At 41.1% G+C, this 57671-nt stretch carries 52 protein-coding genes, 1 tRNA gene and 1 pseudogene (1 of these 54 running past the window's edge); 30 read left to right on the forward strand and 24 right to left on the reverse strand.

Translation table 11 applies throughout. From position 1 onward, the window contains the following. Positions 1-263: 263 nt before the first annotated feature. Complete coding sequence (locus ACWXWT_RS01850; protein ID WP_456039922.1) at positions 264-1253, reverse strand: 2-hydroxyacid dehydrogenase; 990 nt, start codon at positions 1251-1253, stop codon at positions 264-266. A 465-nt stretch (positions 1254-1718) separates the two neighbouring features. On the opposite strand from ACWXWT_RS01850, the gene ACWXWT_RS01855 reads away from it, so the two are divergent. From ACWXWT_RS01855 to ACWXWT_RS01900, 10 genes and pseudogenes are all read left to right on the forward strand, one after another. Next, entirely contained in the window at positions 1719-2138 is a 420-nt protein-coding gene (locus ACWXWT_RS01855; RefSeq protein ID WP_456039923.1) for a hypothetical protein, read from the forward strand. Positions 2139-2153: 15 nt separating this feature from the next. Then, a complete protein-coding gene (locus ACWXWT_RS01860; protein WP_456039924.1) occupies positions 2154-2444 on the forward strand; it encodes a hypothetical protein in 291 nt (96 codons plus the stop codon). An 81-nt stretch (positions 2445-2525) separates the two neighbouring features. After that, entirely contained in the window at positions 2526-3203 is a 678-nt protein-coding gene (rluA, locus tag ACWXWT_RS01865; RefSeq protein WP_456039925.1) for a bifunctional tRNA pseudouridine(32) synthase/23S rRNA pseudouridine(746) synthase RluA, read from the forward strand. Positions 3204-3314: 111 nt separating this feature from the next. Then, complete coding sequence (asnC, locus tag ACWXWT_RS01870; protein ID WP_456039926.1) at positions 3315-3776, forward strand: transcriptional regulator AsnC; 462 nt, start codon at positions 3315-3317, stop codon at positions 3774-3776. Between the two features lie 954 nt (positions 3777-4730). Continuing rightward, entirely contained in the window at positions 4731-6263 is a 1533-nt protein-coding gene (locus ACWXWT_RS01875) for a flavocytochrome c (protein WP_456039927.1), read from the forward strand. Positions 6264-6332: 69 nt separating this feature from the next. Further along, positions 6333-7535, forward strand: a complete 1203-nt coding sequence (locus ACWXWT_RS01880) for a DcaP family trimeric outer membrane transporter (protein WP_456039928.1) — start codon at positions 6333-6335, stop codon at positions 7533-7535. Between the two features lie 58 nt (positions 7536-7593). Then, complete coding sequence (locus tag ACWXWT_RS01885; RefSeq protein ID WP_372942815.1) at positions 7594-7926, forward strand: cytochrome c3 family protein; 333 nt, start codon at positions 7594-7596, stop codon at positions 7924-7926. 197 nt (positions 7927-8123) lie between these two features. Further along, positions 8124-9767 carry a sigma 54-interacting transcriptional regulator gene (locus tag ACWXWT_RS01890; RefSeq protein ID WP_456039929.1) on the forward strand — a complete coding sequence of 548 codons (1644 nt, stop codon included), beginning with the start codon at positions 8124-8126 and terminating at the stop codon, positions 9765-9767. Positions 9768-10104: 337 nt separating this feature from the next. Further along, positions 10105-12006, forward strand: a complete 1902-nt coding sequence (locus tag ACWXWT_RS01895) for a HAMP domain-containing methyl-accepting chemotaxis protein (protein ID WP_456039930.1) — start codon at positions 10105-10107, stop codon at positions 12004-12006. Positions 12007-12378: 372 nt separating this feature from the next. Further along, positions 12379-12569 (forward strand): annotated as a pseudogene (locus ACWXWT_RS01900) (site-specific integrase); the annotation flags it as partial. Positions 12570-12630: 61 nt separating this feature from the next. Here the strand turns inward: ACWXWT_RS01900 and ACWXWT_RS01905 are convergent. Then, positions 12631-12715 (reverse strand) — tRNA-Leu (locus ACWXWT_RS01905). A 349-nt stretch (positions 12716-13064) separates the two neighbouring features. Between ACWXWT_RS01905 and ACWXWT_RS01910 the strand changes: the two genes are divergently transcribed. Further along, on the forward strand, positions 13065-13196 hold the full coding sequence (locus ACWXWT_RS01910; protein WP_456039931.1) for a DUF3149 domain-containing protein: 132 nt from the start codon (positions 13065-13067) through the stop codon (positions 13194-13196). Positions 13197-13378: 182 nt separating this feature from the next. Here the strand turns inward: ACWXWT_RS01910 and ACWXWT_RS01915 are convergent, their stop codons facing one another. Both ACWXWT_RS01915 and tcdA read right to left on the reverse strand, forming a co-directional pair. Next, positions 13379-13990: a superinfection exclusion B family protein gene (locus tag ACWXWT_RS01915; protein WP_456039989.1), complete on the reverse strand. Its 612-nt coding sequence runs from the start codon at positions 13988-13990 to the stop codon at positions 13379-13381. 180 nt (positions 13991-14170) lie between these two features. Then, a complete protein-coding gene (tcdA, locus tag ACWXWT_RS01920; RefSeq protein WP_456039932.1) occupies positions 14171-14974 on the reverse strand; it encodes a tRNA cyclic N6-threonylcarbamoyladenosine(37) synthase TcdA in 804 nt (267 codons plus the stop codon). Between the two features lie 582 nt (positions 14975-15556). Here tcdA and ACWXWT_RS01925 point away from each other — a divergent pair. Continuing rightward, positions 15557-16582, forward strand: coding sequence for a porin (locus tag ACWXWT_RS01925; RefSeq protein ID WP_456039933.1), 1026 nt, complete (start codon positions 15557-15559; stop codon positions 16580-16582). Positions 16583-16694: 112 nt separating this feature from the next. Here ACWXWT_RS01925 and ACWXWT_RS01930 read toward each other — a convergent pair whose 3' ends face one another. The 4 genes from ACWXWT_RS01930 to ACWXWT_RS01945 all read right to left on the reverse strand — a co-directional run bounded on the left by ACWXWT_RS01930 (position 16695) and on the right by ACWXWT_RS01945 (position 20343). Next, positions 16695-17012: a putative quinol monooxygenase gene (locus ACWXWT_RS01930; protein WP_456039934.1), complete on the reverse strand. Its 318-nt coding sequence runs from the start codon at positions 17010-17012 to the stop codon at positions 16695-16697. 83 nt (positions 17013-17095) lie between these two features. After that, complete coding sequence (locus ACWXWT_RS01935; protein ID WP_456039990.1) at positions 17096-17554, reverse strand: GNAT family N-acetyltransferase; 459 nt, start codon at positions 17552-17554, stop codon at positions 17096-17098. A 52-nt stretch (positions 17555-17606) separates the two neighbouring features. Continuing rightward, positions 17607-19241 (reverse strand): DHA2 family efflux MFS transporter permease subunit, encoded by a 1635-nt coding sequence (locus ACWXWT_RS01940; RefSeq protein WP_456039935.1) that lies wholly within the window; start codon positions 19239-19241, stop codon positions 17607-17609. 1 nt (position 19242) lies between these two features. Then, positions 19243-20343: an HlyD family secretion protein gene (locus ACWXWT_RS01945; RefSeq protein WP_456039936.1), complete on the reverse strand. Its 1101-nt coding sequence runs from the start codon at positions 20341-20343 to the stop codon at positions 19243-19245. A gap of 96 nt (positions 20344-20439) precedes the next feature. On the opposite strand from ACWXWT_RS01945, the gene ACWXWT_RS01950 reads away from it, so the two are divergent. Both ACWXWT_RS01950 and ACWXWT_RS01955 read left to right on the forward strand, forming a co-directional pair. After that, positions 20440-21372 (forward strand): LysR substrate-binding domain-containing protein, encoded by a 933-nt coding sequence (locus ACWXWT_RS01950; RefSeq protein ID WP_456039937.1) that lies wholly within the window; start codon positions 20440-20442, stop codon positions 21370-21372. A gap of 271 nt (positions 21373-21643) precedes the next feature. Continuing rightward, positions 21644-21766, forward strand: a complete 123-nt coding sequence (locus ACWXWT_RS01955; RefSeq protein WP_456039938.1) for a hypothetical protein — start codon at positions 21644-21646, stop codon at positions 21764-21766. 68 nt (positions 21767-21834) lie between these two features. Here the strand turns inward: ACWXWT_RS01955 and ACWXWT_RS01960 are convergent, their stop codons facing one another. Continuing rightward, entirely contained in the window at positions 21835-25005 is a 3171-nt protein-coding gene (locus ACWXWT_RS01960) for a TonB-dependent receptor (RefSeq protein ID WP_456039939.1), read from the reverse strand. Between the two features lie 293 nt (positions 25006-25298). Between ACWXWT_RS01960 and ACWXWT_RS01965 the strand changes: the two genes are divergently transcribed. After that, complete coding sequence (locus ACWXWT_RS01965) at positions 25299-26105, forward strand: S1/P1 nuclease (protein ID WP_456039940.1); 807 nt, start codon at positions 25299-25301, stop codon at positions 26103-26105. A gap of 110 nt (positions 26106-26215) precedes the next feature. Here the strand turns inward: ACWXWT_RS01965 and ACWXWT_RS01970 are convergent, their stop codons facing one another. Next, positions 26216-27712 (reverse strand): SO_0444 family Cu/Zn efflux transporter, encoded by a 1497-nt coding sequence (locus ACWXWT_RS01970; protein ID WP_456039941.1) that lies wholly within the window; start codon positions 27710-27712, stop codon positions 26216-26218. Positions 27713-27714: 2 nt separating this feature from the next. After that, entirely contained in the window at positions 27715-28176 is a 462-nt protein-coding gene (gene zntR / locus ACWXWT_RS01975) for a Zn(2+)-responsive transcriptional regulator (protein WP_456039942.1), read from the reverse strand. A gap of 325 nt (positions 28177-28501) precedes the next feature. Between zntR and purH the strand changes: the two genes are divergently transcribed. From purH to nhaC, 4 genes are all read left to right on the forward strand, one after another. Beyond that, entirely contained in the window at positions 28502-30091 is a 1590-nt protein-coding gene (gene purH, locus ACWXWT_RS01980) for a bifunctional phosphoribosylaminoimidazolecarboxamide formyltransferase/IMP cyclohydrolase (RefSeq protein WP_456039943.1), read from the forward strand. A 327-nt stretch (positions 30092-30418) separates the two neighbouring features. Continuing rightward, positions 30419-31720: a phosphoribosylamine--glycine ligase gene (gene purD, locus ACWXWT_RS01985; RefSeq protein WP_456039944.1), complete on the forward strand. Its 1302-nt coding sequence runs from the start codon at positions 30419-30421 to the stop codon at positions 31718-31720. Positions 31721-31959: 239 nt separating this feature from the next. After that, a complete protein-coding gene (locus ACWXWT_RS01990; protein WP_456039945.1) occupies positions 31960-32178 on the forward strand; it encodes a hypothetical protein in 219 nt (72 codons plus the stop codon). 449 nt (positions 32179-32627) lie between these two features. After that, the gene (nhaC, locus tag ACWXWT_RS01995) at positions 32628-34112 is read left to right on the forward strand and encodes a Na+/H+ antiporter NhaC (RefSeq protein WP_456039946.1); all 1485 of its coding nucleotides are present in this window, start codon (positions 32628-32630) and stop codon (positions 34110-34112) included. A gap of 34 nt (positions 34113-34146) precedes the next feature. Here the strand turns inward: nhaC and ACWXWT_RS02000 are convergent, their stop codons facing one another. Further along, positions 34147-35487: an NAD(P)/FAD-dependent oxidoreductase gene (locus ACWXWT_RS02000; RefSeq protein ID WP_456039947.1), complete on the reverse strand. Its 1341-nt coding sequence runs from the start codon at positions 35485-35487 to the stop codon at positions 34147-34149. A 39-nt stretch (positions 35488-35526) separates the two neighbouring features. After that, positions 35527-36084: an N-acetyltransferase family protein gene (locus ACWXWT_RS02005; protein ID WP_456039948.1), complete on the reverse strand. Its 558-nt coding sequence runs from the start codon at positions 36082-36084 to the stop codon at positions 35527-35529. A gap of 142 nt (positions 36085-36226) precedes the next feature. On the opposite strand from ACWXWT_RS02005, the gene ACWXWT_RS02010 reads away from it, so the two are divergent. The 4 genes from ACWXWT_RS02010 to ACWXWT_RS02025 all read left to right on the forward strand — a co-directional run bounded on the left by ACWXWT_RS02010 (position 36227) and on the right by ACWXWT_RS02025 (position 39967). After that, the gene (locus ACWXWT_RS02010) at positions 36227-36928 is read left to right on the forward strand and encodes a spondin domain-containing protein (protein WP_456039949.1); all 702 of its coding nucleotides are present in this window, start codon (positions 36227-36229) and stop codon (positions 36926-36928) included. 11 nt (positions 36929-36939) lie between these two features. Beyond that, the gene (locus ACWXWT_RS02015) at positions 36940-37665 is read left to right on the forward strand and encodes a spondin domain-containing protein (protein WP_456039950.1); all 726 of its coding nucleotides are present in this window, start codon (positions 36940-36942) and stop codon (positions 37663-37665) included. A gap of 110 nt (positions 37666-37775) precedes the next feature. Continuing rightward, the gene (locus tag ACWXWT_RS02020; protein WP_182750492.1) at positions 37776-38510 is read left to right on the forward strand and encodes a response regulator transcription factor; all 735 of its coding nucleotides are present in this window, start codon (positions 37776-37778) and stop codon (positions 38508-38510) included. Then, positions 38510-39967, forward strand: a complete 1458-nt coding sequence (locus ACWXWT_RS02025; RefSeq protein WP_456039951.1) for a sensor histidine kinase — start codon at positions 38510-38512, stop codon at positions 39965-39967. Before ACWXWT_RS02020 ends, ACWXWT_RS02025 begins: the two co-directional genes overlap by 1 nt. 367 nt (positions 39968-40334) lie before the next feature. Here the strand turns inward: ACWXWT_RS02025 and ACWXWT_RS02030 are convergent, their stop codons facing one another. Further along, positions 40335-40469 (reverse strand): hypothetical protein, encoded by a 135-nt coding sequence (locus ACWXWT_RS02030; RefSeq protein WP_456039952.1) that lies wholly within the window; start codon positions 40467-40469, stop codon positions 40335-40337. A 339-nt stretch (positions 40470-40808) separates the two neighbouring features. Here ACWXWT_RS02030 and ACWXWT_RS02035 point away from each other — a divergent pair, with 339 nt between their 5' ends. Further along, positions 40809-41894, forward strand: a complete 1086-nt coding sequence (locus tag ACWXWT_RS02035) for a hypothetical protein (protein WP_456039953.1) — start codon at positions 40809-40811, stop codon at positions 41892-41894. Positions 41895-42078: 184 nt separating this feature from the next. Here ACWXWT_RS02035 and ACWXWT_RS02040 read toward each other — a convergent pair whose 3' ends face one another. Further along, the gene (locus ACWXWT_RS02040) at positions 42079-42369 is read right to left on the reverse strand and encodes a group II intron maturase-specific domain-containing protein (protein ID WP_456039954.1); all 291 of its coding nucleotides are present in this window, start codon (positions 42367-42369) and stop codon (positions 42079-42081) included. 224 nt (positions 42370-42593) lie between these two features. Next, on the reverse strand, positions 42594-43361 hold the full coding sequence (gene ltrA / locus ACWXWT_RS02045) for a group II intron reverse transcriptase/maturase (RefSeq protein WP_456039955.1): 768 nt from the start codon (positions 43359-43361) through the stop codon (positions 42594-42596). An 828-nt stretch (positions 43362-44189) separates the two neighbouring features. On the opposite strand from ltrA, the gene ACWXWT_RS02050 reads away from it, so the two are divergent. After that, positions 44190-45728, forward strand: a complete 1539-nt coding sequence (locus ACWXWT_RS02050) for a transposase (protein ID WP_456039956.1) — start codon at positions 44190-44192, stop codon at positions 45726-45728. 222 nt (positions 45729-45950) lie between these two features. After that, positions 45951-46331 carry a hypothetical protein gene (locus tag ACWXWT_RS02055; RefSeq protein ID WP_456039957.1) on the forward strand — a complete coding sequence of 127 codons (381 nt, stop codon included), beginning with the start codon at positions 45951-45953 and terminating at the stop codon, positions 46329-46331. Between the two features lie 801 nt (positions 46332-47132). On the opposite strand, the gene ACWXWT_RS02060 is transcribed toward ACWXWT_RS02055, so the two are convergent. The 5 genes from ACWXWT_RS02060 to hemE all read right to left on the reverse strand — a co-directional run bounded on the left by ACWXWT_RS02060 (position 47133) and on the right by hemE (position 51627). After that, on the reverse strand, positions 47133-47273 hold the full coding sequence (locus ACWXWT_RS02060; RefSeq protein WP_456039958.1) for a hypothetical protein: 141 nt from the start codon (positions 47271-47273) through the stop codon (positions 47133-47135). 13 nt (positions 47274-47286) lie between these two features. Further along, a complete protein-coding gene (locus tag ACWXWT_RS02065) occupies positions 47287-47739 on the reverse strand; it encodes a class I SAM-dependent methyltransferase (RefSeq protein ID WP_456039959.1) in 453 nt (150 codons plus the stop codon). Between the two features lie 252 nt (positions 47740-47991). Continuing rightward, the gene (locus tag ACWXWT_RS02070) at positions 47992-48180 is read right to left on the reverse strand and encodes a YgaP family membrane protein (protein ID WP_456039960.1); all 189 of its coding nucleotides are present in this window, start codon (positions 48178-48180) and stop codon (positions 47992-47994) included. A 115-nt stretch (positions 48181-48295) separates the two neighbouring features. After that, entirely contained in the window at positions 48296-49888 is a 1593-nt protein-coding gene (locus ACWXWT_RS02075; RefSeq protein ID WP_456039961.1) for an oleate hydratase, read from the reverse strand. 674 nt (positions 49889-50562) lie between these two features. Then, positions 50563-51627 (reverse strand): uroporphyrinogen decarboxylase, encoded by a 1065-nt coding sequence (gene hemE, locus ACWXWT_RS02080; protein ID WP_456039962.1) that lies wholly within the window; start codon positions 51625-51627, stop codon positions 50563-50565. A gap of 454 nt (positions 51628-52081) precedes the next feature. On the opposite strand from hemE, the gene rsd reads away from it, so the two are divergent. Next, entirely contained in the window at positions 52082-52549 is a 468-nt protein-coding gene (rsd, locus tag ACWXWT_RS02085; RefSeq protein ID WP_456039963.1) for a sigma D regulator, read from the forward strand. Positions 52550-52620: 71 nt separating this feature from the next. Here rsd and ACWXWT_RS02090 read toward each other — a convergent pair whose 3' ends face one another. The 3 genes from ACWXWT_RS02090 to ACWXWT_RS02100 all read right to left on the reverse strand — a co-directional run bounded on the left by ACWXWT_RS02090 (position 52621) and on the right by ACWXWT_RS02100 (position 54843). Then, positions 52621-53670 carry an MJ1255/VC2487 family glycosyltransferase gene (locus tag ACWXWT_RS02090; protein ID WP_456039964.1) on the reverse strand — a complete coding sequence of 350 codons (1050 nt, stop codon included), beginning with the start codon at positions 53668-53670 and terminating at the stop codon, positions 52621-52623. A 90-nt stretch (positions 53671-53760) separates the two neighbouring features. After that, positions 53761-54273 carry a phosphatase PAP2 family protein gene (locus tag ACWXWT_RS02095; RefSeq protein ID WP_456039965.1) on the reverse strand — a complete coding sequence of 171 codons (513 nt, stop codon included), beginning with the start codon at positions 54271-54273 and terminating at the stop codon, positions 53761-53763. 321 nt (positions 54274-54594) lie between these two features. Further along, the gene (locus tag ACWXWT_RS02100; RefSeq protein WP_456039966.1) at positions 54595-54843 is read right to left on the reverse strand and encodes a YgjV family protein; all 249 of its coding nucleotides are present in this window, start codon (positions 54841-54843) and stop codon (positions 54595-54597) included. Between the two features lie 384 nt (positions 54844-55227). Here ACWXWT_RS02100 and rraA point away from each other — a divergent pair, with 384 nt between their 5' ends. The 3 genes from rraA to ubiE form a co-directional block, all read left to right on the forward strand. Further along, positions 55228-55713, forward strand: a complete 486-nt coding sequence (rraA, locus tag ACWXWT_RS02105; RefSeq protein WP_456039967.1) for a ribonuclease E activity regulator RraA — start codon at positions 55228-55230, stop codon at positions 55711-55713. Between the two features lie 95 nt (positions 55714-55808). Beyond that, complete coding sequence (locus ACWXWT_RS02110; RefSeq protein ID WP_456039968.1) at positions 55809-56837, forward strand: formimidoylglutamase; 1029 nt, start codon at positions 55809-55811, stop codon at positions 56835-56837. A gap of 254 nt (positions 56838-57091) precedes the next feature. Beyond that, positions 57092-57671, forward strand: the 5' portion of a protein-coding gene (gene ubiE, locus ACWXWT_RS02115) for a bifunctional demethylmenaquinone methyltransferase/2-methoxy-6-polyprenyl-1,4-benzoquinol methylase UbiE (protein WP_456039969.1). It continues 176 nt past the right edge of the window; the window shows 580 of its 756 coding nt (coding positions 1-580); it begins with the start codon at positions 57092-57094; its stop codon lies beyond the right edge, outside the window.

The raw sequence follows: 57671 nt of genomic DNA on the forward strand, positions 1-57671 counted from the left end.
AACACAGAAGTGGAATACCTGAGAGACTCCATTCTGGCGGGTTTCAAAGTCCTTTATGCTTCGTTAGATGCTTTCAAAATACGACGGCATGGTCTATTTTTTCCATAAAAAATAAGACATTCCCACCATCCATGACGGTCAGATACTGGAGGTAGAGTAACGCAGGAGCTTGTTTCCAAGGATCACTATTCGCTTCAATCATCTGCCTTGCCTACAGCACTTTGAACTCCCGCTGAAAGATCACATATTTAATAGGATTGGTATTAAAACAATTCGTTGCCACACTCTTCACCAGACATTAGCTTCGTTACATTAGTTAAGGTGGTTGAGGCAATGGCATTCAATGCCTCTTCTGTTAAAAATGCTTGATGACCGGTAAAAATCACATTGTGACAAGCAGACAAACGACGGAAGATATCATCTTGAATAATTTCATTTGATTTATCTTCGAAAAATAGCCCTTTTTCATTTTCATATACATCTAGCCCTAATGAACCAATTTGGCCATCTTTCAACGCTTCCATCGCATCAAATGCATTTAATAATCCGCCACGGCTAGTATTAATCACCATCACACCTGGCTTCATCTTATGAAAACTAATTTGATTCAATAAATGATGGTTATCTTTAGTCAACGGGCAATGCAAACTTATGATGTCGCATTGTGGATACAATGTTTCTAGATCAACATATTCAACACCTAGGTCAACGACAGCTTGGTTAGGGTAAGGATCGTAGGCGATAACTTTACAGCCAAAACCCAGTAAAATCTTAATGGTTGCTAAACCAATTTTACCTGTACCTATTACCCCCACGGTTTTACCAAACATGTTAAATCCAACCAAACCTGATAAAGCAAAATTAGCATCACGAGTGCGCTGATAAGCTTTATGAATTTTACGATTTAACGTTAACATTAGGGCAACTGAGTGTTCAGCAACAGACTCCGGAGAGTAAGCCGGCACATTAACGACTTTCATGCCTAACCGTTCTGCAGCAATCAGGTCTACATTATTAAAACCCGCGCAACGCATAGCGATAACTTTTGTCCCACCGTTAGCAAGCTCAACTAATACCTCTTCACATAAAGAGTCATTTACAAATGCACAGACGATTTCATAACCTTCGGCTAATTTTACGTTTTGCATGCAAAGTCGATAGTCAAAATATTCAATATCTACATTAAATGTGTCATTCATGCGGTTGAAATGACGGATGTCATAAGGCTTTGCGCTAAAAAATCCAATTTTCATAAGTATCCAAATTTGTCAGTAAAGGATTGATGAGCAAATCATAATGACCGGCCCGTAAATATTGATTAATTGTATGTGAATTAGCCATTATTGTCGTCAATATCACACTGAATAAAGATGAAATTGTGATCTAGCTTAATTCTAATCAATAGCAGTAGCAATCATCTCTCGGTGAGTTTGTTTGTGCACTTAGGGACATCGCTATGTACTACCATCGCGATGTCCCTTGGTGTTCGACTTAGCTTGGACGCAAACGACTTGCAATAACAAGTCGACCCTTTCAAAAAGGGTTACCATTAATCCCTCGTACACCACAAACGTTCTAAAATAAGATAGATGAATCCCGCTACAGATATGTCTAACTTCTGTAACATCGACACTTAGGCAAAAAATTGGCGCGTGCATCACTGTTTTTATTAGGACAACTTGATAGGCTCATATTATTTTGAGGGATCTTTAGTCATTATGGCAAACAGAAAAAGCATGCCCGTTTCAGAGGGAAGATTTTGGATCGAACGGCTCAGTAAAACAAGCCTTAGAGCGGTCCATATCATAGGTGTGGTTGGAAGCGGTGGCGGTATTATGTTTAATGTCGAACAGTCGCTTTGGTTTAATTATTGGCTCGCGGCTCTATGTTCTGGCATGCTGTTAATGAGCTGGGAAATCATTCGAGACTGGCGCTGGCTCATCCAACTGAAAGGGATACTAACATTATTAAAAATAGTACTGCTATGCTTATTTGTTCAAATGAGTCAGTGTAAATCTGAATTAGTCATCTTTATTATTCTATTATCTGTTATTGTATCTCATGGCCCAGCAGGATTGCGCCATTACTCGATAATACACCGTAAAGTTATCCAAAGTCGTAAAGAAATTAAAGGTTAGCCAAAAGGACATAGGATGTTCCCATACCCAGAACAATATCGTATTGCATTGCCGCCCATAACTACCGGATTCATGGTCATTTGGGCCATTCTAGGGCACGCTATTTTTGCCGATGCTAGTCCCTTTGCTTTATATCCATTGTTTTTCTTATTTGCTGTCGCTATTGGCGCGCATTTACATTTGATTGTGCTGTCAAAAGGCATGAAGCGTCTTGATCATTGCTTTTATGCATTAGTACACATTCCATTGGCTTTTGTAGTGTGGACATTCACAATTATGCATGTAAATGGTCATGCGTTTTCTTAAATTGATATAATCTTTTATCAATACTTGCACATGTTTATGGCTATCGGTATCGTTGCCGCGAATTGACTGACGAGAAAAACAATGGCTGATTTTATCTATAACCCTCCAACCAAACCTTGGTTAGATATCTTGCATCAAGATAAAGACATTATCGTGCTCAATAAACCTTCAGGATTATTATCTGTTCCTGGTAGAGAAGCAATTTACCATGACAGCATTTACTCTCGCGTTTTAGTGGAGCATCCCAATGCACAGATAGTTCATCGGCTCGATATGGCAACATCGGGGGTTATCGTTGTTGCACTACGCCGCAGTGCAGAACGCGAATTAAAACGCCAATTTCGTGAGCGTGAAACGACTAAAACCTATTTTGCCCGAGTTGCAGGCCACGTCAGTGCAGATGTCACCAAAATTGATTTACCACTTATATGTGATTGGCCAAATCGTCCAAAACAAAAAGTCGACCACAACGTTGGCAAAGCCTCAACCACCTTAGTTGAAATAGTGAGTTACGCAGCTAAATCAACCTTAGTAAAGTTAACTCCAGTTACTGGGCGCTCACATCAATTACGTGTTCACATGATGGCACTAGGTCATCCTATATTGGGCGACGGGTTTTATGCCGATCCATTAGCTAAAAGTCAATCGCCAAGGCTCTTACTTCATGCAGCAATGCTATCAATATCGCACCCATACACTCAAGAGTTAATCCACTTCGAATCACCAGCAGAATTTATGCAACCAACCAAAGAACAATGACAAAGCCGCTCAATAATTAAACATTACAAACAACCATGTTAATTTTAGTAGCTATTATGCAATGAAAGTCGTAAATTTATCGCCAATTTATGGTTTATTAGGCTTAATACTGTGGATAACTCATTTCAACGTGATGAATTAGATAACCAAATCCTTACTGCACTTATGGAAGATGCTCGAACGCCCTTTGCAGAACTGGCTAAACGGTTCAATGTCAGTGCTGGTACCATTCATGTTCGAGTTGAAAAAATGAAACAGGCAGGCATTATTACTGGCGCACAAATCACTGTTAATCCCAAAGCATTGGGTTACGATGTATGCTGTTTTATCGGAATTAATTTAAAAAGTGCTGGCGATTACCCAGCGGCTATTGCCAAGTTAAATGCATTAGAAGAGGTCGTAGAAGCTTATTATACCACCGGAAATTACTCTGTTTTTGTAAAGGTAATGTGCCAATCTATCGATGGATTACAGCATGTACTAATTAATCGAATTCAATCAATCGATGAAATCCAATCCACAGAAACACTCATTAGCCTGCAAAACCCTATTGTGAGATCAGTAAAGCCCTAAATCGTTAGGGCCTTAACTCTCCGCACCATGCCCCATTAACAATTATCTGCATATACAATTGCAAAAACCAACATATTAAGGATAAAAATAACCTAAAAAAGCAACTGTCGATACGCCTTTTCTGCAGTACATAATGCCTTTCAGTAATGAATTTAATCAAATGATAAAATAAAAATGTAAAGATGGAGGCAGAGGACTTTTCAACATGGTCAATGTCGTGGTTTCTAACTATTCCATCCTATTGAGTCTGGACAAGCTAAGGACCAACTAGTTGTAATTATTCAAACTGTTTTCTTTCTATTCATTTTTTAACAATACCTATAAAAAATATGAAATAACCCGTCCACGAGGTTATCGAGCTTATTTTTGGATCAAAAAGCTCTTTAGCAAACGCTAAATTAGCAACCCCTAGCTTAATGCTGGTTCATAAAAATTTTACTGCTTATATTAAGATATTTCTCGTTATGACAATTTACATATTAACAAAGCTAATTGTTAAACTAATTATTTAAATAATAAATTAACTACTATTAGGAAATAAAACTTATGATTTTCTAATTAATTTATACATAAAAATTAAGAAAAATGTCTAACAACGAAATAATACACATAGAAATATGAGATATAGATCTACTTTTTTTGTTTTTTGAGTCCTCGGTATAAATCTGTGAATCCATTCACTAACACTTCATTATTCGGTACGTGATCATTATCAACAGTAAATAAATAAACTCTGCATTATTGTGAGAAGCATTTTCTCAATACGAGAGTAATCCACATCACACACCAAAACAATAAACCCATAAAAATCAACACCATAAAATAAAGCAGGCAAAGTGGCACAATCGATGCTATTACTTTAGTGGTAACATTTTCAAATAAGAAAATGAATATATAAATTAATAGAACAATATTAATTTTATATAAAAATCATTAATAACAAGGGGAAAGGTAATGAGTGAGAATACAAAAACAAATCTATCTAGACGTAACTTTTTAAAAGCAACCAGTATTACAACTGCAACAGCTGGATTAGCTTTATCCGGCTTTGCTTCTGCCAAAACAGAATCAAGCTGCACATCATTACCAGATAAATGGGATGAGACCTATGATGTCGTTGTTGTCGGTAGTGGATTTGCAGGTTTATCTGCCGCCATCGAAGCTAAAAATGCTAAATCATCAGTTGTGGTACTTGAAAAAATGCCTGTTCCTGGTGGCAACTCAACCATCAATGGTGGCGGTATGTCTGTCGTCGGCAGTGATATCCAAAAAGCGAATGGTGTAACAGACTCTGTTGATGCAATGCTTGCTGATATGTATAAAGCGGGTCTTGGTCTTAACTACCCTAAACAAGCACGTATGGTTGCCGAACAATCTAACGCTGCATTTGAATGGTGCCGAGATTATCTTGGTGTGAAATTCAAAGAAAAACTCGCACAATTCGGCGGGCATTCAATCCCAAGAACACATACCACTTATAACCAATCTGGTTCAGGTATCGTGCACCCAATGCTAGAAAAAGCAAAAGAACTAGGTATCCCACTCAAAAAGAAAGTCTTCGTAAAACGCCTAATAAGCAATAAAGAAGGCAGAATTGTAGGACTTGAGGTGATCACTAAATTCAAGCCTGGTAAAGAAAACTCTACTGCAACACATTTCATCAAAGCCAATAAAGGCGTTGTGATGGCATCTGGTGGCTTTGCAGCCGACGTGGTGTATCGCTCATCACAAGATCCTAGATTAACAGAAGAGCTTGCAACAACAAATCACATGGGAGCCACTTCTGAATGTTTAAAAGAAATGATCCGTGTTGGCGCAAATCCAGTGCAACTGTCATGGATCCAATTAGGGCCTTGGGCTTCACCAGATGAAAAAGGCTTTGGTCTTGCTCCTATTTTCGCTGCTTATTCAGCCTTTACTCACGGGGTGATGGTTAATCCTGAAACCAGTGAACGTTTTGTTGACGAACTTGCTGACCGTAAAGTGCGTGCCGATGCCATTATCAAAACGGGTAATGTCGCTGTTGCGATTTGTGATGCAAAAGGCGTAAAAGCTTCTATGCATGTTATGCCTAAGTTACTTGACCGAAAAGTAGTACATACCTTCGACACAATTCAAGCTCTAGCTGCTCACTATAATATGTCGGCTAAAACGCTAGAGGCACAAATTGAACGTTATAACAGCTATGTTTTAGCAAAAAATGACCCTGAGTTTAATAAGCCATTCTCAATGAATCAGCAACCGATTGTCGAAGCTCCTTTCTATGCAGTTCGTTTATGGCCTAAAGCACATCACACGATGGGTGGTGTTGAAATCGATACAGAAGCAAGAGTTATCAACATTGCAACACGAGAAACCATTCCAGGATTGTTTGCATGTGGTGAATCGACAGGGGGCACCCATGGTGCTTGTCGCCTAGGTACTGTAGCTATTCCTGACTGCATCGTGTTTGGTCGTATTGCAGGTAAAAATGTAGCAAAAGCATAACAACTATAACGACTGGGCATCATGCCCAGTCGACGAATATTGATGAACTTATGAACGAGAGAAATCATTATGAATAAATTATATGCACGTAAACCATTAGTAGCAGCTATCGCCATTGCCATACCTCTTATGCTTGGAACAGGCACGGTTAATTCGGCCGAATTTGATATCGCAGACACTAAAGTGACTGTCGGTGGTTACGCTAAATTTATGCTGAATTACGATACTGACGGTACGATAACAGCCCCATTTAATGGCGACCTTTACAGTGTTTATACCACTCCAATTGATGGCTCTGCCAATGCGGAAAAGTCAGATTTACACATGACGGCAAGAGAAAGCCGTGTATTCATTAAAACTACATCAGAAAATAAATACGGCACATTAAAGACTTATGTTGAAGGAGACTTTTTTGCCGACATCGATAGTGATGGCCCAACTTGGTCTAATAGTAATGGCTTCAGGATCCGTCATGCATATGGTGAAATGACCATGGGTAAACACGTGATCACAGCAGGACAAACCTGGTCTAACTTCATGGATTTCGCAGGTATCATGCCATCGATGGATTTTGCCACCGATCCTGGAACCACGTTTGTCCGCCAGCCTCAAGTTCGCTACCAATACAACATAGGTAAAGGTCAATACACTTCAATCAGTCTTGAAAATCCCACGCTTGGCTTAACGGCTGCAGGCCCTTATACCCTAGTGAATAATGGTTCAAGTGAAGATGTCATGCCAGATATTATCGCCAAGTACTTTTATGCCAATAGTAGAGTTACTTTTTCACCAAGAGTCGTGATCCGTCGATTTGAACTTGAAGGTGATGATGCTTTTGGTTATGGCCTCGCATTAAACACTAGCCTTAAGTTTGGAGACGGTCATAAGGCTGTTCTCGGCTTAATGTATGGTGATGGTATTGGTCGTTATGCTGGTCTAGGTTTTAATGCTGGTGCTGGTATCAATGCTGATGGGGAAACGGATACCTTAGAGTACAGTAGTATTACTGGGGGAGTTGTTTTTGCACTTCAACAGAATATGCGATTAGCTATTGGCGCGGGTTACTCAAAGCAAGATGAGAAAGGGTTAGAAGAAGGGATTCTTACTGCATATGCCAATAAAACGGCCTTCTCGTGGCACACAAACCTATTTTGGAACATTACTCCGGATATTGAATGGGCAGTTGGCGTCACCATGGGTGATGTCGAAAACATGGCCGAGAAAGAAGGCGATATGACACGTATCCAGACCTACGTGAAATACACTTTCTAAGTAATCAACACTGCAGCGGCACCTTGATGGTCCGCTGCTTCCTAATAGGATGAATATTATGGATAAAAAACTAATATTAACGCTGTTTGCTGTATTTATGCTGTTTTTTACGCATGACACCAGTGCGAAGACAATGAAACCTCACCACAAAAATGCGGGATTAGCATGTGCTGATTGTCACACCAGTAAGCCATTCGAAGCAGCAGAGATGGAACAATGCCTGACATGCCACGAGTTACCGCAAAAGAAAGAAGACTATCATGGCGCCCCCGATAAACATGATTCCCCTCATTACGGCGTAGAGCTTGAGTGTGAGAACTGTCATGCTGAACATGAAGCGTCAGAAAACTTTTGCAATAGCTGCCATGAATTTGAATTTAACGTCCCTTAAAAAATAAATGTATTCGTCATTTTTTAACTAGAAAACAATTCACTAGCAATGACGCCTTAGGCATATTTAAGGCGTCTTCCCTTTCAATTAGTAACAATTAATATACTTTTATAAATCATATAAGTAAGAAGATCCTCACTGAAATGCAACATTAGTGATGTTAGACTTTCTACAACACTTTACATAAATGGCTGTAGATGAAAACGTCACAATTAGATCTTCGAGAACTTTTGGCATTTAAACCTCATGGCGGCACAATGAGTTTTCTTGGCCAAAGAACATACCTTACTGACATGATATCCCACGGCATGCTCAGAAAAGAATTACTCAAGACCGTAGGGCAGGAAGCTGCTCGAACAATAATAACGCGTTCCGGGTTTATTAGAGGTTGGTTATTAGCAGAACAAATAAAACGAAAAATGCCAGAAGTGTGGTCAGAAGCGCGTCAGGGGAAATTAGGCCCAATGATTTGCTCGATGTTTGGTTTTGGTGAAGTACTTACGAGCCATCGTACCGATGGATTGTCAGGCGATCCACTCGTTGAAACTTACTTTATTGGAGCATATGAGGCCGATCAAGAGCTTCGTTTAAATGGACAATCTACAGATGTCGTTTGTTGGGAACAAGTGGGATTCGCAAGCGGTTATGTTTCAAATGTACAACAACGCACAGTTTATTTCATTGAGCCAGAATGCCAAGCAAAAGGCGACTGTCACTGCCGCCTAATCGGAAATTATCTCGAACAATGGGATGATGCAACCTTACCCCTTCTGAAATATTATAATGGGATCAACAACGATAACATTAAAGCAGAAGTGCAAGACATATTAAATATTGAAGAGTACTTTCCACGAAACTTCAATGTCGATATGGATTTCGATACGAAAAAAAGTCATATCCACAGTGGCTACCCCATCAAAAATAGCTATCCAATGCAAAAACTGATTGAAATGGCCAATAACGTTGCCAAAGTGCCGACATCAATTTTAATAACCGGTGAAAGTGGTGTTGGTAAAGAAAAGTTAGTCGACTTTATTCATCGAAACTCTGACAAAAATGACAAACCATTAATGGCAATAAACTGTGGCGCGCTGACAGAATCATTATTAGATAGTGAGCTATTTGGTCATGTGAAAGGAGCCTTTACAGGAGCAGAAAATAGCAAAGTAGGATTAATAGAAAGTGCCAATGGAGGCATTCTATTTCTCGATGAAGTAGGTGAACTATCGCCACAAATGCAAACAAAATTATTACGAGTGATTCAAGAAAAACAAATCCGAAAAGTGGGCGATAATGTCATTAAAAATGTCGATATTAGAATTATTTCTGCTACCAACAAAGATTTAGAAGCCGCAGTCGAGGCTGGAGATTTCCGCCAAGATCTTTATTACAGACTCAACGTCATCGAACTTAAAATTCCGCCATTAAGAAATCGCGGCGAAGATATTTTACCGCTAGCTCGATTTTTTATATCCGATTTCAATGAAAAACTGGGGAGACAAATCACCGGATTGAACTATAAAACAGCCGATTTACTGCTCAATTACGACTGGCCCGGCAACATACGTCAATTAGCAAACACAATTGAACGAGCCGTAGTATTAAGCCCTGGGCCGCAAATTATGCCAGATGACTTGCCGGAAGAGTTTCAGCAACATATCACCAAACCCTCCATAAATAACGGCATTAAATCACTTAATATTATTGAAAAAAACTATATTCTTTCAGTATTAGAAACCTTAAATAACAATAAAGCACTCACAGCAAAGAAGCTTGGTATGAGTTTAGCGACCTTATATCGGAAATTAAAAGAATATGACGAACAACCTAATCTCGAGTAATTTTCCACTCTCACATTGTCCGCTAACCGCATAATCAATTAACAATAGCTGAGAAGTGAAAATCGAGCTAACGAAACCGTTAAAGTAATAAATGAGATTATGTATCAACTTTGGGGGGATTGATTTTTAAAGGAGCAAAGCACCAAAAAATTCACACTTATTACCTCACCATTGTCCACGACCAAACCTCTACCTCATAAATTTGATCAAGCCAAAAAAATAACATCATACATATGACCTAAGTCGACAAACATTGTTAGAAATCAAAAATAATGACTGGTGGATAACTATAATTGCGCTACTAAATTAATGGTTAAAATAAAATGAGGATTCGTTGATGGATGGCATTAGTCGCCTGCTTGGCAATATGGCTGTAGCAAGTAAGCTTGGCTTGGGTTTTGGAGTGCTACTGACACTTATACTCACTGTCGCTGTAGTTGGATATCAAGGCATTACCTCAGTAAACACCAATAGTATCAGATTAGAATCCATTGCCGAGTTAGACAAAACATTAATGATCGCCAAAGCCACAAGAATGGAATATAAGTCAAGTGGCGACCCTGAACAGTTAGAAACATTAACCCGCTTAATTGATGATGCTGAAAACGTACTTAATAAGCTAATCGTCACAGCCGATGCCGAACAAAAAATACGTTTACAAGAATCATTAGAGGCAATTAGGGATTATCATGGTTCAATAAAACAGTTTGGAGAGGTATTAAAGCAACAAAAAAGCTTGCAAGTATCCGGCGCACAAGTGGGGACAAAATTAGTTAACACGTATAATGATTTACTTGAGAAACTCATTAACAAAGCTCAAGAGGCACAAGATACAGGCTTACTCAACCAAGCCTTAAGCATTAGCCAACAAATGACCATGTTACGGTATCATGTTCGAGGTTTTGTCTATAATCCTACTGAAAAGAGCCTCACAACGGCTAAAAATGCAATTGCTACATTACAACGGCACGTACAAACACTGACTAATGAAGAAACAACCGCCGCCCTAGAAGTGCTAACAATTTACAACCGTGACATCGATACTATGGTTGATATCAATAACAAAATTGACAATCTATCTAAGAACATGAGTCAAGCAGCAAAGGTATTGATGCTCAACATTCAAGCTCTAGTCCAAAACCAAGAGTTAAAACGTAATCAATCCAACAGCCAAGCAAAAACAATTGTAATAGCCGTGTTGATTATGGCATTTTTAGTCGGTCCATTTCTTTCTTGGTTTATTAGTCGCCAGATTATTATTCCTTTAAAACAAACTCTTGAAACAGCAAAAACGATTGCATCTGGCGATCTCAGTAGCAACATTTCTTCTGACCGCCAAGATGAAATGGGAGGCTTATTACGCGCAATGGGTGAAATGAACAACACCCTAAAAGAGGTTCTTACTCAAATTGATAACAGTGTCATACAACTTGCGAGTTCAGCAGAACAGTTATCCACCGTTACAGAACAAAATAGTGCAGGCATGCAAAATCAACGCAGTGAAACAGACCAAGTTGCCGCAGCTATTCATGAAATGACTGCCACCGTACAAGAAGTGTCAGCAAATGCTGAAAGTGCTGCATTCGCGGCAAAAGAAGCAGACCACACCACTTCAACAGGCAATAAGAAAGTCGTAGAAGCAGTACAGCAAATAGAATTACTAGCACAAGAAATTTCTGCCACAGCAGAAGCAATGGCACGACTACAAGCTGATAGTGACAGTATTGGCTCCGTGCTTGATGTCATAAAATCCGTAGCGCAGCAAACAAATCTATTGGCCTTAAATGCAGCGATTGAAGCTGCAAGGGCAGGTGAAGCTGGTCGAGGCTTTGCCGTTGTTGCAGATGAAGTTCGCAGCCTTGCCAGTCGAACTCAAACCTCTACCGAAGAAATTGAAAGCCTCATTAGCAAGCTGCAAAAAGGAACATTAGAATCCGCAGAAATGATGACCAAAAGCCGTACATTGAGTGATGACGCCGTATCTTTATCACAAGAAGCGGGGGTTATGTTGGTGGATATTGCAAGTGCGGTTAGCCGAATTCAAGATATGACGCATCAAATTGCCGCAGCGTCAGAGCAACAAAGCTCAGTCGCTGAAGATATCAACAAAAGCGTGGTCAAAGTGCGCGATATAGCAGAGCAAACGGCTCAAGGTGCAGAGGAAACTGCTCACTCAGCAGAAGACCTTGCCAATTTAGGGCTAACATTAAAAGGGCTATTGGCACGCTTCAAATTTTAAAGCTACCGTTTAATATTGGTATTAACATAGATTGGTGTTAAAAAATGACACCTTTCTATGTCATTAAAAAACCAGCTGCACAAAAACCACTAAACGAATGACGATAAACGTAAATACTTTCTCAAAATTCGACTTAAAATAGACCTTCAACCTTTATATACATACTTATCTACAGAGTAAATGACGCTTGTCATTTACTCTAATCACTAATGTTAAGCCTTTAAGTATTGCCAGAACAGGCTTTAACTAACAATGCTAGAGATAGAAGATTAAGAATATATAGTGCTTACAAAGGCTTTTATTTTTCATGCAGTTACTGTATAAAAAAAGATACTTTGCAAATTCTTTGCAAAGCCACATCAGATAAAGACTATGAGCAAACAGGTCGAAAGACACGATATTTCCGACGAATTATATGTCTACCTACAAGACAATAGCAAACGTTGGTATGCCCGCATCAAAGTAGCTGGCAAGTGGTATTCTAAAGCTACTAAGCAGAAAGAAAAAGCTATCGGCTTCAAATGGAATACCAATTCATGGCTGACCGTAATATTCTGGTCAGCCCAAATTGACTGGGATTAAATAAAAAAAGCCCCGTTCAATTAAGAACAGGGCTTTTAATAATGGTACCTGAGGTCGGACTCGAACCGACACGCCGTGAAGCAGGGGATTTTGAATCCCCCATGTATACCAATTTCATCACTCAGGCAAAGACTTGTAAGCTATAATCAGCTTTGTAAAGTAATCTTATAAATTAAAATAACTTTGCAAAACATTTAAACCATTACTTAATTTATATTGTCACAATTAATTGTTGGCGATTATACCTTTGCATTAAATAATCGCAAGCCCTTTACCTATTCTTTTCTATAAAAAAGATCTAACTGCTTAAAAGTCAATCACAGTCGCTAATTGATATAGATAGCGTTTTTTGTGACCTGATAGTCAATTTTACACAAAGATAACATTGTGACGGCTGAAGATTGATCAGGATCAGTATTACTGTGCAATTTAGACTTTATGATTAACGGGATTTCACATTCCAGAGGAAAAATATCATGGCATTTTGGTTAGATTTAATGTTTGGTAACGCTATTGGATTGCTTTCTATGATCGTAATTTTTTGCACCTTCGGAATAATGTCCTATTTAACGTGGATGTTTATTGTGAAATCTGCACCTACTAAGTGAGTCTCTTACTAGGCTAAGTTATTTTACTGCTTATTATTCATAGTCAATATGAATACTTCCTTGCGAAATATACAAAGGTGAAGAAACACTATGGTGTTTTTATAACCAGATTAGGGGGCATTATGCCCCCATTTTTTTATCTACGATTCAGAGCCATTTTCTTCTGCTGTAAACTTCACAATCTACGCAGCATGCTTACGAGATTGAACTAATCCATTTATGAAATGTGGTCTCGTTTTAATCAAATAAGTCATTTCTTCTGCACTTGGCTCACCAGCTGGCAAACGAAGTACATCACGATTTAAATAGTTTCGTGCTTGCATTGAAATTTTGTATTCTGCAGTAGGCCCTTGAATAGCATAGTGTCGCTCGTTACCGAGCATTTCAAGTATACTGGTTTGGACTAAATTTTTAACCGCTAACTCATTTTGTGGCAACGTTAAAATAGTTTGTCCTTGTAAAAAAAACTCACGTAATAGAGCTCTTTCGGCAGGATCAAGTAACTTCACTTTTACTTCAATGGTTTCTACTGTGCGCTTTTGACGTAAATGTACAATTAATTCATCGACAACAAAGGCAAAAATTTGGCTTAAAAAATAGGCCACTCCAATGATTAACCCTAAGCCAATAAACTGACTATATTGGTTTACGAGTTGATCTAACGACAAAACCGCCAAAAAATCTTTTGGTGCAAATAACAAACTGGTACATGTGACGACAACCCACGACATTACACTCACGAACAAATGTTTTTTATTCAATAACTTGAACGTTCCTAATTTCATTTTCATTATGCTTACCCGCAGTGTCAGATTTTTGAACCTACTACGACAAAGCAATATATATGCCATAAAAAAATAGATACGCTTAACTATAATTTGTGTTCATTCCACCCTATTGGGTTTATCTGACTATGCTTGCACGAAACGTATTCCTGCAAAAGATGTCATCTACATGCACAGTACTCGGGGTATTTAAGCCGATTTAGCAATCAATTTAGTCAGCACACGACTGACCGCAACAAAAGCAAATGTACCCGTCACCATCGTAATAGCGCCAAATCCTGAAGCGCAGTCCATTCGCATGCTACCTTCAGCTGTCGCCTTGGTACTGCAAACACTGCCATCAGCTTGTGGATAGACTAAATGCTGGCTAGAGAACACTGCATCAACAGCAAAACGACGTTGGACATTTTTACTGAAATTGTATTCACGGCGAAGTATATTGCGTACTTTGGCTAATAAAGGATCTTGCACCGTTTTTGCTAAATCAGTGACTTGAATTAATGTAGGGTCTGTTTGCCCACCCGCTCCTCCTATTGTCACTAACGGAATTTTATTACGTTTACACCAAGCTATTAATGCCGCTTTGGGCTTTACTGCATCAATACAGTCAATAACATAATCAATATTGCCTCCGTTCGCGACAGGCACAAAATACTCAGAAAGGTTATCCACTGTTATAAAATCTTCAATCTCATTAACCTCACATTCAGGGTTAATTTCATGAATACGATTTGCCATAACTTCAACTTTAGACTGGCCAATAGTTGAAGTTAATGCATGTATTTGACGATTAGTATTAGTGACACAAATATCATCTAAATCGATTAAGGAAATCTGGCCTATCCCGCTTCTCGCTAGCGCTTCAGCAACCCAAGTACCAACGCCACCAATACCAACAACAACAACATGAGCTTTAGAAAAAGTCGTCAATGCAGCTTGACCATATAAACGGCCGACACCCGAAAAACGATGAATATAAGATTCTGACAACATTTGGTTACGCCCTAGATTAACAACTATTTTGCGGGCCAATTTTATATGATTTATCGCCAAAGCAAAATGCTTGTCGCCATGAGCTCGGCATTAATCAGATTCTGGTGACTTGTAAGCCTGCCAAAAAATGATTCAATTGACATTAACTTAATCGAGAATAGTCAGTTGCAGCCATCACTCACACTGCAACACCTTAGTGATGCTCAAAAAACGGGCTAGTGAGACTAAAGAAGTAAAATTTAGATCGGACATTGCCAATGATTAAATTAACATTAACTAAAATACACTTCTGTAACCATACGCAGGCGTGCCTTAACCTATTTAAAACATAATAGGAACCTCTCTAAAGAGGTATATTTGAACAATTTTGTAACTTAATTGTACAAATGGTCGCAGATATCACAGATTTTTACACAAAATTTAATGTCGGGCCAGTTTATTTGATCTAGGCCACACTTTGAAGATACCAAATCTGTAAAACTCTGCTGCAGATTGTTGCAGAAATAGAATCTGCGGCAAACTTCACTAACTAAAACCATGAAAAATGGAATATAGAACATAACGTTCTAGGGAGCATGAAAGATGAAAAAGACCTTAATCTCTGCATCGGTAGCGTCAGTACTAACATTAGTTTCTTTTGCTACACTTGCTGAAGGCCCAAGTTTCTATGGTCGTTTAGATTTGTCAGCAACTAATTCTGATAAAGGTACTACGACTCAAAACGGTAAAGAAGGTACTGTTTTAGAAAATAACTTTTCTCACCTAGGTGTTAAAGGCAGCGAGAAGATTAGTGACGGTATTGAAGTTTTATACCAAATGGAATTTCAAGTTGAAAATACGACTCAAACTAAAGACAAGAGCGGTGATGACGTTTCGTTTAAAGCCCGTAACACTTTCCTTGGTTTAAAAACCGATGCAGGTACCGTACTTGTAGGTCGTAACGACACAGTATTCAAACAAACTGAAGGTGGCGTTGATTTATTCGGTAACTCAAATGCCGATATCGACCGTTTGATTGACGATCAAGACCGTGTGGCTGATGGTATTTGGTACTACTCTCCAATGATCGGTGGTTTAGTGACATTAAATGCAACGTATTTAATGGACGACAACTACGAAGGTTCTGATGAAGATCAGTATGCATTAAGCGCTACAATTGGTGATAAGAAATTCAAAGCACACAACTATTACTTAGCTGCTGGTTATAACACAATTAACGGTACTGATTCTTATCGTGGTGTTGCACAAGTTAAGTTTGGTGATTTCAAAGTAGGTGGTTTATTCCAAAACACAGAAAGCCAAACAACTGCGCAAGAAGGTGATTCTTTCTTCGTAAACGTTGCTTACAACCTAAACGGCGTAAACTTAAAAGCTGAATACGGTCAAGATGATGCAGGCTTTGGTAAGTACTACAAAAATATCACAAGCGATGCAGGCACTGACGTGAATATTACCCAATTTACAGTGGGTGCTGACTACCGTGTATCTAAATCAACTTTAGTATATGGCCACTACGCTATGTATGAAGGCGACCATAAAGTTGGCTTAGCGAAAGTTGACCTAGAAGACGACAACATCTTCACTGTTGGTGTTCGTTACGACTTCTAATCATTTAGGTGCTTTTCCGGCTTAATTCCGGTTGGGTGCTATTTGAAGATAAAAAAATGCCAGTCTTTATAGACTGGCATTTTTTTATTTGTTTACATCGAATATCAAGCGGTTAAGCAATAACTTGATTAAATACTTCAACATGATGCGACTCAACCAATTCAGGCATTACATTATGAAAGTAATCTTGTATCGCATCTTTTGCGCAATGTTGGTCAAATGCGACGCGGTCAACAAACTTCTCAACAAAAGCAACTTTATTATCGTCTTCAACACTGACATTTAGTTCATAACGAATACACCCTAGCTCTCGACGAGTATCAGGTACTAAACTTGCTAATGCGGCCACTAAGGCATCACGTTTACCCGCTTTTGCCACAAATTGGGCCACACAAACAATTTGCTGGGTATTAATTGCATAATCTGACATCGTTTTTCCTTAATATAATCTACCAAAATCCAGATAAATAACTGCTCAACGCCAAGTTGATTATCTTATCTCTGAACCCAAGGTTACTCTTTATAAATTAATAACATATCAAGATGCTCAATGCCGTCTTCAAGGTACACTTCTGAATTGACAACAAAACCATGATGTTGATAAAACTGACGTAAATACTCTTGTGCACCTATCTGAATATTGTCATTTGGCCAATGTTGTTTTGCAATAGCAATCGCGGCTTGCATCAATTGATTTGCTATACCAGAGCCCCGTGAAGGTTTAGCGACGGCTACTCGGCCAATACTGGCTTGAGGATAACTAATTTTAGGCGCTAAAATACGGCTATAAGCTTCAATATTACCGAGTTCATTCAGCCCTAGTAAATGTCTTGTTTTCGGATCAATATCTTTACCATCTAACTCAGGATAAGGGCAATTCTGTTCCACTACAAAAACATCAACTCGAAGTTGTAATAATCCGTAAAGTTGTTCAAGCGTTAACTCAGCAAACCCGAGATCTAACCACTGCAATGTCATCACAAACCTTATTCATTTACGCGAAATAACCACTATGCTAGCACAATTAGTGCACTTCACTTGGCTCATCAGACGGACTTTTTTCTGGTGGTTTTCGGATAAATAATACCGCAATAACCGCAATAGAAAGACAGCACGCCATAATAAAAAAGACATCATTATAAGCTTGGATATAAGCTTGTTGTAGCATATTTTTTGCGAGCAAAGCATAGGCTTGTGAATTCGCGCTTACTGCATCCGAACCTGCTGTTTGTAATATCGAACTGGTGTGCTCAATATAATTATAAGCTTGAGCACTCACTGCAGGTAATGTCTCTTTTATATGAGCTAAATGCACCCTTGCAAGGTTGTCCGTTAATGTTGCGACGAGTGCAATACCAAAAGCACCACCTAAATTACGCATCACGTTAAGCACTGTTGATGCTGATGCATTTTCGTGGGCTTGAAGATGCATTGTCGCCAAAATGCCAATGGGTACTAAAATAAACGGTTGCCCTAAGGCCCTCACAATTTGCGAAGCTATCATCTGATCACCTGCGTAATCAGCCGTCATATGGCTATTCATATAATAACTCACCGCAAATAATGCAAATCCAATTGCCGCCAAATAACGAGGATCAAATTTTTGCATTAATTTAGGCACTAATGGCAACACCAGCAACTGTGGAAACCCCATCCACATAATCACTTCACCTATTTCTAGCGGGGTATAATCATGGATTTGTGATAAATAGAGCGGGATCATGTAAATTGCCCCAAATAACGCCATGCCCAATAAAAAATATGCAACTGTAGATAAAGCAAAGTCTCGTTTAGCAAGAAGACGAATATTCACCAAAGGTTGCGGTTTTCGTAATTGGATCCAAATAAACAAACTAATATTTATCACGGCGATAATTGCGAGGTTTCGTATCAAATCAGACCCAAACCAGTCTTTACGATTCCCCTCTTCCAATACGACTTCCAAGCACCCCATCCCCAACGCCATCGTAACAATGCCTGAGTAATCGGCATCTTTTAATTTGTCCCAAATAATCGGTTTTCGTTCAAGGCCATAAGCCAGCATCACCATCACTAATAAACCAGGGGGAACATTAATGTAAAATAAATAATGCCAGCTAAATTGTTCGGTTAACCACCCTCCGAGTGTCGGCCCAATAGATGGTGCAAACGTTGCTGTTACGCCAAACAGCGCCATACCCATCGCCCGTTTATCGTCGGGAAGAAACTCAAGAATAAGTCTGAATGCTAACGGAATTAATGCGCCACCAAAAAAGCCCTGTAAAGCACGAAAGGCAATCATCGACTCCAGGTTCCAAGACATGGAGCACAATATCGAGGCAACAATAAAAGCGGCGGTAGTCCACAGTAAATAACGACGAGTCGATAATCCTGTGCTTAACCAACCAGAGAGAGGAATAGCAATCATCTCGGCCACTAAATAAGCGGTGGCAATCCAGCTACTTTCTTCTAATGTTGCCCCTAAACTTCCTTGGATTTCCTTCATCGACGCATTGGTAATTTGAATATCCAAAATGGCCATAAACGCGCCAATTAACCCACCAGCAACGGCAACCCAAGAACGAAAGCTGCCACGTTGATATCCTGTAGGTTTATGAACTATCGGCTGACCACTATCGACTCGAGTGTTATCGACGTCAGCCGTTAACGACGGGCTCATATTAATGTCCTACAGCCACAGAAGTTGAAACTGCGCCGTTTGAAGAGGGAGAATGGGCAATGGCGGTTGGCTCAGAAGTCGACTCGGTATTCACTTTCACGACAGCACTTAACCCAGGTAAAATGCGTGCAGCAGCAGATGACTGATCATTTTCAAGACGAATACGCACCGGAATTCGCTGAACAATTTTAGTAAAATTACCGGTAGCATTCTCAGCAGGTAACAAACTAAATTTAGAACCTGATGCTGGCGCTAGGCTGTCAATAAAACCAGTAAAAACATCATCAGGGTAAGCATCTAACTTAACCATCACTTTCTGACCAGGCTGCATATGTTCAATTTGAGTTTCTTTAAAATTAGCCGTGATCCACACTTGTGAATCTGGCACCAAACTAAACAACGCTTGGCCTGGCTGTACGTATTGACCCACTAACGCGCCACGTTTACCAATAACACCGGCAAATGGAGCCGTGATACGTGTATCGGCTAATTGTATATTGGTTAACTCAACACTGGCCACCGCTTGATCAACGTCGGCTTGTGCTTGCAATAACTGTGCATTAAATACAGCTAATTCACGCTGTTTAGCGACTAATGCCGCTTGCGCTTCATCCACATGCGCTGATGCGGAGTCAAAATTTGCCTGCAATTGATCAACATCATTTTGCGAGCTGTAATTACGGGCTTTTAACTTTTGCGAACGGGCTAACTGTTGCTTAGCAATTAACTGTTCTGATTGCGACGCAACCACAGAGGCTCTAGCTTGGTTAATCAATGCCTGTTGCAAATCAACCTTAGCGGCCAAGGTTTGTAAGTTGGCTTGCGAGCTGGCTAATACCGCTTTACTTTGCGCAAGCTTGGCAACAAATTGGCTATCTTCAAGTTGTGCAAGCAGCTCCCCTTTATTAACATGTTGGTTATCAACAACAGTAGATTGAACAATATAACCTGGCACTTTAACACTGATGTTCGAAATATCCGTTTCAATATAGGCGTTATCCGTTGACTCGATAAATCGAACTTGTGACCACCAATAAACACCTACGCCAACTAACGCAACGATAATACATGGCACTAACACTAACCGCTTATTGATAGACATATTTGACTCCTAATTTATTCTGCTCTAGTTTACTACTGTTTCCCTTAATTTATAAGATAGTAAAAATTCAACCCACTGTTTCACAGGTGTAACAATATGGATCTCAATCGCGTTCAAATATTCTCGCAAGTTGTAGAACAAGGCAGCTTTACCGGAGCCGCCAAAGCGTTGGGAATAACCAAAGCCACTGTGAGTCGCAAAATAGCCGATCTAGAAGCGGATGCTGGGGTGCAACTACTGTTTCGCACCACACGATCTTTAAAGCTGACTGAAGCGGGGTCGAGCTACTACCATCGCATCAGTAAAATCCTTCAAGATTTACAAAATGCCGAAGACCTGCTTAGCGCCAGCCAGCAAGACATTAAAGGCAACCTTAAAGTGATATGTCCTATCGAATTAGGCCAATTATTTCTAGGGCGAATTTTCGCACGATTTCTTGCCACTTATCCTAATATCACTATCGATGCAGAGCTCACTAACCGTAAAGTCGATGTCATCGAAGAAGGGGTCGACTTTCTCTTCCAAATTACCGAACAACATGATCCAAGATTACAATGCTATTCGTTGGTAACGGCCGGAAGAATGTTAATGGCGAGTCCTAGTTACATAGCGAAACATGGCACACCAGCATCACCACAAGATTTAATGAACCACACGGCTATAAAATTACAATCAGCCCACATTGACGGTGGCTGGCGTATTTTTGATGGCAGCCAATGGCTCGACATCGATCCCCCAGCACAACTCAAAGTGAATAATGTTACTTTTGCCCGAGAAGCCGCTATTGAAGGGCTAGGAATCACCTCTGTACCCGTTTTTATTGCACAAGAAGCCATCGATAACAACAAACTGATACCAATCTTAGAAGACTTCCCAATGATGCACACTAAAGTCACGCTAAGCTTCCCACAGCGCGTTTATTTGCCGCGAAAGTATCGCGTATTTGTAGAGTTTTTATATGCAACGTTATTTAAATACTGGGGCGAGGCTGTGCTTGAAATACCTGATTTTGTGACAAATAAAAAATGAAGACTAAAGATGAATGTTTAAGCATAAAACAATCTATGGAATAAATAGATATTTTTAGCTCGCTAGGTGCTAGTATCAAATGCATCAGGTGATTAATATCAATGTCCGAGGTAAGTTATCTCACACTCATATTCGCAATATCAATGATAAGTTTGGTTCAATAAATTGTTCAACGTTTACGTGAGTAATAGGTGACTTAATGTCACATTCGATACTGACTACAAACATTACATTATTTAGTTACGCATTACGCATACTAGGAGTTACACAAATGAGCAAAGAACGTAATAATTCAAAAGAAGCGAAGAAAAAACCGGTATTGTCATTAAAAGAGAAGCGTGCTGTTAAGCACTCTAAAAATGCACCTGAAACCTTTGCAAGTAAGATCAAATAATAGCTAAGCAACATAAAAAAATACCGAGCATTGCTCGGTATTTTTGTTAGTGGCCTATTTAGCAAATATTAAAACTTATACTTCACGCCCACTTTAAGCTGCCACGCCGATTTGTTGACATCGTATGAATCGTGAGTATCTGTCTCAATACCATCCTGACCATATGGCACAGAATAGGTATAAACACCCGTTGCTGCATTATAATCATGGTCAACCAATGTCGCACTATTGTAGCTTTGATATTCAACCACGCCCCAATCATCATTAACTAAATTGAGCACATTTTTGATATCGAAGTATAAAATCCCTTTATGCTCATCACTAAAACCAGGTAACTCCTGCGTAAAGCGGAAATCAAGTTGATGCACCCAAGGTTGGTTATCTGTACCTTTAGGCGCTATACCACCAGCATATTGACTTAATCCCAGTTCATCAATGGCGGCTTTAAACTCTTCATAAGTTAACCCATTTGCATACTCAACATTGGCATCATCTGCACCTGTTGGAATATAAGGTAAATAAGCTGAAGAACTTGAAAACGCGCTTTGATCACCCAAGTTTCCATCTTTATATGAGCCAAGCACCCAAGTTATTGGGTTGCCTTCACGCGCTTCGTAGAACAAATTAAAGCTTGAGTTATAACCAGAAACAAGTTCAACATCGTAACCTAAACTCAATGTAAAGCGGTGCGGTGTTTCATAGTAACCCGGCCCCATCGTCGTACTGTTACGATCATATTGTGTAATCGGGTATTGGTAGTTTGAAGTTGCGGTAGAAGACGAACCTTGGTTACCTTCATCTACCGAATTGTATGCGTAGCCTGCACGCAAACTTAAGCCCATATCCCATTTTTTCGCCACTGAGAAACTCAACGTTTTACTACTGCCGTCTTCTTCAGCATTGGTTAACATCAAATCATAACGTTCAGTATTACCACCAGCACCATCATTCGCTAACGAGTCCCAAGTTTCATAGACAACTCGTCCCGTTGCATCAGTTGTCACTTGGCGACGGGCTAAATCAACCCAAGCCACATCATTTTCTTTTTGGATATATAAGAACTCACCCCCAAAAAACCAATCATCGCCTAACGCGCCTAAATCCCAAGTACTATCGAAACCAATGCTTGCACGCCAATCTGAAGGTAGCTCAAAATTGGGATCTAACGTATTAGTATTACCGTCACCCCCCACCAAGCCATCCTGCGCTTGGTTTGGTACATTAGCAAAATCAGGGGTTCCCCAAGCATCATTCCAACCTTCGTTGTAGCTTAATAAACCATTACCATCATTTGAGAAGCTGTTTGACATCCAAACCGTTGGTGAGCCGCCACTATAACGCCCTACACCACCGCGTAATGTTACGTCTTCGCTTAAGACATATGTCAAACCAATACGTGGTAACCAAATGTCCATACCGTCGAATGTTTCATTATTCGCAAAACCATAACGCTCAACAAAGTTTTGGTTTAGCGCTGGGGTATCTGACATGCTAATGGTTTCATAACGCACACCGTATGTCAGCGCTAAATCCGCGTTGATATCCCATGAATCTTCGACAAATAATGCCGTTGTATCCATGTTAAAACTGGCTCCAACATCATCAGGATCACCTGATATCGCATTAGAATAGAAGAACTGATCTACAGTACCATTCTCAAAGTCTTCAATGGTATTAAATGACCAGTTACCGATAACGTTTTGAGCGAATAAGTTGAACACTTCTACGCTATTGTATTGAATACCGAAACCAATATCGTGATCACCTAGGTAATAATCCCCTACAAAACGTAACTCAAGATTTTGATTATTTAACTGATTTGCTTGACGTGACTTGTCGGTTCCAAAGACAACTTTATCACCCGAACGATCATAAGTTTGAATGCTAACGCTACCAATACCTAAATCATCAATGGTGTTTGAATTAGTGGTAGTATCTTTATAAGCGACTTTAATTTCAGTACTGAAATCATCGCTCCAATCACTGTACAAGTTAGCAGCATACGTTTCTAACTGTTCTTCTTTGTTATACCAAGCGCTGGATAACGTTAACTGCGAAGAGTTAGATGACATATTATTGGTTATATTGCCTAGCGTATATTGGTAAGTAAAACTCGCTCGATGCTGATCATTAATATTCCAATCAATTTTAGCTAATATTTTTTCATCATCCTCTTGAGGCTGAGTATCATAAGATCCAATACTATCTAAACCATAAACAGATGAGGCAATACTCTCAATTTGGGTAAATTCTGCTAACGTAACATCAGAACTTTCAGCAAGACTACTGCCCGCGGGGCCATATTCAGCTGACTTTGGTGAATCATAGCTTTCATAAGAGCCAAAGAAAAACAGCGTGTCTTTTATTAACGGAAAACCAACCGTGCCACCAAAAGTAGTTTCTTCAAAATCTTGAGACTCTCTTTTTCCTTCATCATTTGGTTGCGATTTACCTGCCATACTGTCGTTGGTAGTCTCCCAAAAAACCGTACCAGATAAATCATTAGTACCTGATTTAGTCACAGCATTAACCTGCGCCCCGGTAAAACCGCCACTACGAGCAGAATAAGGCGATACATTAAGTGCCACACTCTCTACTGCGTCGATAGAAATAGGTGAACGCTGAGTAGGATAACCATTTGAATTAAGGCCAAAATCATCGTTTTGTGAAATACCATCTACCACAAACGTGTTAAAACGGGGGTTCATGCCCGCCACACTCATTGAAATACCATCGGTACCCACAACAGCCATTGGATTTTGGCGCAACACATCTTTTAAATCCCGGCTAATCCCTGGTGCATTTGCGATATCTTGCTCACCAAAGTCACTGTTACTGCCAGCACTACGATAATAATGACTGCCCACCACACCAATGCGCTCCATCGTGGAAACCGCTTCTAACGTGCGGTTAAAGCGAAAGGTTTCACCCAAACCAAGGTAAACATTATTTTCGACCGTGTCAGCAAACTCATCCGAATCAACTTTAATAATGTAAGGACCACCGACTCGTAATCCGCGTGCCGTAAACTGACCATTTGCTGTCACAGGCACCTCAGTAACAGTACCGGTAGGTTGGTGAATAATAGTAATTTTTGCATCGGTAACAGCATTGCCCGCCGGCCCCACAATGTAACCGCGAATATCTGATGCTGTATCAGCAGCAACTGCTGGTTGAGCTATTCCCATTGCAAAACATGTCGCTAGCGCGAGACGACTCATCTTATGATTAAACAACATTTCATACCCCTGAATATTTTTATGTTCTAATGTTTAGTTACCCGTTTTCCGAGCTTGGTCAATCAATAGTGCAAAAACTTCAGGGGCGAAGTTTAGGGATAATATGTTGCACTTTAATGTCATTTTTAAACAATAAATACAACAGTAAAACCATCTTGAAATAACACAAAAATGTCACATTGTTGCTATATAGTCGCGACTCAAGTCTGCGTAATACTCATCAACAGGCCTTAGCCAATGAGAGCTAAAAACGCAGTTGGATTACGTAAAAACAACAATATAATGGAAGATTTATGAAGTCATCAGTTTTACTGAATAGCATGTTATTGCTTGTGGGAAGTCTGTTTATCGCATTAACTGTCAGCTTCCCCGTAGAAGCATTTGGTCAATTAGGGCATAGGATTGTAGGCCAAATTGCTCAAGACAATTTAACCCCAGCCGCTCAACAAAAAATAACCCAACTGACAAATGGCGAAAGCCTAGCGCAAATGTCGACTTGGGCTGATGAAATTCGCTCAGATAAAACATGGGACCGGGCTGCATCATGGCATTACATTTCTATTGAAGATAACGAAACATGGCAAAGTGTCAAACGTAATCCTGATGGCGATATCATCGAAAGTTTGCAACGATTCGAAAAAGTATTAAAAAACCCTAAAGCAAGTCAGCAAGATAAGTGGCAAGCATTAGCATTTTACGTACACTTTGTTGGAGATATTCACCAACCTCTTCATGTTGGTCACAGCCATGATAAAGGTGGAAATACAATAAAACTCAAATGGTTTGGTGATGACACTAATCTTCATGCTGTGTGGGACAGCAAGCTCATTGAACAACAGCAGTTAAGCTATACCGAGTACAGTGAGTTTTTAAACCGTATTACTGCTGAACAATACCAGCAATGGTTAGGCAAGAGTTATTATGATTGGGCTGATGAGTCAAAAAATTTACGACAGGCTACTTATCATTTAGAGAAAAATTATCAAGGTGAAGACGATTTACGCTTTCACTATGTGTTTATAAATAAGCCCATTGTTGAGCAACGTTTACAACAAGCGGGAATCAGATTAGCTGAAAAACTCAATGCCATTTTTAACTAATACCAACGCCATTAATGATTCAAAAACAAAAATATAAACAAAAGCCAGTGACATTTATCACTGGCTTTCTTATATGCTTAACTCGTTTTTAAGCCATCTAGCTTAACTTGTTACGAACAACAACTTTTTTCTTTATTACCTTTTGGGATCATGTCCCACAAGACTTTGGCCATTAACATCGCAAGCACGATGCCAGAAACCGCCACTACACCAGCTGGCAATAAAGCATGCTCTTCACCAATTTGCGGCATCACTTTAAAGCCAAATATGTCGACTAAATAATTAACCAATACACCAAAGGCTAACGACACACCGATAACACCGCCTAAATAACCATAAAGCGCACGCTTGCCTAACTCTTTAGTCACAACACCCAGTGTTGCGATATTCGTTGCAGGGCCTGCCATCATAAACACCAATACCGCCCCCGGAGACACCCCTGCTAACAATAAACCCGCCGCAATCGGGGTAGAGGCTGTGGCACAGATATACATAGGGATAGACACTAGCACCATCACTAACATGGCTAAAATACCGTCGCCCCACTTCACTAAAAAGTCTGCTGGCACGTAAGTCTGTACTAATGCTGCAAAAAATAGCCCCACCAATAGCCACAACGTTGTGTCTCTAACCAAATCGGTGGCAGCATAATGTAAGCCAGATAAAACTCGACTGAACACGCTATTGTGCTTCAGTTCTGTTGCCAAATCTTGAGTTGCAGCGCAGCAACTGGCTTCGTCACTACTTTCACTCGGCGCTTGGTTTACCGCTTTAGCGGCACAACAACTGCTTGTGGGCGCCACTTCAGCTTGTGGCTCAGTTTTACTACTGCAACTGCTTGATGTAACCGTTTCGACTTTTACTTTACTACGGCAACACGCTGAGGGTGTAGATTCAATCGTTTTATCAGTTGCTTTGCTGCTGCAACAGCTACTCTGTTTCGCTTCTAAAACATTGCCAGCTAGCAAACTCGCTTGCGCCATTGGGCTCAACACCGATTGATTCTTAACGGCTTCTGGTTTAATCGCAGTCATTTTTACGCTAGCATTTTGCATGTTGCTAGTGGCTGTTTTACATGTTGATGTCGCTTGAGAGCTGGTATCAGAGCTAGTAGTTGATTTGGACCCACAGCATGATGAAACAGGCTTGGTACTGGTTGTTGAATCATTGAGTGTTTGCGCTTTAGCAGACGCTGAAGCAGGAATACCATCATCGTCATCACGTCCCACTAACAAACCCGCCACTATCGCACTGGTAATTGCTGCTATAGGTCGTACGATGGCCATAAAAGGTCCCAGCAGCACATAAGATACGGTAATCGAATCGACACCGGTTTCTGGAGTCGACACTAAAAATGAAGTTGTTGCCGCTTTCGATGCACCTGCGCGGCGTAAACCGACAGCAGCAGGAATAACGCCACACGAGCATAAAGGTAAAGGCGCGCCTAATAATGCTGCTTTCACTACGGTTTTCATTCCATGTCCGCCAAGTTGCTTTTGCATCCATGCCATCGGCACAAACACTTTAAGCAACCCAGCTAACACCAAGCCCAGTAATAACCACGGCGCAGACTCTAAAAACAAGTGCATAAAATTGGTCAATAACATAATTAGTCCTTATGACCTGATTGAGTAAAATGATGATGCTCTTTTTTGGCAACAATATGCTTATCAGACGACTCTAATGCCTCAAGTATTGAGCAATGCTCGGCGCTATCGGGGCCACCACAACAGGTGTTAGATAAACTTTTCAGCGAGGTCGCAAAATGTTGCAACTCAGCTAATTTGGCTTCGACTTGCTCAAGCTTGGAATCAACTAAGCTTTTTACATCTGCGCAAGCCCGATTGGACTTATCGACTTCAATCGACAATAAATCGGCAATATCGTTAAGTGAAAACCCAACGGCTTTGGCACGTAAAATAAACTTAAGACGTTCGGAATCGCTATGGTTATATAATCGATAGCCAGAGTCTGTTCTGCTTGATGGTGACAACAGACCGTGTTTTTCATAAAACCGCAATGTGTCAGCTTTAATGTCGTACAAGGCAGAAAGCTCACCTATTCGATACATACTGTAACCTCAACGAAAATAATTTATGAACATTACCATCTAAATGTGACTCAAGTATAAACCTTGGAGTTTAATCCAAGGTCAAGGGTTATTTCATCATTATCTCTGGGTATCTTTGTTCTTATTTCAATATTGTGAAATCACGCAGAAAAAACACCCAATAGAAGCGGTTTGCGATAAAATACGTCCGCCTAATCACAACGTAGTTAGCCTTGAGGGTGTTAAGTAATCTAAAAACACCATGAGGGACTTTGGTAAAACAGACTTACATTGACTCTGTTTTACTAAAGATCCTTAAAATCAAACTAGTGGACCCTGTACCTACATGAATAATGTCAGACCAATTCGTCGCGCGCTATTAAGCGTATCAGATAAAACTGGAATCCTTGAATTTGCACAAGCGCTGCATGCACAAGGTGTTGAACTCTTATCTACAGGCGGTACTGCAAAGTTACTTGCCGACAATAATATCCCGGTAATGGAAGTGTCTGACTATACAGGCCACCCAGAAATAATGGATGGCCGTGTTAAAACTCTACACCCGAAAATTCATGGTGGCATTTTAGCTCGTCGTGGCATTGACGAAATGGTAATGGAACAAAACGCCATTAACCCTATCGATTTAGTTGCGGTTAACTTATATCCATTTGCTGAAACTGTGGCAAAACCAGGTTGCACCTTAGCCGACGCTGTTGAGAACATCGACATTGGCGGCCCAACCATGGTGCGCTCGACGGCCAAAAACCACAAAGACACCACAATTGTGGTTAATGCTAAAGACTACAGTCGCGTCATTACAGAGATGCAAGCCAACAACGGCAGCACTACACTCGCAACACGTTTTGACTTAGCCATTGCAGCCTTTGAACATACCGCTGCTTACGACGGAATGATCGCCAATTACTTTGGTACTATGGTGCCAGCACACAGCAAAGATGAGTGCCACGACGATTCTACATTCCCACGTACGTTCAATTCACAGTTCATCAAAAAGCAAGATTTACGCTACGGTGAAAACAGCCATCAAAAAGCCGCCTTTTATGTTGATACGCAAATTGATGAAGCCTCAGTTGCCAGTGCAATTCAGCTACAAGGTAAGGCACTGTCTTACAACAATATCGCCGATACTGATTCGGCACTTGAATGCGTTAAAGAATTCGAAGGCCCAGCCTGCGTTATCGTTAAGCATGCTAACCCTTGTGGTGTGGCATTAGGCGCTAACTTATTAGAAGCATATGACCGCGCATTTAAAACCGACCCAACATCAGCATTTGGTGGCATCATCGCCTTTAACCAAGAGTTAGATGCACAAACGGCACAAGCCATTGTTGACCGTCAGTTTGTTGAAGTGATTATCGCGCCAACGGTCAGCCAAGCAGCACGCGATATTGTTTCAACCAAAGCCAACGTGCGTTTACTTGAGTGTGGCGTGTGGAACACTCAAACCACCACCCTAGATTACAAGCGTGTTAATGGCGGCCTGTTAGTGCAAGACCGCGATCAAGGTATGGTGAGTTTAACCGACGTTAAAGTGGTATCGAAGCGTCAACCAACCGCTGAAGAACTAAAAGACTTAATGTTCTGCTGGAAAGTGGCTAAGTTTGTTAAATCTAACGCCATTGTGTACGCCAAAGATGGCATGACAATTGGTGTCGGTGCAGGCCAAATGAGCCGCGTTTACTCAGCTAAAATCGCCGGCATTAAAGCAAGCGATGAGGGTTTAGTGGTTGAAAACTCAGTAATGGCATCAGATGCGTTTTTCCCATTCCGTGATGGTATCGACGCCGCTGCAGCTGCGGGTATTAGTTGTATCATCCAACCAGGTGGTTCTATTCGCGATGAAGAAATCATCGCCGCAGCAGACGAGCACGGTATGGCCATGGTGTTTACTGGCATGCGTCACTTCCGCCACTAATAAACGCTAATATCAAATATGGGTATCGCTTATCAATCATGCTTTTGCAAACATAGATAACAAGCGATACTTTTTAAATTTTGTTCAAACGAATTAGAGCATAGCTATTTTTTCTAGTTCAATAAAAAGCACGCGCAGCTTATAAGCATAAGTGAGCATGCTTGAAGCAGAAATAGAGAACATAGCGCAGCTATTAAAATGTTGTTTAAACGAATTAGAGCATAGCTATTTTTTCTAGTTCAATGAAAGCACGCGGAGCTTATAAGTATAAGTGAGCATGCTTGAAGCAGAAATAGAGAACATAGCGCAGCTATAAAAGGATTAAAGATGCAAGTACTTATAATTGGTGGTGGCGGTCGTGAACATGCTCTAGCTTGGAAAGCGGCTCAGTCTGCTCAAGTTGAAAAAGTGTTTGTTGCACCCGGTAATGCTGGTACGTCTTTAGAACCTAAGTTAGAAAACGTAGCCATTGATGTCGAGCAAATTGACGCACTTGTCACCTTTGCCAAAGATAATGCCATCGCGATTACGATTGTCGGCCCAGAAGTACCATTATCGCTAGGCGTAGTTGATGCTTTTAATGCAGCTGGTTTAGCCATTTTTGGCCCAACCAAAGGCGCGGCACAGCTTGAGTCTTCAAAAGCTTTTACTAAAGACTTTTTGGCTCGCCATCACATTCCAACGGCAGAATATTCAAACTTCACCGACATCGTTCCAGCTAAAGCGTACGTTACCGAACTCACAAACAAAACAGGCTTTCCGGTTGTCATTAAAGCCGATGGTTTAGCAGCGGGTAAAGGTGTCATCATCGCTGCGGACCAAGCCCAAGCCGATGCAGCCATTGACGATATGCTAGCAGGTAATAAGTTTGGTGATGCCGGTTCACGTGTGGTAATTGAAGAATTCTTGAAGGGTGAAGAAGCCAGCTTTATTGTCATGGTAGACGGCAAGAATATTCTTGCTATGGCCACCAGCCAAGACCATAAAGCCCGCGATAATGGCGACTATGGCCCTAATACTGGCGGCATGGGAGCCTATTCTCCAGCACCCGTTGTGACTCAAGCGGTACACGATTGGACTATCGCTAATGTTATCCGTCCAACGGTAGATGGCATGGCCGCTGAAGGTAACGTTTATACCGGCTTCTTATACGCAGGTTTAATGATTTCACCAGACGGTAGCGCGAAAGTGCTTGAATACAACTGCCGCTTTGGCGACCCAGAAACCCAACCTATTATGATGCGTTTGCAGTCAGATATTGTAGAACTTTGTTTAGCCGCAACTCGTGGCGAATTAGACAAAGTAACAGCGGAGTTTGACTCGCGTGCAGCGGTAGGGGTTGTGTTAGCCGCTGGCGGTTATCCAGATGCTTATCACAAAGGTGATGTCATTGACGGCTTAACCCTTGGCGATACTAACGGTAAAGTGTTCCATGCTGGTACTAGCATTAAAGACGGCCATGTTGTCACTAACGGCGGCCGCGTATTATGTGCCACAGCATTAGGTAACACGGTCACAGAAGCGCAAAAGTCGGCTTACGCATTAGTCGATGCCATTCATTGGGATGATGTGTATTTCCGTACTGATATTGCCTATCGCGCCATTGCGCGCGAGCAAGTTAAAAACTAATCATTATAATTTAGTTTGGTTCGCTAAAAACCTGTGATGGCAACATCACAGGTTTTTTTGCATTTTAAAGATTAATTACTGTTTAGATTTGTCATAAGTCGCAATTTTAGTGATCTAGATCACAAAACAATACCTATTCAAAGAGCAACCTAATAGTCAGAAAGGAGTGTATTTGTTTTTTCTATTACGCAACTCCTTGTATTTTACATAACCTACTCATAATGATTTTGGAGGATTAAATGAAACTCTCTAGCAGCGACCTGATTTATCAAGGTGAAAAATCAGGAGTGCATAATTGGAATACCTTCTCAGGTACTTCATTTTATTGGCATCCAGATTGGTTGCATATTGCAGAAGATATGACAGGCCACAAAGCCACAGAAAAAGTGGAAGCCGCGAATGGTAAAGCAACAAAGGCTGATGCAGAAAAAGCCATCTTGAAGCATTTAAATAAGTAATATTTACGGCGTGTTAGGCAATGCTGATCCATAAACGTTATCAAACGTAAAAAAATCGCACCTTTCTGTGAGGATATCTCTGGTAACAGTAGATATCCTCAGCGGTTATTTATTCACGCCTCGCTTATAGCATATAAAACCACTTAAAATAGTTAATCAAGCACCTCATTCATTTGCAGCAGCAATAACCCACCCAAAATTTATTATTCAAAGCTAACAATGTTCGACTTATCACATCTTTTTATGTCAGGATATGCATCTGTTAAAAATAAGTTATCAACTTATGAACAACAAACCTTAGGCAGAGATATTCGACGGTGAACCATTCTCACTTTCAAATATTTATTTAATCTCTACGACCTGATTTGAAATCAATAATAATTAACAACAACTAACACCAAATCGCTTTATCGATATTGGTCAATAATAATGATAATAAAGGACCTTCCATGTCTCAAACGATCTCATCAGATCACAAGCAACCCAGCTTGCTTGATGCACTCATACCCGTTTTTGCGTTGGTCATCATGCTCGCGGCTGCGGTTTATTTGTTTTCATCGGATAGCTCATCAGGCGCTAACCAAATCGCATTAGTGTTAGCAGCATGTATTGCCATGATCATCGGCTATAAAAATGGTTATAGCTGGCACCAAATGGAGCGCGGCATAATAAGAAGTATTGGGGTTGCGACGGGTGCTTTATTGATTCTATTCAGTGTAGGGTCGCTCATTGGCACGTGGATTTTAGCCGGTACCGTACCGACCATGATTTATTATGGTATGCAAATACTTAACCCAGACTACTTTTATACTGCCTGCTGTTTATTGTGCGCGGTGGTTGCCATTAGTATTGGTAGCTCTTGGACCGTTGCTGGCACCCTTGGTATTGCTTTAGTAGGTATTGCATCAGCAATGGGGCTAGACGTTAACATTACCGCCGGTGCTATTATCAGTGGCGCGTATTTTGGCGACAAAATGTCACCAATGTCAGACACCACAAACCTTGCACCTGCGGTTGCGGGTACTGATATATTTCGCCATATCCGGCACATGACTTGGACCACAGTACCCAGCATTATCATTGCCCTTATTGGTTTTACCTTTTTAGGCCTCACAGCAGAGCCTGCACCGATTGAAAACCAACTCGCCGATACCTTGGCATTATTGGATAAGACCTACAGCCCAGGGCTACATTTGTTAATCCCGTTATTAGTGGTGTTGTATTTAGCTAACCGCAAAATGCCAGCGTTTCCAACGGTCATATTAGGTACCTTAGCTGGTGCAGTATGCGCAGCGTTATTTCAGTTTGATAACGTGATTGCCTTTGTACACGACGACACCCTAGTGCCGATTGTGGCGTTAGTGAAAGGTTTATGGATAGCCATGTTTGACGGCTATGTCGCCAATACTGGTGACGAGGTGTTAGACAGTTTATTAAGCCGTGGCGGCATGAGTAGCATGGTCACTACAGTGTGGTTAATTCTGTGTGCGATGGCCTTTGGTGGCGTAATGGAAGTCACTGGATTATTGAATCGTATTTTAGAAAGTATTCTCACCGTCGTAACAGGCTCCGCTAGCTTAATTATTACCACCCTTGGAGTGTGTATTGGCGCTAACATCATTACTGCGGACCAATACATTGCCATTGTACTGCCAGGACGAATGTTAAAAGTAGAATACACTCGCCGTAAATTGGCCGCGGTTAATTTAAGCCGCTCGCTAGAAGACTCGGCAACCGTAACCAGTCCGCTAGTGCCATGGAATACCTGTGGTGCCTTTATGGCCAGTACACTTGGGGTAGCGACTGTCGCTTACCTGCCCTACGCCTTCTTTAACTTAGTGTGTCCGTTTATTAGTGCATCTTATGCTTATTTCAATTTTAAAATTGAACCGTTAGACGAAACTAAAATAAGCACTGGCGAAGTCGTTGGTTAACTAAGAAGTCGTCGGTTAACCTAGAAATGAGCCGTTAACCAAAGCGATCTTTCAACCAACCATAATGATAATAACCCCATTGCCCAAGCCGTCTTGCTTGGGTAAAGGGGAATTCAGGCAAAGGTTGTTGATACAAAGGTAAATTCGGTAATGTTTCTCCAGCAATACTTTGCGCTAAGCGATACGCAGCTTGGCTACTAAAAGATACTCCCGCACCACAATATCCTAAGCTGTACCCTACGCCACCTTTGCTATACACATGGGGCATATCATCCATTGCCGCAGCAATCCAACCCGTCCAATTATAAGCAATCGCTTTATTGGTTAGGCTTGGAAAGCACTTGTTTAATGCTATTTTTAAGCGCTCACCATAAACGGGATTCGCAGCATCTTTGCCCCACACCGCACCACGACCGCCAAACAACAATCGATTATCGGGTAATAAACGGTAATAGTATTTTAAAATACGGGTGTCCATGGTCACTTGGTGAGTATGTAAACCTGCCTCTGCAAGCTCTTGAGCGGTAAGTGGCTCGGTGACAATCACATTGCTTAATATCGGCAAAAACTTATCGTCTATACGCTGGTTAAACCGTTTAGGCGTATAAGCATTACCCGCCATGACCACTTTATTGGCAATCAGCTCACCTTTATCGGTAATTAAACGGTGTTTACCGCCCTCTTCAATCCAATCTAATACGCAAGATTGCTCAGAAATAGTCACGCCTTGGTTTTGTACCATCGACTTATAACCCAGTAGTAATTTAAGCGGATTGAGACCAAAACCGTCTTTTAAACGCAGCGCGCCATAGGCCTGATGATGATCTAAATACTGAGCCCGAAAATCTTGGCTTGAGATAAACTCGGCACCTGAGTCTTGGCTATCGGCTAAATTTTGTTGAATGTAGTTAGCAGCATTTTGCAGCGTAACTAATGCTTTAGGATTATGCGCCACCTTCAAGTAACCCGCTTCTTGCGGTTCACAATCAATATTGTGTTGTTTTATCAGCCCATCAACTCTAGCTACCGCTTGAGTGAATTCATCGTATATACCCTTGGTCGTTGCTAAGTCCCAACGCTCAGTCATGGCGGCATAACCTAATCGACCTGAACCTTTTAACACAAAACCGGCATTACGGGCACTGGCACCAAAACCGACTTGGTTGGCCTCTAACACATGGCAATCTATATTGAATTCGGTTGCCAAATAATAAGCTGTTAATAAGCCTGTGTAGCCACCACCCACAATAGCCACATCGATTTGTTGGCGGCCAGACAATGCAGCAGTTGGTGCGGGTAAGACTTGAGTGCTTGCCCAATAGCTAGGGGCAAACGTTTGATTATTAGGATGAGAGCTAATCAGCGGATCGTACATATTGGTCTTCTTTTTTATTATTGATTTACAGAGCAGACATTAAAATAGCAGTAGCATTTCACTGGCAACGCAATGGCAGTCTTCATCGCATATTACGCAAATGTAATCATCACCCATATAACGTTGATGCCAGCGTTGTGGGTGTTGAGCAATCAATTTCCCTCCCGCCTTAGTAAAATAACGCACCGCAGCATTATTAGGACTTTGCTGCCATAAATGGCTGACCCCCGCTTTAGCCCCTTGAGCAATAACCGCAGCTTTAGAGGCGGCTAATAGCTCCCCACCAAGCCCTTGACCACGGGCAGATTCTGCAATGGTGTTGGATTTGAAATAACACACATCTTCAAATTTCACGTTCCACTTATCAACAGTACACCATTGATCTTGTGGCCATTGACCTGCGGCATACGTTAACCGGAAACCAATAAGTTGTTCATTTTCAAGCGCGACAAAATTGGCATTAATGTCATTTTTAATGCCTTTGTGATAAATCGCGGTGAGTTCAGCAGTATCCATATAACCACTGCCATGGACAATTTCACCGAGTGCGATTACCGCATCAAAGTCAGCGGGAGTCAGTTGTCTAATCATAATCATTATTATTTTTGTTGGTTTGAACTCACTTTATCACACGTTATTATCGTCAAGTTAACGATGTTAACCTTTTGTGATAATTTGGCGATAAGTAGGTGAGATCGCTTGTGCATACTGGCTGCAATTAAACAAAAGGAGCTCGGTTATGAAACGTACACTAGTGACTGCAAGTCTTATGGCTGCTGGATTATTTAGCCTGCCAACTTTGGCAGCGGATATTGAAGTTAGCGTGACCAATTTAACTCACGGAAATCACTTTACCCCTATTTTGATCGCAGCCCACGACGCTGACAGCCACCTATTTCAAGTCGGAACTGAAGCATCCGCAGCCTTACAAAAAATGGCTGAAGGCGGCGACATTGCCGACTTAGATGCTGCGGTAACCGGCAATGCAGGCGTCACATCAGCAAATCCTGCAACGGGGTTACTTGCCGCAGGTGCAAATGTTAGCGACGTAATGCTTGATACTGGCGACAACACCCATTTATCTATTGTAGCCATGGTGTTACCAACAAATGATGCCTTTATGGGGCTAGATGGTTGGGAAATCCCTACCGAAGCGGGCACGTACACTATGTACGTCAATGCTTATGATGCTGGCACAGAAGCCAATGATGAAATCATTAATGGCGGCGGCATGTCAGGCGTACCGGGTATTCCTGCAGCACCAGGTGGTGACGGTGGAGCTAATGGCACTGGCGTGATGGATAACTCTGACAATAGCAATGTACATACTCACCCTGGCGTTTTAGGTGACATGGACCCTGCTGGTGGAATGAGTGATTTAGACGGTCGCGTTCATCGCTGGTTGAACCCTGTAGCCAAAGTTGTGGTGACAGTAAAATAAGGAGGTAGCCCATGAAACGCACTGACTTTACACTTAAGCCCAGCTTAATTGCCATGCTGGCTGCTGCAACCCTGCTTACCGCCTGTGGCGATGACAACGATGATGATACTACTGTTGTTGTCACCCCGCCTGCGCCAGTGATGCAAACCTTCACGGTGACAGTGACTAACCTGACGGCTAACCAACCAATGTCGCCGGTTATCTTAGCCTCTCATGCTAGTGATGCCATGTTATGGAACGCCGGTGAAATGGCCAGCGAAGCACTCGAGAAAATGGCTGAAGGTGGTGATACTGCCGACATAGCAGCACTAAGCGTGATCAATAGCAGTGTTAATGGCACAGGCTTATTAATGCCTGGGATGTCAGAAACGCTCACCTTAACCTTAGATGAAGCCGACGTAGCGAGCATTAGTTTAGCCACCATGTTGGTTAACACTAACGATGCCTTTACCGGTATTAACAGTTACACCATTGCCGGTATGGAAGTGGATGCAACAACCGCGATGAAGTTTATGGCTTATGACGCAGGCACTGAAGCTAACAGCGAAGCCAAAGGCACTATGCCAGGACCCGCTGATGGCGGCGAAGGGTTTAATGCCAGTCGAGATGATGTCGACTTTGTGCATATTCATCCTGGTGTTATTTCAATGTACGACGGCTTAGCCGATTCGGTACTGGGTGCATCGCACCGTTTTGACAACCCAGTGTTAGCTGTCACTATTATGCGTACTGAATAATCTTAATCGGTCGTATCGACTGAATGAATTTCAACCACATTGAAATTTATTCTCCTCAAAGCGGGTCTAAGTATTAATGCAATTACTGGATTTGCTTTGAGGAAGTCACCATGAATGGAACCGCGAAACATAATGGCCATGTTTGTCCGCAACATATTTTGCTAGTCGAAGACGAACAAGACTTGGCTAAGTTAATCATACTTAACCTCAAAGCACTCAACTACAGCGTCGACCACGCCACCACCTTGAAGCAAGCCATGCACATAATCGAGCATAAAAAGCTCGACCTGATATTAATGGATCGCATGCTCCCCGATGGTGATGGCATTATGCTGTGTGAGCAACTACGCCAAGACGGTAAGGAAGTCCCGCTGATGCTATTAACCGCCAAAGATTCAGAAGCAGATGTGGTACTGGGCCTTGAAGCTGGGGCAGATGATTATCTCGTCAAACCCTTTAGCGTATTAGAGCTGCGCGCACGGGTAAAAGCACTATTAAGACGCGGCAAAGCCCAACATGAACAAACCCAACAAATTGAATTTAACAGCGTAACCATTAACTCCAGTACCCGTGAAGTTACCGCGTTTAATAAAGCATTAACCCTCACCGCCCGCGAGTTTGATTTACTGCTATTTTTAGCCAAGCACCCGCAACAAGTCTTTAGCCGCATGCAACTGTTAGAAGCAGTATGGGGTTATCACTACGACGGCTATGAGCACACTGTAAACAGTCACATAAACCGTTTACGTAACAAGCTTTCTTTGTGCTCACCTGAACATGATCTTGTCAAAACAGTGTGGGGCGTAGGCTACAAATTTTCACCACCAGAGGTGCAAGCCCACTAATGAATCGCTTATTTAATCGGTTGTTTTTAGCATCCACAATCATCGTGTTATTATTGTTTGTCGTGTTATGGCAATGGCTACAACTTAATCATGAATTTAGCCGTAACCAAATTCAGCAATCACTGCACCTACAACTTGCCGAACACATGGCGCACATCAACCCTTTATTATCGCAAGGGATAACGTCAGACGCTGCGCTTAAAGAAGCCTTTCACGACTTTATGTTGCTAGGCCCAAGTTTTGAAATTTACACCTTAGACCCCGATGGCAACGTGATTGCTTATGACGCCAAAGAAGAAAAAATTAAAACTCACCGAGTCGATACGGCAATCATTCAGCAGTTTTTAAATGGCAACAGCCTACCTGTACTTGGCACAGATCCGCGCAGCGAAGATACCCACAAGATTTTTTCCGCCAGTAAACTTGTCACTGAAGATGGACTTCATAGTGGTTATTTATATGTCATCATCGGCGGAGAAGATTACGACAGTTGGCAAGCACTCATCAATGCCGAAAACCAACCTAAAATCTGGGGCGCTACAATCGGTTTTTGGATCATTTTTGCTTTAGTGCTATTCGTGATTTTATTGCGTTATTTTACCCGCCCAATCCAAAAGCTCGCACAAGACTTAACCGAACTTAAAAACACCCCGATGTCAGACAAACTGATGCTCCCCCAGCGCTATCGTGGCAGCTTAGAAATAAGCCAGCTCAGCCATCATATCAATCATTTATTGCAAGAAATCCAATTGCAGCAACAGCAAGTGAAACGCCAACAACAGGCAAAACACGACTTTTTACTGCATTTATCACATGACTTAAAAACCCCACTTACCGCATTGTTAGGTTATATCGATACTTGGTTAATATTACCCGAGCACGAACGGGACGAAGCGTTGATCCAATATGCAGCAAACTCAGGCCAAACCTTGCAACAACTGCTGGCACAGTTATTAGAATTGGCCGCCCTAGAAAATGGCCAAATCGATGCGCAACTGCAACAAGTCAACCTCAGCGAACTGCTTAGCGATATTGAACAAACCTTTACCCCACGAGCCAAAAAGCTCGGGGTTCAATTAGATTTCGACATCAATCATGCCAGCCAAATCTATACCGACCCTGCACTAATGCGCCGCATACTCAACAACTTGGTCGATAACGCCCTGCGCTACACTCCCGCTGGTGGCAAGATTCAAATCATCAACGCACAACACAACGGCCAGCAATGGTTAACGGTACGTGACACTGGCGCAGGCATGCACAAGCATGAAGTTGATGCCTTGAAACAATTGTCGATGACAAGGTTGTCGTTTGAAGCGAATCAAAGCCTGCCACAACTCGGCGTCGGACTCGCCATTGTCAGGCAATTATTAAGCTTATTGAAATGCAGAATTGAAATAGACAGCCAACCAGGTGTTGGCAGTGAATTTAAGATAGAGCTGGTAACGCAGAGTTAATCTCATTTTTAAATCGCAAATGATCAGCGATTTCTTTGTATCTTAAATTAGTACTGGCTCAGTTTTGTTTATCATTAAGCTTCAAAGTAAACAAAATCAATGATATCTAAACAGAAGAATTAGAACTAAGTTCTAACAAAAAAATTGAACTTCTGTGAGTTAACAATATGACCTGCGGCCACTAATGTCGTGGCGCTTCACCCACACCAGATTAACATCGCAAGGTTCCACCCTGCACGGGCCAAAAGGGGATCAACAGCAATCCCCTCTTGGATCACCCCTGCCGTTCCGGCAACATTTTCGCTTTTTAACCAAACAACAGCAGCGAAAAAATTGCGACGGAAATTGCTCTAGCTTTGCCCCTATTTTAGTGTTCTTCAGCCCATCTTGATGTAAAGAGTGAAAATGCTAAAAAGTGCATGATTTTTGAAGGGGTCGTACTGCTTAACACTTCATCAGTATCTGGCTTATAAATATCGGATAAGTATCCTGTGTAAGCCATATTTCCCACCTTTATTTTGTGTGTACTGTATACAAAAATAGTTGTAATGGTTTTTAGCGTTTTTTTAAGTTGAATCGGCTAATAAATAAGCGAAAGTAGTACGATAAATAATTTGTTTATTTTGTAATAAATTGAAATAAATGTGTTTTTATTTCCTGTTGAATATTGAGTCCACTTTTAACGCGCAAGCCCGCTTTTATTGGTCAGTAGAATAACTAAAACTGCTTTACAACAATAAGATAGCAAATGTAGTATGTTATTAATCAATAACTTGAATGGCCGACTTTAAATTTACTTTGCCGTTCAATAAGCTGTTATACCCTTTAAGGAGTGGTCAGGTTGTCTCTTACATATGGAAAGATTTTTCAATCAGAAATAGATAAATTCTTAGAGCAATTTCAATCCCTCATGTATGACGGCTACTCAGCGTCTAATGTTTGTGAGCTAGTATCTTCTTTAGGAACAAAGCTGGAGTTATTTTTTAAAAACTCAGTCTTCCCTCAAAAGAATCCTAGAGACAATTTAAATTCATTTATCAATGAGTTGACGACAGTTGCTCAATTTCGATCCTTGGATTATGAAAACTTTCACGACTTTAGAAAGATTTATAACAAAGCTAAACATGATCCAAATGCAAATTTAGATCTATTGGTGGTTATAGAAAATATTAAAGCAATGAAGTTGCTTGTTAATACTCTGGTTGAAATAGGTGTTGGTGACATTTCAAAAGCACCAAAAAGCCTCGCAAAGCGGGTATATTGGTTATCAGCTTATGATCATTATATTGATGGAGATACAGAGGTTCATATAATTATTCCAGGGGATACGGATCATTGGTTAGGACCTCCAACCTTCGATCGTGTGAATATCAAATTATTAGACTGGGACGAAGTCAAAAATAAGCTTGGCTCTTGTGGGGTTCTAAAAGATGGTGAAGAGTATATACCCCAAAGACAGGTTGAAATTCTAAGAAAGGATAGCGATTTTTTATCAGCGCATGTGTGGGAAGGAGAATATAAGTTACTTTTGAGAGTGTTGACTCAACACGAGCTTCGTTTGAACTTGATTGCAGGCTTGAATCGGCATGATACAGCTCATAATATGCAGGTTGCATTTTTAATGGCCACGCTTGATGTACTAACGCCTGAAGTGTCTCTGACGGAGTTCCGTAGTGCTATTAAGCAATGTGCCATCGACTACTATGGAGTTCCTAAAGAGTATGAACATACAGATCATTTTTTAGATGGCATGATTAGCTTCATAAATGGGGTAGAAGCAGACAAGTGGGAGAATATTCATGGGCCTACATGGTTATCAGAAGATAAATTTAACCAAAAGCTACAGAGTGCAACTTCTGCTCACGCAAATAAATATATGCTAATTGATAGCACGCATACAATATTGATGAAATGGTCAGCAAAATAGTAGCTATAATCGGGTAGCCGGAGGTATCTAGCCTCCATCCCCCACACCACCCTGCATGCGGCTCCGCACAGGGCGGTTCATTTAGAACACCTAACTAGCTTTCTGGTTAGGATATTGAACTGCGATCCATCCGTCTCTCAATGAATATAATCCTGCTTTCTTCACTATTTATTCGAGCTTGACATTACTCAATATCTTTTCTGTGTCCTTGGTCATCACTTAAAACAAGAGTCGAGCTACGCCAAGGGCCTTTACTTGTGATACCACAAGCAACAGCGGCTTGGATCCTGACGCCACGCTCAAGTAAATTCTGTACCTTGGTCCGTGGTTTTCGCCACTGACGCCAGTAGCACATACGTACGCGACGACGAATCCAATGGTCTAAATCCATACACCCTTGATAAGCGTTGGCTATGCCAAAGTAGTTGATCCAGCCTTGCATGTATTGCCGCACTTTAAACAGCTGATAACTCATACTCACGCCCCAGTTTCGGTTCGTTTATCGTCTCATCTTTTGTTTGAAAACGTGCAATGTTTTAGCATGCCACTGGATCTTGCCTCGGTTAAATGTAAACCCAAGAAACTTGCTTTGACCTACCTTAACCACTTGGCTTTTCTGTTCATTAACGGCCAGTTTTAGCTTAGTGGCCAGATATTGAGTAATGCTCTTGAGTACCCGCTCTCCTGCTCGAATAGACTTTACCAAATGATGAAGTCGTCCGCGTAGCGGGCGAATTTATGCCCTCGGCTTTCCAGCTCTTTATCCAGACTATCCAACATAATGTTAGAGAGTAATGGCGAGAGTGGGCCGCCTTGAAGCACGCCTTCAAAGCTTGCTTCAAATTGGCCATTGACCATCACACCAGCTCGAAGGTATTTACCAATAAGCGCCAACAGACGCTTATCCTGCACCTTGCTTCTAAGTTGAGTCATCAAGAGATCATGATTAACTCGGTCAAAGAACTTAGACAGATCAACATCGACGGCAAATTTGCGTTTTTGTTTGATGATATCCCTTACTTGCAGTACCGCTTGTTTGGCATTTCTGTTCGGCCTAAAGCCAAAGCTGTTGGTCGAGAAGAATGGGTCAAACAGTGGTGTGAGTATTTGAGCAATGGCTTGCTGTATCACACGGTCAATGACGTTAGGGATCCCCAATTTGCGTTTACCGCCATCGGGTTTGTCGATCTCTACGCGCCTGACCGCTGAGGGTTGGTATTCACCCCGCTCTAATTGAGATTTACACTGTTGCCAGCCGCCTTGTTGCATCCAGAGCGGGAAGGCTTCGATGGTCATGCCATCGATGCCCGCTGCACCTTTATTGGCTTTAACTTGACGCCAAGCTCGGTGTAGATTTTCAGGTTCGAGCAGTTGTTGAAATAGATCGCGGTTGAAGGCCGGTTGCATATCAATACGCTGCCGATAGTAATCGTCTGGCGACGTAGTGGGTACCGACAAGTTTGACAAGACTCCTCCTTCTTCTAAATGTTCAGGCCTTCACCATGTACCCACAACGCTAACGCGGGGTATGCTATCCCAACCATTACGATGGGCGTTGGGCTACTATGCCGTCTGCTGACTTCTGCTTAATCACATGCCAAGTTACCCCGTCATGCGCTATCGGTTTCCATCTAGTTCGCTCTTTTCAGTCGATGATGCTGAAAAGCCAAGGCACTTATAAACCAGAGCCTTACTGGTTAATGACCGATCGCGTGTTAAGCAGATCTCCCCAGATAAGAACATGAACTTTCTTTGCACTGCTGCATCATTTACGGTGGCCATTAGATCACGTGGTTTCGTCGTCTTGTACCCTTGCTTCGCGGGGCAGCCCCTGCCAACTCACCTCTAGCCTACGCCTCATATGATGTTCTTGTTCATCAGCTCGCATTCTTTATCAATAAAAAGGCTAGCGGCTTCCTCCAGACCAAACCTTGCGATTAAGCCCTTGCCATTCGCTAGTAGTTAACGTTTAATAACAATATGTTATTCTCTAATTAATAAGAGTAACGGTGATCTTCCTACAGAGGACTTTCACCTCATTAGTTCATGCTCATGCTGGGCGTACACAAGTTAATCAACTGGACGTATTACGGTTGTCATCATTTTTGCAAAAGAAAAAACTGCAAAAATAACACCAACCTACACGCCAGTTATTAAGGCGTTGAGGCTGTAGAATTTCTCCAAAATAGACGTTTTTAACGTCTATTTACTAAAAAACAAATTGGTTGTTTTTTGAGCTTGTAGGGTGTCGATGTCTGTGATCTAATAGATATTATTAATCTACAGTAAATTGTTATGGCCAACTACAAGCCTGACTTATCCTGCCAAAGTAAATTCATTCCCATCAATTTTTCAGAGCAAATTTTGCCTGGCACATTCGAGTATGCCCTTTGTTATATTATCGAAAATAAACTCGATTTATCGGGGGTTGATGCTTGGTATCACAATGATAAAATGGGTGCGGCAGCGTATTCACCGGCAGTGATGCTCAAAATTATCTTACTCGGGTATGCGCATGGGTTAATTAGCAGTCGACGCATTGCTAAGGCATGTGAAAACAATATTTTGTTCATGAGCGTGTCGGGTGATGTTCAGCCACATTACACATCGATAGCGGGTTTTGTGGCTAAAATGCATGAACAAATAGAGCCCTTGTTTACCCAAGTGCTGATGATTTGTGATGAAGAAGGGCTCATTGGCCGCAACATGTTTGCCATCGATGGGTGTAAGTTAAAGTCAAATGCGAGCAAAGAATGGAGCGGTACCTTCGATGAACTTGGTCGTAAAAAAACAAAATTAGAACGGGCAAGCAAACGCATTATTGAGCGTCATCAAGCCCAAGATGGCCTAAGTGAAGAGTTAGTTACACAAGACTTAACACAAAAAGAAAAGTTAGATAAAAGTGCGGATAAAATCACGGCATTCCTTGCGACACACCAAGAAAAGGTAGGCAGCCAAGGCAAGCCTGTGAAAAGCAATATCACCGACCCTGACAGCGCAAAGATGACCACATCCAAAGGCACCATTCAAGGCTACAATGGTATTGCGATAAACGATGATAAACATCAAATTATCTTACAAGCACAAACGTGGGGCAGTGTTGGTGAACAACAAACGCTTCAGCCAGCAGTCACACAATTAAAACAACAACTCGATAAACTCAATACCGATAAATCCTCAAGCGAACACACCATAAAATTCACCGCAGACAGTGGATTCAACAGCGAAGCTAATCTGGCATTTATGGCACAAAGTGGCTTTGATACCTACATAGCCGATAATCAATTTAGAAAATGCAACCCGTTGTTTAAAGAGAGTGAAACTTACGAAACCGAGCAAGAAAAGCGCAGATTAAAACGACGTAATGGCAAGCCACGATTGTTTACCTCTGATGACTTTCATTATGATAAATCAACACAAACCTGCCGATGTCCTGCAGGCAATGAGATGTGGCGAAGCGGCATCAATGTCAAAAGCTATAACCAAGAATACACTCGATTCTGTGGTTATTTAAAAGATTGTAAAACTTGTCCGTTGCAACAGCAATGCATGCGAAAACCGCCAATCAAAACGGGTCGGCAAGTGCAATTTAAAAATGATGACTCACGGAAAAAACTGAGTTACACCGACAAGATGAAAGTGAAAATAGACAGCCCAATGGGGCGACGGCAGTATAGCAAGCGACTGGGCTGTATCGAACCTGTGTTTGGCAATATTACGGTCAACAAAGGGATGAATAAATTGACCTTACGCGGCCAAACCAAAATTAATGCCCAGTGGCAACTGTACTGTCTTGTTCATAATATAGAAAAGCTGCAACACGCGATGCACTAAGAAGGGGTAAGCCCTTTTTACCTCAAAAAACACTTCAAACCCGCCTCAATTACCCTACCCCTAAAGCGCACTAAAAAACCAACAAAACTGCATGTTAAATAATAATCTACACATTACTAAATAATTGAATCAAAATATAAACTCAGATATTGTTTATTCATTAATTAAAATAAATTTTAAAACGAGTAATTCTACAGGCTCGTTATGTGACTAGGAAACCTAATGTGTGAATTGAAAGTAGCATTTGAAGCTATAAATATATATCAAACACAATATACTCAAGTTGATAAGCTTTGGGGGTACTTTAGTATAGTTACATTGGCAATGTGCGGTTTTGCTATAGGTGGCAAAATACCGCCTGACTCTTTCGTAGAATCTTTAGCAATTATAGCTGCTTATCTAGTTTTTTGTGTTGGGAATCATCAGGCACTTATTGCTGGTCAAAAACAACTGGAACAATTCGCTACAATTGCTAAATCTTGTGCTAACAAGGCTCACTTAGAGGTGGATTCAATAGATCCAATACCACATACTCAAATAAAAAAGTTTCACTTAAGTGTTATTGTCGCTGTAAGTATTGGAGTTATTATTGTAGCTTGGTAGTAATCGTCACATAACAAATAAGGATAGGCCGCGCGAAGCCGCGTCCTTATCCCAAGTGCTGAACAAGCCCGAACACCTGAGATATGACTCTTTATTATGTAAATAACAGTTCGAGAATACGCGCTGTTTGATGTGATTGTTATCTGGCAACTTTTCTGGAATTTAGTGGGGTCAGTGTAAACGTTACTTGAATTCCATACATCTATTAATCCCAAGACCTACCTTTAGAGCCTTTTTTCTAAAAATTTTCTGTCCAAAAACGAGTTGTTCTTAGCTTTTAAATGCCTAAATTCAACTCTGAACTTGAGGCCGTTGAAGACTCTTTATAAAAGAATGCGTGAGCTGGCTATGGCCTTTCTCGCACATATAACCTATATGGATATTGGAAATGTCATTATGATGTCGGGAACATCATTGACCATGTACTACAAGGCATTCAGGCATCCTGCCTATCAGAGCAAGCTAGCTTTAGAGGCCCAATCTGAAGCGTTAGCATTTTCACTCTTTACTAATAAGATGGGCCGAAGAACACACAGACGAAGTTAAAAGCTGGATTCAACCACGTCGCGAAATTATCGCTTCTCAGATAATTTTGATGTGACGGCTGGGCTAATTCTTTTAAAAAGAGTGAAGAGGGAACAGCCGTTGATTTCCTCTTGGTCTGGTGTGGGCGAAGCGCCACGACGTTAGTGGCCGCAGGCCATATACATAAAAAGTGTACTGTAAAAAAATACTTTTAAGCAACATGGTCCACATATCAATCCATTCAGCCGTTTACAACTTCCGCAACATCGAAAAATCTTAAGCCGTTTTGTATCCAACTATTTGCACAACGGCACTGTCTCCTTGATGATATTTTCCTTCAGAAATATGTCTTTCTACTTCATTACCAATAACAAACTCTAACCCTTTAAGCTCAGTTTCCAATTCTTCCAAAGACATAAATAATTCTTTGTTAGACGCTGGTGGGTGGCCCGCCGACTCCTGCCATATGAATATGACGTTCAGTAAATGCTTCTAAAATAAATACGCCGTTATTTTTAAGCGCACTAACAGCTTGTCGATGGAGAGATTTACGCAATAAAGGAGGAACATGTGCAGATATTGATACTATGCCATCCCAGACATTCAAACCTACGTCATAGTGACTCAAGTCCGCTACAACTGTTGATATTTCTACGCCACATTTAGCGGCTAGGCTTTCTGCCTTTTTAAGACCCACAGCAGATTGATCGACAGCGGTAACTATGTATCCTTGTTTAGCCAAAAAAACTGCATTTCTACCTTCACCTTCCGCCAAACAAAGTACTCGACCACCCTTTGGTATTCGGCAATACTCAGATTTTAAGAAATCATTAGGCTCGGTTCCATACACAAACCCGTCTTCGTTATACCTTTGATCCCACATCTGGGCTCCTATACTTGAAATGGTTAACAAGATTGTAGAATGGCTAAAAATGAACACTTAGTCTAATGCTTGGTTTAGAAGATGGTCATCAGTATGTGAATAATTGATAGGTATCACTCTGCAAACTTATTATGTACAACATAACCTACTGATAAAAATCTACAATATAACGCTATACATCGAATGTTAATGTGGGGGCGCAGCCACAATATTGTGGCTAAACGTCCCACTCGAGCATCTAACTAAACAGGATTATTTCTCGGTTTTACAACTTGATATACCAAAAGGTACATAAGCAGGACACCATCCAATTGCTGCCGTAAAAATTGGAATAATCCCTACCGCACCCCACCATGACTGATAGTAAACGCCAACTGCAATAACACATACTCCGAGTATGACCCTTATTATCCGATCTGTTTTACCGATATTACATTTCATATAAACCTCCATTTTGTGGTTTATGATTATGACTAAAAACTAGCGCCGCATTGAGCTATCTTGCATCGTATGGTATTTCAACGATGCGGCTCATTTTTCTCGCTATCGTATTTGATCATCGACTAATGGCTTTAAGTGCCTCAAGTAGATATTTTGGATTATGAGTCGATTCGTACATTGGATGCACCTCCTTAACGGTATCAAACAAGCCATAAACTGCCATTTGAGCAGTTCTGACTGAATATTCAACGGTAAAAACACAATCTTTAGGGGCTTCTGTAAATTGGCCTAAAAAGGCAAAGTTTGTAGCCTCTTTGGGTATCACATCTGGTCTGTCACCCACATTTCTCGGCATAAACAAACTATCAACAAACGGCATAGCAACAGGGATACAATTTACCTTTCCGGCGTTTGTTACTGGCTTCATCAACTCTTGAATATTCAAATGATAATAAAGCTCTTCTAACATTTCTGCGCCAGTACACTCCGCCATTGTTTTATTAATATAATTGCCTTTTCTATCAGGATAGAGTCCATAGCCCCAAAAAATCTTCACATCATCAGGTTGGTTTGGAAAGTGAGGCTGGCGTGCTATTACAATTGACATCAGCCAGTTAGAATCAGTCATGGTGACAAGTCCGCCAGTTCCATCTACATTACCCGAGAAGTTCTCCATGTAATCGAGAAAGGTGCTGTCTTTCATTGTTGCCGTAAATGAGTACCATTTTTGCAAATCAATGTTGTCGCAAAATGGGCTTGGATTACCAAAAGATGGATCTTTTTTGGCTATTTTTTTCCACAACATCCAAGAACCAGACTCTTCCACGCCCTTCAATTTTGCGGGAGCATCCCAGCTGCCATTATCGGTACTTTCTGTTATTGACCCATTGGTGAAAAACACAAAATCATTTTCTCCAAGAACAATTTCAGTATTGTCTTTAAAATGAAGCATCGTAGCCGTTTTTTTATCTGCAGATAAGTCGAAATCAATATCTACGACCTCTTTGCCCATTTCAAATTTTACTCCTTTTGCTTCGAGGTACATTTTCATGGGCCTTACCACTGAATCATATTGGTTATATTTAGTCCGCATGACCCCACCCAAACGTGGCAAGCCATCCACAAGGTGCATGAAGCGTTTCATATAACGCCTCATTTCAGCAAGACTGCTCCATTTTTGGAATGCAAACATGGAAGACCAGATAAACCAAAATGTAGTATCGAAGAAGCTTTGATCAAACCAATCTTCTATTCGTTTATCTCCTAAGGAGTTTTCTGAAACATAGGTCAACTTGATAAAATCCATTTGTTGTTCAAAGGATAATCCATATGATGACACATCCAATTTTTTGCCTTGTTTTAATAAACGGGCTTGTCCATTTGACACAAACCGTTGATTAAACTCATACGATTCATCTCTTACTGAAACATTTGGGTCTTCCAGTGAAGGGATATGCGAAAGCAGTTCCCAATAGCACTCATAATGCATTTCGTGCATTCTACCACCACGAACGACATATCCGTGTTCAGGATCGCCAGCACCATCTGTAGCGCCACCAGCAATGGAGTCTTTTTCTAAAATATGAATATTCTCGCCAGCAATGCCTGCATCTTTTTCTAAATACACCGCACTCGCGAGCCCCGAAATGCCGCTACCAATAATGTACACTTTAGAATTTTTTTGATTTTGCCAGTTTTGGTTATTCATGTTTTTACCCCATTCTGAATACTTATTTCAATCACATTAGTGATTTATCGTGCAGGGAAATTAGCTGGTTCTCGCAGCCGATTTAAACTAGTTGCTAGACAGCCATCAGGACTATATTTAGCAAATATTCCACCTATGCCATCCATTCTTTGGCTAGTTGACATAGTGTCTTTCTATTAAGTTAACAATATGCCTTTATGACTAAAAAAACAGCAAAAAAATTGCTTTAAATAATTAATCTTTGTTCGATATTTAGTCGTAAGCATTAGGCCGGTTCCACACAGTAGAAAGGCTTTATCAATTAAGTAAAAGATGAAATGGCTAGTTAAAAAAACAAACTCAATCGCCATGGAGAATATTTCATTTTGATTATGACTGTAACTGTGAATGTGTCTGTGAATATAACGATGACTTAGAAAAATGTTGCCGGAACGGCTGAGTCTAATGAGGTTATAAACAGTAAGGCGTGGATGACTGTTTATCCCCTTTTAGCTAATGTGGGAGGAGCCTTACGATCTTAATCTGCTATGGTGGAAGATCATAAAAAAGATTCCTGTTTACGAGTATTGGTCAAATGACGAAAACAGAAACAACAGAAAAAACAGAAAAAACAGAAAAAACAGAAACAAAAAAGCGAACCCGAAGGCTCGCTTTCTTTTAGCAAATACTACTAATTACTTGTGGTATTTACCTGACAACTCATGCACAGAATTGATAAATGCACCGGCATGCTCAGGATCAACATGTTGATGAATACCATGGCCTAAGTTAAATACATGGCCAGTACCTTCACCATAACTTGCTAGAATTTGATCCACTTCTTGATGGATACGCTCAGGCGATGCATACAACATTGATGGGTCCATGTTGCCTTGCAGCGCCACTTTATGACCTACGCGACGACGAGCATCACCAATATCAACAGTCCAATCTAAACCTAATGCATCACAACCCGTTTCTGCCATAGACTCTAACCATAATCCGCCACCTTTAGTGAACAAGGTAACCGGCACTTTACGGCCATCGGCAAATCGAGTTAAACCATCAACAATTTTTTGCATGTAACGTAATGAAAATTCACGATAAGCGTGATGCGATAACGCACCGCCCCATGAATCAAATATCATTAACGATTGCGCTCCGTTAGCCACTTGAGCATTAAGATATAACACTACTGAGTCAGCTAACTTGTCTAATAGCATGTGCAATGCAGCTGGTTCTGCATACGCCATACGCTTAATTTTTTCGAAAGTTTTACTTGAACCGCCTTCAACCATATAAGTGGCTAATGTCCAAGGTGAACCAGAAAAACCGATTAATGGCACTTCGCCATTTAGTTCGCGGCGAATGGTGCTCACAGCACGCATTACATAGCCTAATTCGTCTTCTGGATCAGGAATAGATAACTTTTTAATTGCGTCGATGGTGTCAGTTGGACGCTCGAAACGAGGACCTTCACCAGCTTCGAAATACAAACCAAGGCCCATTGCATCTGGCACGGTCAGAATATCTGAGAATAAAATCGCAGCATCTAAATCATAACGACGTAATGGTTGTAATGTCACTTCGCAAGCTAATTCGGCATTACGACATAACGACATAAAGTCACCAGCCTGAGCACGAGTTGCTTTGTATTCTGGTAAATAACGGCCTGCTTGACGCATCATCCATACTGGAGTGACATCAACTGGCTGCTTCAACAACGCACGTAAATAACGATCATTTTTTAATTCTGCCATGTGGGCTTTCTTCCTAGACTGTTATGATTTCTGCTGGCGCTAGTTTAGCACTTACGCGATTAATGTAACCACTCATGCAGAATTTATGTGAGCTATTCCTAAATCTAATAGCAATTTTTTTAACATCTTCACCCCGTTGCTCACAAAACAAACACCACTGTTGGGTAAATCGCAAATTCTCGTATTAAACGTTGCGTCAAGTTAAGTGGTTTGGTATAAAAAGTGTGCGCTAGCAAGAACAATCAAGAAGCCCGACACATCGAGCCTTTGAAAACTTAGTTACCCCGTGATGACAAGTTCATCACGGGGTTTTTTATGATTTATTCTTGCGTGTTTTACCATTTTCACCTAAAGCTGGTTGGTCCATCATTAAATAAAAATAAAACAGTTGATCGTAATATACTTTGTCAAATACATTAGTTGTTACATAAATGCTGCCAATTAGAGAAAACACATGCTAACAAAACTAGAAAAAGCAGAAAAGCGTTGGGGCGGAGCTAATAATTTAATCGACCAATGGCTTAATCACCGCCGGAAATTACTGATCCAATATTTTATCGTTGCCGGATTAGCACCGTATTCTCGTAGTGAAAAATCACTTCCGAGCATAGATGAAGTGAAACAATTTTGCGCTCAGTTAGTTGACTACGTCTCAGAAGGTCACTTTGAGGTATATAACAATGTGATCAAAGCGTGCGAGAAGTTTGGCGAGTCAAGTATTGAAACAACAAATACGTTATTGCCACTTATTAGTGAAAGTACAGATCTAGCATTAGACTTTAATGATAAATATACCGATGCGGCAGATGAACAAGTACTGTATCAACTCGATAATGATTTATCTCATTTAGCGCAAGCGATGGAATCACGTTTTGAGTTAGAGGACCAGCTGCTTGAGATCCTTTATCAAGGCCAATCTTAAATGGCGAACAATGATTAACAAGTCCGATGTTATGCCGTGCTATTAATATAATACATTAATGGCTTAAAACATCATTGGCGTTTATGCCAATTTTCAGGCAAATCAACTTGCGACCATAAATGTTCACATAATACTTGCGGTTGATGCCAGTCGCCGTTTTTTAACCAATCCACTAATGCATCCCCCACTTGTGGATAAGCAATAGGTTTCGGTGAGGGACTTTTCAACCAACGCTTAAGTACTGCTGTGTCTAATGTCTGCATACTTTCTGCGGCAGCAAGCAATTGTAATGCTGCAACATTTGCCGATTGTTCAAACTGCCCCTGCAACGGTTTGACCAATAGTTTTTTCCCCAAGGTCATCGCCTCACTCGCCAACTCAAAACCCGCATTGCCGACCACACCACCACATTGCGCCATATGCACTTTAAAGCCTTCACGGTTAAAACCATGCCAATGAATATGGTTTGCCAATTTTTTCAACGGTTTCGTACTGTGGTAAACGAAAAAATTATACCGTTCAAACGGTGCCAAAAATGCAGCAATATGGTCGGCATCTTCAAAGGGTAAATACACTAAAATTTGATGACTGTGGTTACCGTTGTTAGGCGATACCTCAACAAAAGGAGGCAATATTGGAAAGCCAAAATGGTGCCAGTGGCAACCCAAAGCTATGTCGACTGGAGCAAAGTTATTAAGCAAAAATTCGTTAAACCAATTATTGCCTTGCTTAGGGACTGGATGCTGTAATGCCGCTTGATGACTAATGGCAATTGACGGCACATTTTGTTGCTTAGCAGCCCAAGCACTAACGGGTTCAAAGTCGTTTAGTACTAAATCATAACCCGTTAAATCTAAATGCTTGATTTCAGATAAAATGGCAGTAGAAAAATTACATTGGGCCGTTTTGGCAATATTAACACGACCATTTTCTGTAACAAATGTCATGCCATTGTGAGTTTGATAATCGCCAAAACAGTCCATATCGAAATAATGTTGTGGTGCACGACCTGAAAATAAGAAATCCACGTCTATATTTTGTTGTTCTAGTGCTTTAGACATCACGCGAGCACGGCTAATATGACCATTACCAGTACCCTGAACTCCGTACAAAATTTTCATATTGTTTTACATTCCTCAACAGCTAAATTATTAACAATGAAATACGCTAAACATATGACTACACATAAGCGACCACAGCATGCAATATCATCACATCAGTTGTTCAACCAGTAATACAGATCCTATACCCAACCCAGATCCAGCGATAATGTCCAAAGGATAATGCACCCCAAGAGCAATGCGCGATACACCAATAAAACAAGCCCAAGCAAATGCAATTGGCGCTAACGTTGGAAACACCACATTTATCACGCAGGCAAATACAAAGGCACCAGCGGTATGCCCTGACGGTAAACTGAATTTATCTGACGGCTCAAAGCTTGAATCGAATCCCACCAAGGCATGGCAAGGACGGTGACGGCGAATACTATTTTTGAGCAATAAGTACAATGGAAACTCAACAACAAAGCCGCCCAGTACTAAATTAAAAAAGTGCTGACCGTTGGAGTGAAAGAACAATAATGCAACCGAGAAATAGACATAATAATGACCATCGCCAGTGGCCGATACACGTTTAGCGGCCTGGCATAGACTATTGTTACGGCTAAATTGCACAATCCAATAAAACACATATCTATCTAACTGGCCAATACTCATCTTCATGCTTGACTCCATGCCAAACGTCGGGGGAACTCATTTACCCGAACAAGGTTATCTATTTGTTAACAACTTAAATAATAGAGAGCAGGAATGAACGCGAGGTGACAGTTAGCCTAAAGTTTTATGACAGCGATACAGCATTCAGCATACTTGCAATGAACAAGCACCAATGACAATAATCAACAGCTTATTTTATAAGAGTAGTGAGTTCTCAGGGTAAAGTGATCTACAATCTAAAGACAAAAAAATATCCCTCCATACCATAATATGAAGGGATATTTTTAATCGAGAGTATCGTAAATTAACTAAACTCACACCCGCCGATTAAGCGGTTTGTGGCTGTGCACTTTTATTACGGTAAATTTTAATAAGGTGATAAATGTTGATACAGGCGACAAAGGCATTCATGCCTGCAACAGGCCACGCTTCGATTGAATATCCATAGGCGACGAAAAAAGCACAGCCGGTAAAGTTTAACCATCTTAATAAAACGATGTCTTTCATCATCAGTGAAATGGCAACCATAACTGATGCAGCATAACCTAAGATTTCAATAATATTGATATTTTCCATAAGAACCTCTGTTTCAGGCTCTCTGCCTTCCGTAAGCGTAACGGGGGATCCGTGCCCCTAAAGCTAGCATTAAATTTAAACTAACATTAAAAAACTTAGTAATATGCTAACAAAATGTTGAGCCAAAATGTAATTAAAAAACGTATTAGGATGACCCAAATCAACATATATCGACTAATACGTTCAATTTGAAAGAAAATTACTTCCAATTCTGACCCTTGTTCTCAAATCAGGTCAATGCAGCATTCATTATTAGTAACACCATAAGTTGATTTATAACAATCCAATGATTGATAAGTCTTTTATTTTCATCAAAAGCTCATATAATTCATTTAACTTTGCTTTACCCAGCAATTTACCCTTGCTGTCTAACAGGAGTGAAATATGGAATACAACACCTCAGAACTCTGCGACATGTATATAGATGTAGTCGATGTCGTCGAACCAATGTTCAGTAACTACGGTGGTTGCAGCTCCTTCGGTGGCTCAATCAGTACCATTAAGTGTTTTGAAGACAATGGCTTGATTGCTGATGCCTTAGAAGAAGACGGTGAAGGTAAAGTACTATTGGTCGATGGTGGCGGTTCATTAAGACGTGCCCTACTAGATGCCAGAATTGCTGAAATTGCAGTTGCCAATAATTGGGAAGGTATTCTCATTTATGGTTCAGTGCGCGATGTTGACGCCCTTGAAGAACTGGACATAGGTATTCAAGCATTGGCTTCTATCCCTGTCGGTGCTGAAGGTAATGGTATTGGTGAAATAGAAATCCCCGTGAACTTTGGCGGTGTGACTTTCTTACCAGGCGATCATATTTATGCTGATAACACTGGTGTTATTCTTTCGCCTGAACCTTTAGACATAGAATAATACTGTAGCCAAGGTCATGTTTTAACGGCTGACAGATTATCCTTTTAAAAACCAGCTATGCTGGTTTTTTTATGGCCGTCATTTGGAGTTCCATCATGTATAGCCCATTTACTCAACAGCACTGCGATGCATTATTAATCTTACGTCCCAACGAAACTAAAATAGGACAACAGGTTTATTTGGCCTCAGCCCAGCAGTCATTGGCACAAAATGCCCAACAAGCTAAATCAGCTGGGGCACAGTTTGCCATTATTGCTATTGCCGAAGATATCGGTCCACGGGCTAACTTAGGGCGAGGCGGTGCCGATGGAACCTTTATTGCTAGCATGAAACAATTGCTCAATCTACAATCCAATCGATTTTTTAATGGGAACGAATGTGCCATTTTGGGTCAAATCAGCCTCGACAATTCACTATCAACCACTGCCAGCATTGACCAATTACGACAAGCAACGGCGCAGCTAGATGATGTCGTCATCGCAGCCGCAAGTGAAATAATGCAAGCAGGGTTAGAACCAATTGTAATAGGTGGTGGCCACAATAATGCTTACGGTCTATTGATGGCGACCAAAGCCAAAACAGCATTGCCTGTTGCAGCGGTTAACCTCGATCCACACAGTGACTTTAGACCAAGAGAGGGCCGACACAGCGGGAATGGGTTTAGTTATGCCGCCGCAAGTGGCGCACTCGACTACTATCACATATTAGGATTGCATGAATTAAAAAACAGCGAAACCACCTTAGAGCAACTTAGCCTGTTTGGTGCAACATGGCACAGTTTGCAACAAATTTGGGTACGTCGTGAAGTATCGCTCGATACCGCATTAACACAAATTGCTAAAGCGCTTAATCAAACCCAGCTTCCTGTGGCATTAGAGCTCGATGTTGATGCTATTAGTAATATGCCCAGCAGTGCAGCAACATTTGCAGGCATACCACTACTCGATGCCTGCTATTATGTGCATTATATTGCTAAGCATTGTCGATGCTATTACGCTCACTTTGCCGAAGCTGCACCAGCTTGCCATCACGTTGGCATAGAAGCGGGGTCTCGCGATGTGGGCCAAGGTCTAAGTGAGTTAATTTATGCTTATATACAGGGGCGATTAACCTGCCTGAATTAGAATCGGCGGCAGCTATTCATTAAACGCTAATTTTATGCTCTAATGCAGGGCAAATTTTTAGCCTTAATAGCTTATATTAATTAGGGCTCATCAACGCGAAGCTTATTGCTCTGCTTAACGTGGTGTGAAATGTCTCCCGATGCAAGCAAGACAACTAATTGATTGTTGTCACACTCTCGCACCACAGTATTTCAGCAATCATTCGCAATGGCATACACTTGCTGTTAATTATCGCACATTATAGGAATATACAGATGTCTGAAGGCGAACCAAAAAACACTCATTTTGGATATAAAACTGTCGAAGCAGATAAAAAAGCAGACTTAGTTGCTGATGTGTTTCATTCCGTCGCCGCAAAATACGACATTATGAATGATGTGATGTCTTTTGGTATTCATCGTTTTTGGAAGCGTCACACCATTGAAGTTGCAGCGGCTCGCCCTGGCATGAAAGTATTAGACTTAGCCGGTGGAACAGGTGATTTAACCGCTAAATTTTCTCATTTAGTCGGTGAACGTGGTCAAGTTGTACTTGCTGACATTAATGATTCAATGCTCAAGGTAGGCCGAACGAAACTACGTGACAAAGGTATCGTCAATAACGTCAGCTACGTTCAAGCTAACGCAGAAGCATTGCCCTTTCCAGACAACCACTTCGACATTATCACCATCGCTTTTGGTCTACGTAATGTCACTGACAAAGATGCCGCGTTACGCTCAATGCAACGAGTGTTAAAGCCGGGCGGAAAGTTATTAGTGCTCGAATTTTCAACGCCAAAACATGAGTTAATGCGTAAAGTTTACGACATGTACAGTTTCAAAGTGTTGCCTAAAA

The sequence above is a fragment of the Shewanella sp. A22 genome (assembly GCF_053850585.1).

Coding starts and splice junctions, on each gene's coding strand:
- ACWXWT_RS02060 (WP_456039958.1), bottom strand. CDS start 47,273: ATGTCTTTGGAAGAATTGGAAACTGAGCTTAAAGGGTTAGAGTTTGTT.
- ACWXWT_RS01855 (WP_456039923.1), top strand. CDS start 1,719: ATGGCAAACAGAAAAAGCATGCCCGTTTCAGAGGGAAGATTTTGGATC.
- ACWXWT_RS02025 (WP_456039951.1), top strand. CDS start 38,510: ATGAATCGCTTATTTAATCGGTTGTTTTTAGCATCCACAATCATCGTG.
- ACWXWT_RS01940 (WP_456039935.1), bottom strand. CDS start 19,241: ATGAGCCCGTCGTTAACGGCTGACGTCGATAACACTCGAGTCGATAGT.
- ACWXWT_RS02020 (WP_182750492.1), top strand. CDS start 37,776: ATGAATGGAACCGCGAAACATAATGGCCATGTTTGTCCGCAACATATT.
- ACWXWT_RS01955 (WP_456039938.1), top strand. CDS start 21,644: ATGAGCAAAGAACGTAATAATTCAAAAGAAGCGAAGAAAAAACCGGTA.
- nhaC (WP_456039946.1), top strand. CDS start 32,628: ATGTCTCAAACGATCTCATCAGATCACAAGCAACCCAGCTTGCTTGAT.
- ACWXWT_RS02110 (WP_456039968.1), top strand. CDS start 55,809: ATGTATAGCCCATTTACTCAACAGCACTGCGATGCATTATTAATCTTA.
- ACWXWT_RS01890 (WP_456039929.1), top strand. CDS start 8,124: ATGAAAACGTCACAATTAGATCTTCGAGAACTTTTGGCATTTAAACCT.
- ACWXWT_RS02015 (WP_456039950.1), top strand. CDS start 36,940: ATGAAACGCACTGACTTTACACTTAAGCCCAGCTTAATTGCCATGCTG.
- ACWXWT_RS02070 (WP_456039960.1), bottom strand. CDS start 48,180: ATGAAATGTAATATCGGTAAAACAGATCGGATAATAAGGGTCATACTC.
- rraA (WP_456039967.1), top strand. CDS start 55,228: ATGGAATACAACACCTCAGAACTCTGCGACATGTATATAGATGTAGTC.
- ACWXWT_RS01925 (WP_456039933.1), top strand. CDS start 15,557: ATGAAAAAGACCTTAATCTCTGCATCGGTAGCGTCAGTACTAACATTA.
- tcdA (WP_456039932.1), bottom strand. CDS start 14,974: ATGTTGTCAGAATCTTATATTCATCGTTTTTCGGGTGTCGGCCGTTTA.
- ACWXWT_RS01910 (WP_456039931.1), top strand. CDS start 13,065: ATGGCATTTTGGTTAGATTTAATGTTTGGTAACGCTATTGGATTGCTT.
- ACWXWT_RS02010 (WP_456039949.1), top strand. CDS start 36,227: ATGAAACGTACACTAGTGACTGCAAGTCTTATGGCTGCTGGATTATTT.
- ACWXWT_RS01950 (WP_456039937.1), top strand. CDS start 20,440: ATGGATCTCAATCGCGTTCAAATATTCTCGCAAGTTGTAGAACAAGGC.
- ACWXWT_RS01850 (WP_456039922.1), bottom strand. CDS start 1,253: ATGAAAATTGGATTTTTTAGCGCAAAGCCTTATGACATCCGTCATTTC.
- zntR (WP_456039942.1), bottom strand. CDS start 28,176: ATGTATCGAATAGGTGAGCTTTCTGCCTTGTACGACATTAAAGCTGAC.
- ACWXWT_RS02030 (WP_456039952.1), bottom strand. CDS start 40,469: ATGGCTTACACAGGATACTTATCCGATATTTATAAGCCAGATACTGAT.
- ACWXWT_RS02090 (WP_456039964.1), bottom strand. CDS start 53,670: ATGAAAATTTTGTACGGAGTTCAGGGTACTGGTAATGGTCATATTAGC.
- ACWXWT_RS01895 (WP_456039930.1), top strand. CDS start 10,105: ATGGATGGCATTAGTCGCCTGCTTGGCAATATGGCTGTAGCAAGTAAG.
- rluA (WP_456039925.1), top strand. CDS start 2,526: ATGGCTGATTTTATCTATAACCCTCCAACCAAACCTTGGTTAGATATC.
- ACWXWT_RS02100 (WP_456039966.1), bottom strand. CDS start 54,843: ATGGAAAATATCAATATTATTGAAATCTTAGGTTATGCTGCATCAGTT.
- ACWXWT_RS01885 (WP_372942815.1), top strand. CDS start 7,594: ATGGATAAAAAACTAATATTAACGCTGTTTGCTGTATTTATGCTGTTT.
- ACWXWT_RS01875 (WP_456039927.1), top strand. CDS start 4,731: ATGAGTGAGAATACAAAAACAAATCTATCTAGACGTAACTTTTTAAAA.
- ACWXWT_RS02040 (WP_456039954.1), bottom strand. CDS start 42,369: ATGAGTTATCAGCTGTTTAAAGTGCGGCAATACATGCAAGGCTGGATC.
- ACWXWT_RS01945 (WP_456039936.1), bottom strand. CDS start 20,343: ATGTCTATCAATAAGCGGTTAGTGTTAGTGCCATGTATTATCGTTGCG.
- purH (WP_456039943.1), top strand. CDS start 28,502: ATGAATAATGTCAGACCAATTCGTCGCGCGCTATTAAGCGTATCAGAT.
- ACWXWT_RS01965 (WP_456039940.1), top strand. CDS start 25,299: ATGAAGTCATCAGTTTTACTGAATAGCATGTTATTGCTTGTGGGAAGT.
- hemE (WP_456039962.1), bottom strand. CDS start 51,627: ATGGCAGAATTAAAAAATGATCGTTATTTACGTGCGTTGTTGAAGCAG.
- ACWXWT_RS01990 (WP_456039945.1), top strand. CDS start 31,960: ATGAAACTCTCTAGCAGCGACCTGATTTATCAAGGTGAAAAATCAGGA.
- rsd (WP_456039963.1), top strand. CDS start 52,082: ATGCTAACAAAACTAGAAAAAGCAGAAAAGCGTTGGGGCGGAGCTAAT.
- ACWXWT_RS02055 (WP_456039957.1), top strand. CDS start 45,951: ATGTGTGAATTGAAAGTAGCATTTGAAGCTATAAATATATATCAAACA.
- ACWXWT_RS02095 (WP_456039965.1), bottom strand. CDS start 54,273: ATGAAGATGAGTATTGGCCAGTTAGATAGATATGTGTTTTATTGGATT.
- ACWXWT_RS01930 (WP_456039934.1), bottom strand. CDS start 17,012: ATGTCAGATTATGCAATTAATACCCAGCAAATTGTTTGTGTGGCCCAA.
- purD (WP_456039944.1), top strand. CDS start 30,419: ATGCAAGTACTTATAATTGGTGGTGGCGGTCGTGAACATGCTCTAGCT.
- ACWXWT_RS02065 (WP_456039959.1), bottom strand. CDS start 47,739: ATGTGGGATCAAAGGTATAACGAAGACGGGTTTGTGTATGGAACCGAG.
- ACWXWT_RS01860 (WP_456039924.1), top strand. CDS start 2,154: ATGTTCCCATACCCAGAACAATATCGTATTGCATTGCCGCCCATAACT.
- ACWXWT_RS02075 (WP_456039961.1), bottom strand. CDS start 49,888: ATGAATAACCAAAACTGGCAAAATCAAAAAAATTCTAAAGTGTACATT.
- ACWXWT_RS02000 (WP_456039947.1), bottom strand. CDS start 35,487: ATGTACGATCCGCTGATTAGCTCTCATCCTAATAATCAAACGTTTGCC.
- ACWXWT_RS01880 (WP_456039928.1), top strand. CDS start 6,333: ATGAATAAATTATATGCACGTAAACCATTAGTAGCAGCTATCGCCATT.
- ACWXWT_RS02050 (WP_456039956.1), top strand. CDS start 44,190: ATGGCCAACTACAAGCCTGACTTATCCTGCCAAAGTAAATTCATTCCC.
- ACWXWT_RS01970 (WP_456039941.1), bottom strand. CDS start 27,712: ATGTTATTGACCAATTTTATGCACTTGTTTTTAGAGTCTGCGCCGTGG.
- ACWXWT_RS02005 (WP_456039948.1), bottom strand. CDS start 36,084: ATGATTATGATTAGACAACTGACTCCCGCTGACTTTGATGCGGTAATC.
- ACWXWT_RS01960 (WP_456039939.1), bottom strand. CDS start 25,005: ATGTTGTTTAATCATAAGATGAGTCGTCTCGCGCTAGCGACATGTTTT.